At 41.1% G+C, this 57671-nt stretch carries 58 protein-coding genes, 5 tRNA genes, 2 rRNA genes and 2 pseudogenes (2 of these 67 only partly in view); 52 read left to right on the top strand and 15 right to left on the bottom strand.

What is annotated here, in order from left to right; genetic code table 11:
• The 7 genes from R8389_RS01410 to R8389_RS01440 all read left to right on the top strand — a co-directional run.
• Positions 1–913 (top strand): 23S ribosomal RNA (locus tag R8389_RS01410); it begins 1998 nt to the left of the window's first position.
• An 84-nt stretch (positions 914–997) separates the two neighbouring features.
• Positions 998–1114, top strand: a 5S ribosomal RNA gene (gene rrf, locus R8389_RS01415).
• A gap of 11 nt (positions 1115–1125) precedes the next feature.
• A tRNA-Asn gene (locus R8389_RS01420) sits at positions 1126–1198 on the top strand.
• 180 nt (positions 1199–1378) lie between these two features.
• Complete coding sequence (locus tag R8389_RS01425) at positions 1379–2380, top strand: mannose/fructose/sorbose PTS transporter subunit IIA (protein WP_317637736.1); 1002 nt, start codon at positions 1379–1381, stop codon at positions 2378–2380.
• Between the two features lie 18 nt (positions 2381–2398).
• On the top strand, positions 2399–3205 hold the full coding sequence (locus R8389_RS01430) for a PTS mannose/fructose/sorbose transporter subunit IIC (RefSeq protein WP_317637737.1): 807 nt from the start codon (positions 2399–2401) through the stop codon (positions 3203–3205).
• A 27-nt stretch (positions 3206–3232) separates the two neighbouring features.
• Positions 3233–4147, top strand: a complete 915-nt coding sequence (locus tag R8389_RS01435; protein ID WP_317637738.1) for a PTS system mannose/fructose/sorbose family transporter subunit IID — start codon at positions 3233–3235, stop codon at positions 4145–4147.
• A gap of 3 nt (positions 4148–4150) precedes the next feature.
• On the top strand, positions 4151–4513 hold the full coding sequence (locus R8389_RS01440; protein ID WP_317637739.1) for a DUF956 family protein: 363 nt from the start codon (positions 4151–4153) through the stop codon (positions 4511–4513).
• Between the two features lie 41 nt (positions 4514–4554).
• Here R8389_RS01440 and R8389_RS01445 read toward each other — a convergent pair whose 3' ends face one another.
• Together R8389_RS01445 and R8389_RS01450 are read right to left on the bottom strand one after the other, a co-directional pair.
• Positions 4555–5244 carry a B3/B4 domain-containing protein gene (locus tag R8389_RS01445; RefSeq protein ID WP_317637740.1) on the bottom strand — a complete coding sequence of 230 codons (690 nt, stop codon included), beginning with the start codon at positions 5242–5244 and terminating at the stop codon, positions 4555–4557.
• A gap of 142 nt (positions 5245–5386) precedes the next feature.
• The gene (locus R8389_RS01450) at positions 5387–6757 is read right to left on the bottom strand and encodes an amino acid permease (RefSeq protein WP_317637741.1); all 1371 of its coding nucleotides are present in this window, start codon (positions 6755–6757) and stop codon (positions 5387–5389) included.
• A 167-nt stretch (positions 6758–6924) separates the two neighbouring features.
• On the opposite strand from R8389_RS01450, the gene R8389_RS01455 reads away from it, so the two are divergent.
• The gene (locus R8389_RS01455) at positions 6925–7467 is read left to right on the top strand and encodes a GNAT family N-acetyltransferase (RefSeq protein WP_317637742.1); all 543 of its coding nucleotides are present in this window, start codon (positions 6925–6927) and stop codon (positions 7465–7467) included.
• Between the two features lie 140 nt (positions 7468–7607).
• On the opposite strand, the gene galE is transcribed toward R8389_RS01455, so the two are convergent.
• On the bottom strand, positions 7608–8597 hold the full coding sequence (gene galE / locus R8389_RS01460) for a UDP-glucose 4-epimerase GalE (RefSeq protein WP_317637743.1): 990 nt from the start codon (positions 8595–8597) through the stop codon (positions 7608–7610).
• Between the two features lie 126 nt (positions 8598–8723).
• Between galE and R8389_RS01465 the strand changes: the two genes are divergently transcribed.
• Positions 8724–9482, top strand: a complete 759-nt coding sequence (locus R8389_RS01465) for an NADPH-dependent oxidoreductase (protein ID WP_317637744.1) — start codon at positions 8724–8726, stop codon at positions 9480–9482.
• 84 nt (positions 9483–9566) lie between these two features.
• Here R8389_RS01465 and R8389_RS01470 read toward each other — a convergent pair whose 3' ends face one another.
• The 3 genes from R8389_RS01470 to R8389_RS01480 form a co-directional block, all read right to left on the bottom strand.
• Positions 9567–10568 (bottom strand): SLAP domain-containing protein, encoded by a 1002-nt coding sequence (locus R8389_RS01470; protein ID WP_317637745.1) that lies wholly within the window; start codon positions 10566–10568, stop codon positions 9567–9569.
• 27 nt (positions 10569–10595) lie between these two features.
• A complete protein-coding gene (locus R8389_RS01475; RefSeq protein WP_317637746.1) occupies positions 10596–11135 on the bottom strand; it encodes a hypothetical protein in 540 nt (179 codons plus the stop codon).
• Between the two features lie 76 nt (positions 11136–11211).
• Entirely contained in the window at positions 11212–11934 is a 723-nt protein-coding gene (locus R8389_RS01480) for a BspA family leucine-rich repeat surface protein (RefSeq protein WP_317637747.1), read from the bottom strand.
• Positions 11935–12082: 148 nt separating this feature from the next.
• On the opposite strand from R8389_RS01480, the gene R8389_RS01485 reads away from it, so the two are divergent.
• Positions 12083–12265, top strand: a complete 183-nt coding sequence (locus R8389_RS01485) for a YlcI/YnfO family protein (protein WP_317637748.1) — start codon at positions 12083–12085, stop codon at positions 12263–12265.
• Positions 12266–12491: 226 nt separating this feature from the next.
• Positions 12492–12564: transfer RNA gene (locus R8389_RS01490), tRNA-Thr, on the top strand.
• 114 nt (positions 12565–12678) lie between these two features.
• On the opposite strand, the gene R8389_RS01495 is transcribed toward R8389_RS01490, so the two are convergent.
• Positions 12679–13047 (bottom strand): EXLDI protein, encoded by a 369-nt coding sequence (locus R8389_RS01495; protein ID WP_317637749.1) that lies wholly within the window; start codon positions 13045–13047, stop codon positions 12679–12681.
• Positions 13048–13257: 210 nt separating this feature from the next.
• Between R8389_RS01495 and R8389_RS01500 the strand changes: the two genes are divergently transcribed.
• The gene (locus tag R8389_RS01500; RefSeq protein ID WP_317637750.1) at positions 13258–13710 is read left to right on the top strand and encodes a MarR family winged helix-turn-helix transcriptional regulator; all 453 of its coding nucleotides are present in this window, start codon (positions 13258–13260) and stop codon (positions 13708–13710) included.
• A gap of 52 nt (positions 13711–13762) precedes the next feature.
• Positions 13763–14164: an MFS transporter gene (locus R8389_RS01505; RefSeq protein WP_317637751.1), complete on the top strand. Its 402-nt coding sequence runs from the start codon at positions 13763–13765 to the stop codon at positions 14162–14164.
• Positions 14165–14296: 132 nt separating this feature from the next.
• Here the strand turns inward: R8389_RS01505 and R8389_RS01510 are convergent, their stop codons facing one another.
• Complete coding sequence (locus R8389_RS01510) at positions 14297–15259, bottom strand: D-2-hydroxyacid dehydrogenase (RefSeq protein WP_317637752.1); 963 nt, start codon at positions 15257–15259, stop codon at positions 14297–14299.
• A 261-nt stretch (positions 15260–15520) separates the two neighbouring features.
• Between R8389_RS01510 and R8389_RS01515 the strand changes: the two genes are divergently transcribed.
• The 19 genes from R8389_RS01515 (at position 15521) to R8389_RS01605 (ending at position 30250) form a co-directional block, all read left to right on the top strand.
• The gene (locus tag R8389_RS01515; RefSeq protein ID WP_317637753.1) at positions 15521–16366 is read left to right on the top strand and encodes a zinc ribbon domain-containing protein; all 846 of its coding nucleotides are present in this window, start codon (positions 15521–15523) and stop codon (positions 16364–16366) included.
• A gap of 11 nt (positions 16367–16377) precedes the next feature.
• Positions 16378–17778, top strand: coding sequence for a zinc ribbon domain-containing protein (locus tag R8389_RS01520; RefSeq protein ID WP_317637754.1), 1401 nt, complete (start codon positions 16378–16380; stop codon positions 17776–17778).
• Between the two features lie 206 nt (positions 17779–17984).
• A complete protein-coding gene (locus tag R8389_RS01525) occupies positions 17985–18857 on the top strand; it encodes a helix-turn-helix domain-containing protein (protein WP_317638224.1) in 873 nt (290 codons plus the stop codon).
• 117 nt (positions 18858–18974) lie between these two features.
• On the top strand, positions 18975–19403 hold the full coding sequence (locus R8389_RS01530; RefSeq protein ID WP_317637755.1) for a choline-binding protein: 429 nt from the start codon (positions 18975–18977) through the stop codon (positions 19401–19403).
• A gap of 45 nt (positions 19404–19448) precedes the next feature.
• Positions 19449–20264, top strand: a complete 816-nt coding sequence (locus R8389_RS01535; protein WP_317637756.1) for a hypothetical protein — start codon at positions 19449–19451, stop codon at positions 20262–20264.
• A 3-nt stretch (positions 20265–20267) separates the two neighbouring features.
• Positions 20268–20852: a hypothetical protein gene (locus R8389_RS01540; RefSeq protein WP_317637757.1), complete on the top strand. Its 585-nt coding sequence runs from the start codon at positions 20268–20270 to the stop codon at positions 20850–20852.
• 11 nt (positions 20853–20863) lie between these two features.
• The gene (locus tag R8389_RS01545; protein WP_317637758.1) at positions 20864–21463 is read left to right on the top strand and encodes an ATP-binding cassette domain-containing protein; all 600 of its coding nucleotides are present in this window, start codon (positions 20864–20866) and stop codon (positions 21461–21463) included.
• A gap of 162 nt (positions 21464–21625) precedes the next feature.
• A complete protein-coding gene (locus tag R8389_RS01550; RefSeq protein ID WP_317637759.1) occupies positions 21626–21979 on the top strand; it encodes a hypothetical protein in 354 nt (117 codons plus the stop codon).
• 135 nt (positions 21980–22114) lie between these two features.
• A complete protein-coding gene (locus tag R8389_RS01555; RefSeq protein WP_317637760.1) occupies positions 22115–22255 on the top strand; it encodes a hypothetical protein in 141 nt (46 codons plus the stop codon).
• 45 nt (positions 22256–22300) lie between these two features.
• Positions 22301–23227, top strand: coding sequence for a phosphate/phosphite/phosphonate ABC transporter substrate-binding protein (locus tag R8389_RS01560; protein WP_317637761.1), 927 nt, complete (start codon positions 22301–22303; stop codon positions 23225–23227).
• 281 nt (positions 23228–23508) lie between these two features.
• Positions 23509–24264, top strand: a complete 756-nt coding sequence (locus R8389_RS01565) for a DeoR/GlpR family DNA-binding transcription regulator (protein WP_317637762.1) — start codon at positions 23509–23511, stop codon at positions 24262–24264.
• A gap of 23 nt (positions 24265–24287) precedes the next feature.
• Positions 24288–24716, top strand: coding sequence for a galactose-6-phosphate isomerase subunit LacA (gene lacA, locus R8389_RS01570; protein WP_317637763.1), 429 nt, complete (start codon positions 24288–24290; stop codon positions 24714–24716).
• A 69-nt stretch (positions 24717–24785) separates the two neighbouring features.
• Complete coding sequence (lacB, locus tag R8389_RS01575; protein ID WP_317638226.1) at positions 24786–25304, top strand: galactose-6-phosphate isomerase subunit LacB; 519 nt, start codon at positions 24786–24788, stop codon at positions 25302–25304.
• Between the two features lie 234 nt (positions 25305–25538).
• The gene (locus R8389_RS01580; protein WP_317637764.1) at positions 25539–26255 is read left to right on the top strand and encodes a GntR family transcriptional regulator; all 717 of its coding nucleotides are present in this window, start codon (positions 25539–25541) and stop codon (positions 26253–26255) included.
• Positions 26256–26275: 20 nt separating this feature from the next.
• A complete protein-coding gene (locus tag R8389_RS01585) occupies positions 26276–27439 on the top strand; it encodes an SIS domain-containing protein (RefSeq protein ID WP_317637765.1) in 1164 nt (387 codons plus the stop codon).
• A 169-nt stretch (positions 27440–27608) separates the two neighbouring features.
• Positions 27609–28097: a PTS sugar transporter subunit IIB gene (locus tag R8389_RS01590; RefSeq protein ID WP_317637766.1), complete on the top strand. Its 489-nt coding sequence runs from the start codon at positions 27609–27611 to the stop codon at positions 28095–28097.
• Positions 28098–28107: 10 nt separating this feature from the next.
• A complete protein-coding gene (locus R8389_RS01595) occupies positions 28108–29019 on the top strand; it encodes a PTS mannose/fructose/sorbose/N-acetylgalactosamine transporter subunit IIC (RefSeq protein ID WP_317637767.1) in 912 nt (303 codons plus the stop codon).
• Positions 29006–29824, top strand: a complete 819-nt coding sequence (locus R8389_RS01600) for a PTS system mannose/fructose/sorbose family transporter subunit IID (RefSeq protein WP_317637768.1) — start codon at positions 29006–29008, stop codon at positions 29822–29824. Before R8389_RS01595 ends, R8389_RS01600 begins: the two co-directional genes overlap by 14 nt.
• A 30-nt stretch (positions 29825–29854) precedes the next feature.
• Entirely contained in the window at positions 29855–30250 is a 396-nt protein-coding gene (locus R8389_RS01605) for a PTS sugar transporter subunit IIA (RefSeq protein WP_317637769.1), read from the top strand.
• Between the two features lie 67 nt (positions 30251–30317).
• Here the strand turns inward: R8389_RS01605 and R8389_RS01610 are convergent, their stop codons facing one another.
• A complete protein-coding gene (locus tag R8389_RS01610; RefSeq protein ID WP_317637770.1) occupies positions 30318–32336 on the bottom strand; it encodes a hypothetical protein in 2019 nt (672 codons plus the stop codon).
• Positions 32337–32627: 291 nt separating this feature from the next.
• Here R8389_RS01610 and R8389_RS01615 point away from each other — a divergent pair, with 291 nt between their 5' ends.
• Positions 32628–37388 carry an SLAP domain-containing protein gene (locus tag R8389_RS01615; protein ID WP_317637771.1) on the top strand — a complete coding sequence of 1587 codons (4761 nt, stop codon included), beginning with the start codon at positions 32628–32630 and terminating at the stop codon, positions 37386–37388.
• 190 nt (positions 37389–37578) lie between these two features.
• Positions 37579–38571, top strand: coding sequence for a tagatose 1,6-diphosphate aldolase (locus R8389_RS01620; RefSeq protein WP_317637772.1), 993 nt, complete (start codon positions 37579–37581; stop codon positions 38569–38571).
• A 42-nt stretch (positions 38572–38613) separates the two neighbouring features.
• Here the strand turns inward: R8389_RS01620 and R8389_RS01625 are convergent, their stop codons facing one another.
• Complete coding sequence (locus tag R8389_RS01625) at positions 38614–39375, bottom strand: MurR/RpiR family transcriptional regulator (RefSeq protein ID WP_317637773.1); 762 nt, start codon at positions 39373–39375, stop codon at positions 38614–38616.
• A 120-nt stretch (positions 39376–39495) separates the two neighbouring features.
• Between R8389_RS01625 and pfkB the strand changes: the two genes are divergently transcribed.
• Together pfkB and R8389_RS01635 are read left to right on the top strand one after the other, a co-directional pair.
• Entirely contained in the window at positions 39496–40425 is a 930-nt protein-coding gene (gene pfkB, locus R8389_RS01630; protein ID WP_317637774.1) for a 1-phosphofructokinase, read from the top strand.
• A 1-nt stretch (position 40426) separates the two neighbouring features.
• The gene (locus R8389_RS01635; RefSeq protein ID WP_317637775.1) at positions 40427–42337 is read left to right on the top strand and encodes a fructose-specific PTS transporter subunit EIIC; all 1911 of its coding nucleotides are present in this window, start codon (positions 40427–40429) and stop codon (positions 42335–42337) included.
• Between the two features lie 87 nt (positions 42338–42424).
• On the opposite strand, the pseudogene R8389_RS01640 reads toward R8389_RS01635, so the two are convergent.
• From R8389_RS01640 to R8389_RS01655, 4 genes and pseudogenes are all read right to left on the bottom strand, one after another.
• Positions 42425–43045: pseudogene (locus tag R8389_RS01640) on the bottom strand (SAP domain-containing protein).
• A 54-nt stretch (positions 43046–43099) separates the two neighbouring features.
• Complete coding sequence (locus R8389_RS01645) at positions 43100–43684, bottom strand: NAD(P)H-dependent oxidoreductase (protein ID WP_317637776.1); 585 nt, start codon at positions 43682–43684, stop codon at positions 43100–43102.
• A complete protein-coding gene (locus R8389_RS01650; protein ID WP_317637777.1) occupies positions 43681–43935 on the bottom strand; it encodes a hypothetical protein in 255 nt (84 codons plus the stop codon). The genes R8389_RS01645 and R8389_RS01650 overlap by 4 nt, the downstream gene beginning before the upstream one ends.
• Positions 43936–44121: 186 nt before the next feature.
• Positions 44122–44247: pseudogene (locus tag R8389_RS01655) on the bottom strand (hypothetical protein); the annotation flags it as partial.
• 553 nt (positions 44248–44800) lie between these two features.
• Here R8389_RS01655 and apf point away from each other — a divergent pair.
• Positions 44801–45523, top strand: coding sequence for an aggregation-promoting factor (apf, locus tag R8389_RS01660; protein WP_317637778.1), 723 nt, complete (start codon positions 44801–44803; stop codon positions 45521–45523).
• A 95-nt stretch (positions 45524–45618) separates the two neighbouring features.
• On the opposite strand, the gene R8389_RS01665 is transcribed toward apf, so the two are convergent.
• Positions 45619–46341, bottom strand: coding sequence for a GntR family transcriptional regulator (locus tag R8389_RS01665; RefSeq protein ID WP_317637779.1), 723 nt, complete (start codon positions 46339–46341; stop codon positions 45619–45621).
• Between the two features lie 171 nt (positions 46342–46512).
• Here R8389_RS01665 and R8389_RS01670 point away from each other — a divergent pair, with 171 nt between their 5' ends.
• From R8389_RS01670 to R8389_RS01740, 15 genes are all read left to right on the top strand, one after another.
• Positions 46513–47508: a sugar isomerase gene (locus tag R8389_RS01670; protein WP_317637780.1), complete on the top strand. Its 996-nt coding sequence runs from the start codon at positions 46513–46515 to the stop codon at positions 47506–47508.
• A 142-nt stretch (positions 47509–47650) separates the two neighbouring features.
• The gene (locus tag R8389_RS01675; RefSeq protein ID WP_317637781.1) at positions 47651–48070 is read left to right on the top strand and encodes a PTS sugar transporter subunit IIA; all 420 of its coding nucleotides are present in this window, start codon (positions 47651–47653) and stop codon (positions 48068–48070) included.
• Positions 48067–48537, top strand: coding sequence for a PTS sugar transporter subunit IIB (locus tag R8389_RS01680; RefSeq protein WP_317637782.1), 471 nt, complete (start codon positions 48067–48069; stop codon positions 48535–48537). Before R8389_RS01675 ends, R8389_RS01680 begins: the two co-directional genes overlap by 4 nt.
• Positions 48538–48554: 17 nt before the next feature.
• Positions 48555–49343 carry a PTS mannose/fructose/sorbose/N-acetylgalactosamine transporter subunit IIC gene (locus R8389_RS01685; protein WP_317637783.1) on the top strand — a complete coding sequence of 263 codons (789 nt, stop codon included), beginning with the start codon at positions 48555–48557 and terminating at the stop codon, positions 49341–49343.
• Between the two features lie 10 nt (positions 49344–49353).
• Positions 49354–50190 carry a PTS system mannose/fructose/sorbose family transporter subunit IID gene (locus R8389_RS01690; RefSeq protein WP_317637784.1) on the top strand — a complete coding sequence of 279 codons (837 nt, stop codon included), beginning with the start codon at positions 49354–49356 and terminating at the stop codon, positions 50188–50190.
• 22 nt (positions 50191–50212) lie between these two features.
• On the top strand, positions 50213–51190 hold the full coding sequence (locus R8389_RS01695) for an SIS domain-containing protein (RefSeq protein WP_317637785.1): 978 nt from the start codon (positions 50213–50215) through the stop codon (positions 51188–51190).
• A gap of 274 nt (positions 51191–51464) precedes the next feature.
• Positions 51465–52169, top strand: a complete 705-nt coding sequence (locus tag R8389_RS01700) for a GntR family transcriptional regulator (RefSeq protein WP_317637786.1) — start codon at positions 51465–51467, stop codon at positions 52167–52169.
• A 169-nt stretch (positions 52170–52338) separates the two neighbouring features.
• Positions 52339–53394 (top strand): SEC10/PgrA surface exclusion domain-containing protein, encoded by a 1056-nt coding sequence (locus R8389_RS01705; protein WP_317637787.1) that lies wholly within the window; start codon positions 52339–52341, stop codon positions 53392–53394.
• 71 nt (positions 53395–53465) lie between these two features.
• A complete protein-coding gene (locus tag R8389_RS01710) occupies positions 53466–53933 on the top strand; it encodes a GNAT family N-acetyltransferase (RefSeq protein WP_317637788.1) in 468 nt (155 codons plus the stop codon).
• Positions 53934–54021: 88 nt separating this feature from the next.
• Positions 54022–54093, top strand: a tRNA-Gln gene (locus tag R8389_RS01715).
• A 203-nt stretch (positions 54094–54296) separates the two neighbouring features.
• Positions 54297–55013: a glycerophosphodiester phosphodiesterase gene (locus R8389_RS01720; RefSeq protein WP_317637789.1), complete on the top strand. Its 717-nt coding sequence runs from the start codon at positions 54297–54299 to the stop codon at positions 55011–55013.
• Positions 55014–55106: 93 nt separating this feature from the next.
• Positions 55107–56288 (top strand): aminotransferase class I/II-fold pyridoxal phosphate-dependent enzyme, encoded by a 1182-nt coding sequence (locus tag R8389_RS01725; protein ID WP_317637790.1) that lies wholly within the window; start codon positions 55107–55109, stop codon positions 56286–56288.
• Between the two features lie 60 nt (positions 56289–56348).
• Positions 56349–56430 (top strand) — tRNA-Tyr (locus R8389_RS01730).
• A 7-nt stretch (positions 56431–56437) separates the two neighbouring features.
• Positions 56438–56509: transfer RNA gene (locus R8389_RS01735), tRNA-Gln, on the top strand.
• A gap of 159 nt (positions 56510–56668) precedes the next feature.
• Positions 56669–57671, top strand: partial view of a hypothetical protein gene (locus R8389_RS01740; RefSeq protein WP_317637791.1) — the 5' portion only. 113 nt of this gene lie beyond the right edge of the window; only the first 1003 of its 1116 coding nucleotides appear in the window; the start codon lies at positions 56669–56671; its stop codon lies beyond the right edge, outside the window.

Here is a 57671-nt window from a genome sequence, read left to right on the forward strand (position 1 = left end):
GGGCACTGTCTCAACGAGAGACTCGGTGAAATTATAATACCCGTGAAGATGCGGGTTACCCGCGACAGGACGGAAAGACCCCATGGAGCTTCACTGCAATTTGATATTGAGTAGCTGTTAAACATGTACAGGATAGGTAGGAGCCAGAGAAGATAGTACGCCAGTATTATCAGAGGCAATGTTGGGATACTACCCTTGTTTGATGGCTGCTCTAACCAGGGCCTCTAAGCGAGGCATGGGACAGTGTCAGATGGGCAGTTTGACTGGGGCGGTCGCCTCCTAAAGAGTAACGGAGGCGCCCAAAGGTTCCCTCAGAATGGTTGGAAATCATTCACAGAGTGTAAAGGTATAAGGGAGCTTGACTGCGAGAGCGACAACTCGAGCAGGGACGAAAGTCGGGCTTAGTGATCTGGTGGTACCGCATGGAAGGGCCATCACTCAACGGATAAAAGCTACCCTGGGGATAACAGGCTTATCTCCCCCAAGAGTTCACATCGACGGGGAGGTTTGGCACCTCGATGTCGGCTCGTCGCATCCTGGGGCTGAAGTAGGTCCCAAGGGTTGGGCTGTTCGCCCATTAAAGCGGCACGCGAGCTGGGTTCAGAACGTCGTGAGACAGTTCGGTCCCTATCCGTCGTGGGCGTTGGAAATTTGAGAGGAGCTGTCCTTAGTACGAGAGGACCGGGATGGACATACCGCTGGTGTACCAGTTGTTCTGCCAAGGGCATAGCTGGGTAGCTACGTATGGAAGGGATAAGCGCTGAAAGCATCTAAGTGCGAAACCCCCCTCAAGATGAGATTTCCCATACGAAAGTAGTAAGACACCTCAAAGACGATGAGGTAGATAGGCTAGGAGTGGAAGAGCCGTGAGGTTTGGAGCGGACTAGTACTAATCAGTCGAGGACTTGACCAAAGCGAGTGCAAGCTAAAGATTGCGGAAGGTAAATTTCGAAGGATTATATTTAGTTTTGAGTGTAAAAACTCAAAAAGAGAAAAGTACGGTGGCAAGAGCAAGAAGGAAACACCTGTAACCATGCCGAACACAGCAGTTAAGCTTCTTAACGCCGAGCGTAGTTGGTGGGAGACTGCCTGCGAGGGTAGGACGCTGCCGTGCTTTTTTAATATTCCGGCTTAGCTCAGTTGGTAGAGCGCTTGACTGTTAATCAAGATGTCGTCAGTTCGAGTCTGACAGCCGGAGCAAGTGAGAGAAGAGGACCTGGGGGTCCTCTTTTTTGCGCGGAATTAATCCTTTCTTGTTATGCAAAAACCCGCTACTGTTATCTTAAAGATTGCTGAAAATCGCCAATTACCGCGTGACTTAAGGTTTTTCAAAAGGTATAATAGTCGAGGATATATTTTATCTAAAGGAGGAAATCTCATGGTAGGAATTGTATTAGCCAGCCATGGCGGTTTCGCCGATGGAATTGCGCAGTCTGCGCAAATGCTGTTCGGCGAACAAGACAATTTTGCCCATGTTATTTTGACGCCTGATGAGGGGCCAGATGACATTAAAGGTAAAATGGAAGACGCGATTGCTTCATTTGACAGTCAAGATGAAGTATTACTAATCGTTGATCTATGGGGAGGTACACCATTCAACCAGGCGAATAGTTTACTTGAAGAAAAACCTGCTTGGGCTGTTGTATCAGGTATGAATTTACCAATGGTGGTAGAAGCGTTAACGCAACGGATGACGAATCCTGAGGCCACTGCGCACGAAGTTGCGACTGCAATTATTACCCCAGCTCAGGAAGGAATTAAGACTAAGCCAGCTGACTTAATGCCAACAGCAGCTAATCAAGCTGCTCCTATGACTAAAGCTGCTGACCAAAAGGAAATTCCCGAAGGAACTGTTGTGGGCGATGGTCACATTAAATTTGTGTTAGCCAGAATTGATTCACGGTTGCTGCATGGTCAGGTCGCTACTGGCTGGATTCCAGCAATGCATCCAGACCGAGTTATTGTCGTTTCTGACAGTGTGGCTAAGGATGAAATGCGTAAGAGCATGATTCGTGAAGCAGCGCCAGCGGGCGTTAAAGCTCATACGGTGCCAATCGAAAAAATGATTGAAATTGCCCAAGATCCACGTTTTGGAAACACTCATGCCCTGTTACTCTTTGAAAATCCCGAAGATGTTTTAAAGGTAGTCAAAGCGGGGGTTAATATCGAGACGGTTAATGTGGGCTCAATGTCTTACCGGGTTGGCGATGTTAATGCTAACAATGTATTGTCGATGAACCAAGAAGACGTCGACACTTTCCATGAACTTGAAAAGATGGGCGTTAAGTATGATGTTCGTAAGGTTCCGACCGATAAGTCAGGCAACATGGATGCAATTTTGGCTAAGGCTCAAAGTTTACTAGACGAACAAAAGAAATAATAGGATAGGAGCAAAAAAATGAATGCTATTCAAATGATTTTAGTTGTTCTTGTTGCCTTTTTAGCTGGTATGGAAGGCATCTTGGATCAATGGGAATTTCACCAACCTCTGGTTGCCTGTACGCTAATTGGATTGGTTACGGGACACTTAGACTTGGGAATTATGTTAGGTGGTTATTTACAAATGATCGCCCTCGGTTGGGCTAATATTGGTGCAGCTGTGGCTCCCGATGCTGCTTTGGCTTCCGTTGCCTCAGCTATCATCTTAGTTCAAAGTGGCCAAGGTACCAAGGGAATCGGTATGGCTACGGGGATTGCGATGCCATTAGCCGTTGCCGGTTTGTTCTTGACCATGATTGTGCGGACTATTTCTACTGGTATTGTGCACATTATGGATGCTGATGCTAAAAAGGGCAATTGGCGCAAAATCAATATGTGGCAATGGCTTGATGTCTGCTTGCAAGGGTTACGAATTGCTATCCCTGCTGCTTTGTTGCTTGCTATTCCCGCCTCAACTGTTCAGTACTGGTTGGGCTTAATGCCTGCTTGGCTAAGTGAAGGCATGCAAATCGGTGGTGCTATGGTGGTAGCAGTTGGTTATGCAATGGTAATTAACATGATGGCCAGTCGTGAAGTTTGGCCATTCTTTGCCATCGGTTTTGCCCTGGCAGCAATTCAAAATTTAACCCTAATTGCTTTGGGTGCAATCGGATTAGCAATGGCTGTGATGTACTTGGCACTTGAGTCAAAGGGTGGCAGCAGCAATTCAAATTCAGATAATGACGGTACCGGCGACCCACTCGGCGATATCATTGATGATTATTAAAGTGATATTTAAGAGGAGGATTTTATTATGGCTGATCAAAAAATCAAATTAACTAAAACCGACCGCTTCAAAGTAATGTGGCACTCACAATTCTTGCAGGCTTCTTGGAATTATGAAAGAATGCAGAACGGTGGGTTCGCATATTCGATGATCCCAGCTTTGCGTAAGTTATATTCTGACAAGGATGATATGGCAGCAGCTCTTGAGCGACACTTGGTGTTCTTCAATGTGCACCCCTACCTAGTTTCACCAATTTTGGGTGTTACGCTGGCTTTAGAAGAGGATAAGGCTAATGGTGCTCCGGTTGAAGACGAGGCTATTCAGGGTGTTAAGGTTGGAATGATGGGACCGCTGGCCGGTGTCGGCGACCCAGTCTTCTGGTACACGGTAAGACCAATTGTTGGAGCCTTGGGTGCTTCAATGGCGATTCAGGGTAACCTGCTGGGACCAATTCTGTTCTTTGTTATCTGGAACGCAATTAGATTGGCATTTATGTGGTACACCCAGGAATTCGGTTATCGTGCGGGTTCTGCAATTACTAACGATGTGTCCGGTGGACTTTTGCAAAAGGTTACCCGAGGCGCTTCGATGATGGGAATGTTCGTTTTAGGTTCACTAATTGAGCGCTGGGTTAACATCAAGTTCACCCCAATCGTCTCGAAAACACCAATTCAAAAGGGTGGCTACATTGATTGGAACTCACTTCCAGCTGGTGCCAAAGGGATTCAACAAGCTTTGATTGATCAAAGTAATGGCTTGTCTTTAACCAAGTTCAAGGTAACAACGCTGCAGAACAATTTGGATATGTTAATCCCAGGTCTTGCTGGTCTCTTATTAACCTTCTTCTGTATGTGGTTATTAAAGAAGAAAGTTTCACCAATTGTGATCATCATCGGTATTTTTATTGTCGGTGTGGTATTGCACGTTTTGCATGTACTGTAAAAAATGGTTGAATCAAGTAATACCAACTTCGATTTAACATCCAGTGCAACTTGGTTTCGCGGTGTGGCGACCTACGGTAAAATCATGGTCGGCAATAAGGCATTTGAGTTTTACAATGACCGTAACCCCGCTGACTATGTCCAGATACCCTGGGCAGAAGTAACCTATGTTGTGGCTGATGTGCATTTTGGTGGCCGGTACATTCCGCGTTTTGAAGTTAGAACGCGTAAAAATGGGGAGTTTATCTTCTCGGCGCGCAATAACAAGGAAGCTTTGCGGGCTATCCGGAAGTATGTACCGGCTGATCGGATGCGGCGGGCCTTAGGTCTGTGGCAGAAGATTAAGAGTAGATTTATTCATAAATAGCAAAATTCCGCGGTAAGTAACCTTACCGCGGAATTTTTTGTCTAGTTTCTGCTAAAACGTTTAATTGTTCCTTTAACTTTTAACCTGTCAAAGATCTCACTTTGCAGCGCGTTAATAGCATTTTGCGCTCTGGCTTTTTGTTGATCAGTGATACCTTCAATAATTAAAATTGCATTCTTTGTTCTTTCTGTAAGCATGGTGCGCTCACCATCACGCCAGTTGAGAGAACGGCAGACGGCACCACTGGTGTCATAATAAATTACTTCTTGGGGACGGGGTGGGTCGTTTTTATCGGAGCCAATTGGATAGAAAGCCTCATTACCCTGTGCTAACCCTAAGTGCATGGTGCCAGTTAGCGTGTCGAGATCCTCACCCCCGCAGGGAACGCCATAGGTTAATGAAATGCTGTTGTAAATATCCACTAGAGGATTAATTGGGGTAAAGGTGTGGCCTTGGTCGACTCTTTTTAGTAAAGCCTCAATTGAAGCACGAGCCCCCTTTTTCTTTTTAAACTTGGTCATGACCGTGCGCCATTCGGCAATAACAGAATTATTCTTAAAGTCTGGCGCGGTTAAAAATGATTTAGCCTGTTCTTCAGCCTGACTAAGTAGCAATTGATACTCTGTTTGGTCGGTAGGGATATGGTTGTCAATGTTTCGTAATTCAATAGCAAAAATTTGTGCATCTGGAAACAATGACCAAAATTCTTGGTCAACAATTAGTGCAGTCATGGTAATTCTCCTAATAATAAAAAACACTTAGTAAACTCTACTAAGACCTAAAGAGTTCACTAAGTGCGGTCACCCGGTGGCGACTATAATGTGTATTTAACTGTGATTTTAATATAAAATTTGAACAAAAACAAGTACCAAGCTAAGCTGCTTTTTCTTTAGTCCAAAGTTTAGCTGTGCTAGCTAGCAAAACGAAGATCAAAATTGCTACAATCATTGCTGTTCGGTTGGCTGGTAAAATTAATAGTAAAACAATCATCAAGACAAAAAAGATTAGGGCAAGATAATCCAACCAAGGAAAACCCGGCATTTGAAAAGCGGTCAATTCTTGCTGGTTAGTCTTGAGACGGTATACGATATGGGTAAGGAGCATTAAACACCAGATAATTAGGAACATACTGGTTGAGGTGGACGAGATAAAGTCAAAAGCACTGTTACCAATCATGATGATAACCAGTGGAGCAAGTGCCATGAGTCCAGCAGATAAGATGAGAGCATTCTGTGGTAGTTGCCGCCGCAGCTGACCGAAGGTTTTATTCCATTTGCCTTCACCGTTGAAAGTGGCTGAGAACAGTAAACGGCCAGCACTATACAGGAAGCTGTTGGTGGAGGAGACGGCTGCAGAAATCACCACAAAGTTGATGATTGAGCCGGCATTTTTTATTCCAGTTGCGGCCAAGGTTTGCACAAAGGGACTGGATGAAGTGGAAATTTGGGGCCAAGGGATGACTATGAGAATAGCGATAATTGCTAATACATAGAAAAGAATAATCCGCACGGGTACTTGGTTGATAGCCTTTTTGATAACAACCTGGGGATTCTGTGCTTCAGCAGCCGTTACCCCGACCAGTTCCACACCAACAAAGCTAAAGATAACCATTTGAAAGCCTGAGAAAAAGCCACTACTACCTTTAGCAAAAAATCCGCCATTAGTGGTTAGATTAGCAAGGGTCACGGGCCCAAAGCTAGTTTTACCACCGGTAGCTAATAAATAACCAACTAGAATAACAAAGGCAATTACGGTCACAATCTTGATAATGGCAAAGCTGAACTCCAGATTGCCAAAAAGCCGGGCCGACAGTAGGTTGATAAAGAGCAAAATAGCAATTGTGACCAGTCCCGGCACCCAGGTAGGCAAATGCGGAAACCAATACTGAAAGTAAATGCCCAAGGCCGTCATTTCGGCCATCCCCAGGGTTATCCAGCTAATCCAGTATAGGTAGCCGGTAATAAAACCTATATCTTTGCCAAGGTATTTTTTAATAAAGTCAATGTAGGTGTGCTTGGATAAGTCGGAAACTATCAACTCTCCCAGTGCCCGCATCAATAGAAACAAAAAAATTCCGACAATCACGTAGATCAGAATAACGCTAGGACCGGTTCGCCGGATACTGTTGCCCACACCTAAAAATAAACCGGTACCAATTGTTCCGCCTAAGGCAATTAGCTGAATATGGGCGTTGGTCAGCGTCCGTTCATAAGTGGGTTCGCTTTTTTGGTCTTTTTTACTCATCAGATCACTCCATTTTTTAAACTAGGATATTATTTAATTATAACATTAACCCAATAGCTTGATTTAAAGGACCAGTAAAAATACTAGGTTGTCCTAATTTTAAAAAAATAGTCCAGCGGGCTTTTCTTGTAGTATGATAAATTTACTAAAAATGGGAGGGTATTTAAATGTTTGTTAGCCGTAACTTCACGCTTAATAATCTGACTATTCAGTTGGCTTTACCGGAACTCAGCCATGCGCCGGCCTTGTTTGAGTTGGTTAAACAAGATCGCTCAGAGTTGTCCCGCTTTTTGCCATGGGCTGATAAAGTGGTAACTGTGCAAGATGAAGTTGACTTTATTAAGATGATGCGGGTAGATACGGCCAATTATCGGAAATTAGTGCTAGTCGTTTTAGTTGATCATCAACCAGCAGGCATGGTTGATGTGCACAAGATTAACTTGAAAAACGAAAGCGGTGAAATTGGATACTGGCTTGGGCAAGCCTTCCAAGGTCAAGGTATTATGACCAAGGCAGTAGAGCAGGTAATTGACCTTGCCTGGGTAGAACTCGGTTTGCATCGGTTGAATTTAGTGGCCGAGCATGATAACCATGCTAGTCGGGCAATTGCCACCCGGCTGCATTTTACCCATGTTGCTTTACTCAAGGATGAGTTGAAATATCATGGCAAATTTCATGACCTAGATCTGTATACAATAATTGGTAAATAAATAGTTAAGTAGAATTTTGGTCGCTGATAATAAAGCTCAATTTTCTGTCTTTTAGCTAATTTAGTTATAAAAATGAGTCCCAAAAGTTGTCTAACTTTCGGGACTCATTTCATGCTCTAAGGTGTTGCCAGCTTTTTTATTTAGTCATCGTAGCCATTGGGGCAAGTCTGATGCCACTTCCAGGCACTAGCGATAACTTCTTGGACATTTTCGTGTTGAGGCTGCCACTTTAAGATAGTTCTTGCTTTAGTTGAATCAGCTACCAGACTGTCAGGGTCCCCGCCTCGTCTTGGGCCCATTGTATAGGGAATGTCAATACCGGTAACTTCACATGCCGCCTGCAAAATTTCTAAATTAGAATAACCATGAGCTGTGCCCAGGTTAAAGATATCTGACTTGTTGGTTGTCATCAAATGCTTAAGTGCTAGGATATGGGCATCAACTAAGTCAGAAATTTCCACGTAGTCGCGCACGTTAGTGCCGTCTTTAGTGTCATAGTCATTTCCGAAGATGGTCAACTTGCCATCACCGCTAACTGCGCTCTTGAGAATGTTGGGGATTAGGTGAGTTTCAGGTGCGTGGTCTTCTCCGGTTTTACCGTCACTAGAAGCTCCCGCAACGTTAAAGTAACGTAGGGCAATCGACTTAATTCCATCGGCCTGGTCAGCCCAGTGCATAATCTTTTCCATCATGAGCTTAGTTTCACCGTAGGGATTGATTGGCTCCGTCGGTGAATCTTCAGTGATTGGTAGTTGCTTGGGTATACCATAAGTTGCTGCACTTGATGAAAAGACTAGGTAGTTGACGCCAGCATCCTTCATTGCTTCAAGTAAGGCAATCATGCCAGAGACATTGTTGTCGTAATACTTTAAAGGCTTTTTTACGGATTCTGGCACGAGGGAGTATGCAGCAAAGTGCATTACGGCGTCAATGTGCTCATTGCGCAAAATCTGGCTAACTAAAAACTTATTTTCAATGTCGCCTTGATAAAACTTGGCTTGGGGGTCAACCGCTTTACGGTGACCGGTGTAGAGGGCGTCGAGTACGACCACCTCATTACCCTGGTTAATGAGTCCTCTAACTGCGTTAGAGCCAATATAGCCCGCTCCACCAACAACTAATATACGCATAATTACCTCCATTGAATATAAATAGCTAAGTAAATTTTAGCACAGCGTAGCAAAAGTGGGGGACATTTTTTATGCTATAATGAAGTTACTTACTTATTATTAGTAATATAGAAAGAAGCGCTAACCATGATGCACAATTCAACAATTGATCAGCAGCTTGATCACCGATCGATTCGAAAATTTAAGGATAAGCAGCTCACTAAGGACCAGCTGACCACCCTTTATACGGTCTTCCAGCATACGGCCACTAGCATGTTCATGCAGAATGCAACGCTGCTGCACATCACTGCTGAAAGCAAAAGAGCAAAGATCAGGGAATTATGCGGGCAGCAATATGTTGGAGCAGAAGGTGACTTGTTAATTTTTGTGGTTGACTTGTACCGCAATCAGCAAATTCGCCAGCAACTAGGGCAGGACGATGGCCGGGTGCATACGACAGATATTTTCTTCCAGGGGATGGATGACACCTTGCTGGCCTGGCAAAATGTGGCCAATGCAGTGGAGAGTATGGGGCTAGGTTATGTGCCGCTGGGCACGATTAACGATCATCCCTTGGCAATGTTAGATGTGCTAGACCTGCCCGAATTGACTTTTCCGGCGCTAGGGATGCAAGTTGGGGTCCCAGACCAGCAGCCGCAACTTAAGCCGCGATTGCCACTTGAGTTTACCACCTTTGAAAATGACTATTCGCGCAACTTTAAAGTTGATGATCTCAAGGATTACGACCAGGAGGTAACCACGTATTATGACCTGCGTGATGCCAACCGGCGCATTGACTCTTTTACCAAACAGATTACTGGTAATAAGTTAAACATTAAGACCATTGATCGCGATCAGTTGCCAGAATTATTGCATAAACAGAAACTGTGTCTAGATTGGAAATAAGGTAAGATTTGGCAGATAATGAAAAGCCCCGTAAATTGTTCAACTTACGGGGCTCATTTCTTGGTCATGCACAATTAATTATTTTTAACCTAGTTTCACGTTAGCAGCACGAATATAACGATTCTTTGCAATCCGATAATAAGTCTTACCTTTAATCCGATAAACCTTGCCATTACTCTTTACAACAGAGCCTCGCTTCAAGAGCTTTCTTGAAACACGCTTGCCCTTCTTAGTATAACGATATGACGCTTTACGCAGTCTCAAGTTACGCTGAGTAGATGATGGTGCTACGCTTGGCGTATTTGGCGTTGTGTTACCAGATGATGGCGTTGTCGTATTACCATTTGATGGTGTGATAGGCTTAGCAGGTGCATTATCATTTACATCAAGACTACCGGTTTTGATGTAATGGTCTAACGCAGCTGTATAATCAGCAGTTAACTGATCAACTGTAGATTGATCCACTCCCATACCCAGAGCTTTTGAATATCTGTCGCTTAGCGCGGAAGCTATTTTACTATTTTCACGCCAATTTACATCCTTAGTAGTAATATATACGATACCAGCATATTTGTTTACAATTGCGCGTAACGCTGATATATCAGCATGACTCACGTCAGCATTATTACTGTCTACTGGATGAAAGTCGCTAGATGCTAAGTCGGTTGCATCAGATGTGCTTTGGACAATATCCATGCCGTTATCATGATCTGGATCACCAATTGCTTGCCATTCACCAACATTAACGTAGGTTTCAGCAATTTTACCACCACCAAACTGAATATTACCATCACCAGGCGCGCCCATCAATGATAGTGTCAGTAAAAATGGTGACGCTGGTAGCGATTTATCTGGTGTTGTTAAATTACCTGCATATCTAGCCACCTTAGTACCAGCCGGATAAATCTTACCAGAAGGTCCCTTCAACGCATACTTCAAAGTACCGTATTGAATCCAGTTATTATAACCAGCGTGACTGGCACTAGCACTGGCTATCTGAGTGTGAGTCGTAATAAACGTAGTTGACCCCAAACCGGTTAAAGCACTAGCACACAATACGATGGCGATTTTTTGATTAAGTTTCATTTTGTCCTCCAAGCTATTTGATAATATTTACCAAATATTGTCATAAGCAAAGCCTTTATAATGGCGATTTTTAAACTTTTTTGCTAGTTTAGGGGAGCGGTACCAATGGCTTGAATACCAGAAACCTGCTCCACCAGCATCGGTCAGAACCCAGTGTCCTTTAAGCTTAGAGACGTTATAGTGTGCTCCAGCTCCGGCAGTTTGATCCCAACCATATTGAGTAACCCATTTTCGACCGCGAACTCGCATCACAGGCTCAAGATAAGTCCAATTTTTGGTCTTTTTGGTGGTTTTAACTACTGCAGGTATATACTTTGGCTTAGCATGCAAATAAAGATAAGATTTTTTGCCTTTGTTATAAAAAATCTCCTTATTTTTTGTGATAGTCCATTTTTTAATACGGTTGGCATCTTTATCAAATTGATACCAGGTGCCGCGCATTTTCTTGGGGAAGACGGCTCTGGCGGATTTTGCCTGCACGGGATTGACAGAAGTAACCGATAAACTGCCGATCGTGCTTAAGCTGATTAACGCAACCAGTGCAAGCAGATTTCTTTTGACTTTCATATGGCTTTTTTCTCCTAATCTGCTGTTGTCAGCTATAACAACATTGACCAAGTATAATTAATTTTTTTAAAGCAACTTAGTCCGCATTTTTTTCGATGCCGATGATTTTAACTTTGGTGGTGTCAAGACCATCAAAAATCGAATCTGAAGTGGAGTTAATGCCCCAGCCAGTCAGATTGATTTCAGTTAACGATTTGTCACCGGAAAACATTTCATAAGAAAATTGTAATGTACTTGTGTCCCAGCTACTTAAGTCCAAAGACTTCAATTTTTTATCTTTAGCAAACAGACTGCTTAAATTATAACTAATGCCCGTATCTACTTTATCAAGTCCGCTAATATCTTCGAGATTGTACAGCTTTGAAAACAGGTCTTTAGAATCATCTGATAAGGCTATTTCATTATCGATACTAATATGCTTGATGTCACTTGGTTTGAATGTGCGTCTTTTAGAGATATGTTTTTTCGCCTTATGAACTGCCTCATAGATTGGAGTCGTTCCTAAGATGTTATTGTTTGCGCCTTCCTTGATGTGCAGGGTCTTAGTCGTAACATCAAACTTTAAAATACAATTGTTATTTTCAGAATATTTGCTGATTTTGATGGTTTTCTTACTTTTCGCTTGAATAGTTTGAAGTGCGCCCGGTTGTTTTGGCAGAACTGTCGTTGAGACCCCAACCAGCGTGCCGGCGAGAGCTGCACTAATTATTAATTTACCTATTTTGTGATTGTTTTTCATTTTTACTCCTTTACCTAATGATTCTTTCTTGTTGTTATCCTTCTGAATAGTTGTTAGCAATAATCGTCCTCCTTTATTTTGAGCTAGAAATTTTGACAGTATTATTATACGCTTTGCATTTCTTTTTATGCCGTAATTTAAAATGCATTATGCAATGCATATTTATCACTGCTTGCCCCATATAATTAACTTGCAGGAGGTGATTAATTTGGCATTCAGAATCAAACCAAATCACAGGGAAACTGAAAATAAAACAGTTAGGTTTCCCCTTAAGCTCATTCAAAGAATTGAGCAGGCAATTAAGGGTAAGAATGTAACCTTTTCAGGCTTTGTGATCCAAGCATGTGAGTATGCACTAGACAATATGGAAGAAACACCAAAAGAAAAATAATAATATCATTTACTCTACAGCTATATTTTACAATTTGTCTTGCAAAAAGCAATACAAATTATCAATATAGTATAAATGATTCTATTTATATCTTTAAAAATAGCGTTTCTGAAATGTAAGAAACACTGGTTTGTTCATTAAAAGTATTAATATCAGGCAAGAAAAGTCATGCATTCAATTGCATGACTTTTTAAGTTCTGCTATAATTTAAACGTTGTCAAAAAGCGCTGATTTAGCTCAGTTGGTAGAGCGTTTCCCTCGTAAAGAAAAGGTCGCCAGTTCGATTCTGGCAATCAGCATCAGTTAAGAACATGTAGCATAATTAGCCCGAATTTATCTGACCTAGGTGAGATAAACTCGGGCTAATTTTTGTTTATTACGGAGATTTGGCCCAAAATTAGACAAGCTAATAGTTAAATATCCAGTTTTTCTATAAGTGTTCCTTGGTCAACTTTTTGTTGTAGCTTTTGAATTAATGCAGTACTTAAATAGGTTTGCAACTGTGCCAATTGAGGTACGACTTTAAAAATAATCTGATTATCGATATCTTCTGGAGCAAAAGCAGAGTCATACTTGTGAGGATCGCTCCAATAATTCCAATTAACATCAGTGCGCTGATAGTAGACATAATTATGTTTAGGAGTTTGATAAATTCTTTGAGATATTTTGGTTTGATTGTTAGCTGACTTTTGACAATGACTGTAAATTTTTATCCCTTGAAATATTTTTGTTTCATGTATTCCTTGGTTGTTAATTGTTAAAGTGATTTCTTGGTAAGCCATTGATATCATCTCCGCATTAGATATTATATTTATAGATTTTATCATATTTTCACAACAAGTAATGCTTCAAAATAGTTGTAATGCGGCTAATTCCTAACGCGATTACTTTAAGTAGGAGTGGTGGGAAATAATTAGTTACAAGTAAACTTATTCATCAAATGCTTGTTTTTTTAATAAAGTGTAGTAAACTACATATTCAAGGAGGAAAACATGAATAATTCATCCTTAAATGAACTTGGTCCGCTAATTAAGATTGCTAATACGCTGATTGAGAAGGAACTCAATAATCGGATAGCCCGGGCAATTACCGATTATAACCTGACCGGTCCGCAAATTACGATGATGGTTTACTTGTATGAAGCGCATGGTAAGACAATTACACAAAAAGAATTGGCCGATAAATTTGTTTTGAGTCATCCAACTATTCGCAGTGTTGTTCGGCGCTTAGAAAAGGCAAGTTTACTGAGTGCGGAACGAATGCCGGCAGATCGCCGGCAGATTAAGTTGTCTTTGACTACTGCAGGCAACAGTTTTATTGCTACTCATCTTGCTGTTATCTATGGGATTATGAATGAGGTCAACCGGCAAATCGTGCAGGGGCTCAGCCCGGCTGATCTTGAGCGAATTACCAAAATTTTGCAGCAGATTATTAAGAACTTCTAATGTTCTTTTTTATCGACATAAGTGTAGCTTACTACATAAAAGGAGAGAGAAAATGATTAGTGCCAGCATCCCTAAAATGACAAACCGGCAACGCAACTTGATGATGGTCGTTCTGCTATTTGGAGCCTTTGTTGCTCTTTTGGCAGAGACTTTTTTGAATAATGCGCTACCCACAATAATGCATGCTTTTAGCGTCAGTCAAGCGACTGCCCAATGGCTGACGACGGCCTACTTATTGGTCGTTGGTTTAATGATTCCAATGTCCGCGTGGATTTTTAATTCATTTAGCCTGAAGGTCAATTATTTGACGATGATGGCCATCTTTTTTAGCGGATCTGTAGTCTGCGCGCTTGCCGTCGGTTACCACTGGGGCTTTATCCTAATGATCAGCTTTGTGCTAGTGGGACTAGTCTTGTCGTTTTTCTTGCCAACAGCTAAGGAAGAGCACAAGTAATACTATTAAGTAGTTATGCTTTACACCCAAATCATTTTGCTTGAGCAAAAAGCAGTATTAGGCAATTTTTTAACCTAAAATAAAAGCCCAGCCATACCTAAGTTGGTATAGCGGGCTTTTTTGTGTGTTAACTTAGTTAACCACGTTCATTTCTTGGCCATTGAGGAAGGCTCGCAAATTATCAAGCACAATCCCGAGCAGCCGGTTACGAGTTTCACGGGGGGCCCAGGCAATGTGCGGCGTAATATAGCAGTTCTGTGCGGCTAATAATGGACTAGTTGCTGGAATCGGTTCGCGCCCAGCCACATCAACACCGGCGGCGCCAACTTTACCACTAGCAAGGGCAGCAGCTAAGTCGGCCTCCTTAATCAGGCCACCGCGGGCAGTATTAATGATGATAACGCCGTCTTTCATCTGACTAAGAGACTCTTGATTAATCATTTCGGTAGTTTCGGGTGCCTGCGGAACGTGCAGACTGATGATGTCTGCGCGTTTATACAACTCATCAAGGTCAACCTGCCTAACGTATTCCGGAAGGTCAGCTTTAGGCCGGTGATTATAGAAAATCACGTTCATTGAAAAAGCGTGGCCAATTTCGGCCACCTTTTGGGCAATACTACCAAAACCAATGAGGCCAAGTGTCTTGCCTGATAGTTCCATTAATGGCGTAGCCCAAAAAGTAAAGTCAGGATTGCTCGACCACTTTCCTTGGTGGACTAACTCGTTGTGCAAACCGACTTGACTGGTGATTTCAAGCAGCAGGGCAAAAGTAAACTGAGCAACGGCCTCGGTGCCGTAGGTCGGGATATTAGTCACGGGGATGCCAGCAGCTCGGGCGGCCACCGTATCGATCACGTTATAGCCCGTTGCAGTCACCCCGATGTACTTAAGCTTGGGTGCGGAAGTGATGACTGTTTGGTCCAGCGGGGTCTTGTTGGTTAAGACTATTTCTGCGTCACCAATCCGGTTGAGAATTTCGGTGTCGTTGTCCACAGGTGTCCGATCGTAAAAAGTACATTCGCCTAATTCTTTAAGCGGTGCCCAGTCTAGATCTCCAGGATTTAAGGCGTAACTATCCAAATTTACAATTTTCATTTTTCTTACCTCATTAGAAAATTAGTTCCTCTTCTGTCTTCTAGTTTACTATAATTTTCCAGGTTAACTATAATAAAAAATCACTTTATGAATAAACTGAATCTTGCGGATATTTGACAGTATTTTTGAATAATTCTACAATTATTGGATATACTGCTTTTTCACAATAAGTTGATAAAGTAGAGAAATAAAAGTGGTTTATTTGTTGTTTTATAATTATCTGTATTGTCAATATAAGATAAGTTAGAGAAGGAGTTATGAATGAAAAAATGTCCTAAATGCGGTGCCACAATGGAAGCCGATGTCAATTTTTGCACAGCCTGTGGAACTGATTTACGCGGAGTAAAAGCAATCCCAAAGACGCAGCAGGCACCACTTAAGCAGCAGGAAGAGCCCTCGGTTCAGCCGCAACAAGTGGAGGCTAGTCAGTCAGCAAACAATCAGGCTAGTGGCCAAACCACCGGTAAGGCAAGAAGCTGGGGCGACTATTGGCAATGGTGCCTTGATTCTTGGAAAAATCCAGCGAACAACACGGTGCAAGCTGAAAGCTGGTACGGCTGGGTGACTATTCTACTGGTCGACTTACTAATTGTTTTGGGCCTATACTTCTGTGCCAACACGCTACTTCATGCTGCGATTAGTTTTTCAAATCACTTTAATGAAGCGGCACAAGGCCTCAGCATGGTCGATTTTTCCTTTGGGATCGTTTTAAAAGTGCTTCTGTTTATTCTGTTATATGAAGTAATTATGATTGGCAGTACTTATTTGGCTCACAAGTTTATTTATGATCGAAAAGTGGCACTACTAGACTTTGTCAATCGCAGCGCCCATGCGAGCAACTTGAACCTGATTTTTGCCGCCATCTTCTTTTTATTAATGTTGATGGGGCCTGGCAGTATTGTGCCCGCTGTAATTTTATTAGTGGTAATTTTAATGCTGTTCTCAGTGGGTCAACAAGTAGTCTTGCTTAGTGATGAAGGTGCAAAGCGGGACAAAGTCTATGGCTGTCTGATTGCTCTGGGAATCAATTTTGTCGGGATGTTAATCTTGAATGCGCTACTTTTTCAGACTATTATCGGACAAATGATGTCTTTTGGTAGAATGTAGGGGTGAAGAGAATGAATGAAAGTCAATTTTGCCCTAATTGTGGTCAAAAGGTCGACGCTAAGGCGGAGTTCTGTCCCAATTGTGGGAAGCAACTCAAGGTGAAGGCAGCAAATCAAGCGCATCGTACCAAGAACGTGCGAGCAACCAATTCGCAACCAGTTGTAACCCAGCAACAAGCAACGGTTGCGAAGAAGCGGCCGCCAATGAAGCAGAAAAGCAAAATTATTTTGAGTAGTCTAGCTGCTCTGGTAGTCGTTTTTGTTATCTTTTATGCCTGGGGATCCAACCATTATCAGCGCAATAACCAGCTTGCACAGATAAACGCAGCGTTGAAGAATCCACGTCAGTCTTTGAGCCAGTACGTTACTTCTGATAACCCGAATGTGCATGTGACGGATGCGGCATTGAAGCCGACGCAGAAGTATTATGCAGAAAATTATGAAAAAGCAAATAAAATGGCGGATGACCTTAAATACAGTGATCAGTCTGACGACGTTAGTCTGGTCAGGAGTGGTCATTACTTCTTATTTTTCCCCAAATACAAGCTGCAATTCAAGACTTACACCCCGCAGATTAAGACTAATCACGCCAATTCCAGTATTTATGTTAACGGTCAAAAATTTGGTGGTATTGATGGCAGCGGCGGGGAATATTATAAGAAGATTACGCCGCTTTTTCCAGGCAAGTATCATATCGTAGTCAAGTCTATTGCCTCTGGCCATGAATTATCTGCTGACAAGAGCATGCTGATTGATTCCAACCAAGCCATTAATATGGACATTAAGACGGTCAACTTTATGGTTAAAAGCATGCCGGGCGCCGCTGTTTATATAAATGACAAGAAAGTCGGGATACTAAACAGAAGAGGTGCTAAAAATTTCAAAGAATATCCTGCAACCGCTGATATGAAGATTTACGTTGAAGCTACAATCGCAGGAAAAACCATTAAGTCGAAAATGGTTAATTATGATGATTTAGGCTTCGATGATGACGATGATAGTAGCAGTAATGTCATTAAGCCAGAATGGCCCGGACTAATCAGCCAGGATGATGCAGAGAGTATCTTACAGGACAACTTTAATTCTCCAGACGAAGATGCCTTTATCGGCGGTGCGGAGAACAAAGGCTACCAGGATCTGCACACACAAGAGGCCAAGTTTAGAAATAGTGATGAAATTATTGATTTTTCAATGGAGTGTAGCATCGTCTCAATTGCACCAGCTCCTAATAACTGTAGTAGCGTTACGTATAAGATAACTTATACCTTTGAACATGATGATTATGAGCATAAGCAGGTCTTGCTCTACTCGGGCGGTCTGTTCCACCAAGTCGGTGATGAGGATGATGGTAAGCAAAAGATTAAGTCAATTGGTAATGGTAAGGTGATTAGCGACAAGAAGTACGATAATTAGGAGTAAATATTTTTAGCAAAAAGCAAGTTGCTTACTTAATAAAATCAAAGCCTGTCATTTCAAGTTTGAGTTGACAGGCTTTTTCTTGTGGGCAGTTATTGGTAACTTTAGATGAGCTAGGCAGCCAAGTTAAAACTACTTTAGTGGTTGATTATTTTAAGTAAAAATATTAATATTTTAGCCAAATGAAAAAATGGGGTTTTTTGATGCACCAAGAAAGCTACGGACCAAAATTTCGTCAAATCAGAAGGCAAAAGGGCTTAAGCATAGTTGAAGCAGCTGCAGGGATAGTCTCTAAATCAGGACTTGCACGTTGGGAAACTGGTAAAGGAAGTTTATCCTTTGAGCAGGTCTTAAGTTTGCTGGTGGAAAATAATATTCAACCGATCGAATTTATCCAGAAAAATATTTTTCCAGATTTAGATACAATCGTTCAAACCGTTAACCAAGCTCACGATAGCAATGAAGTAGCCATCCTAAAGGAACATGCTGTTAAAGCAGTCGCAAATTATCAGCTGGATCCCCAAGATAAGGCTAATTTATTTAAAGCTGCAATAGCCTGCAATTATTATCAAGACTTGACTGCAGAAAATTTGTTTCCCAAGATAGCGCAACTTAAGTTAAAATTGTATTTTTCAAAAATAGTTGCAGAGAATAACTATTGGGGTTTTGAAAGTATTTTTTTCTTCGTAAATACGGCCTTATTGTTTGAACCTGCTGATGTAAGTTCTTACGCTGAAGACTTGATCTTGTTTATTAAAGACGAAAATCTCTCTGCTAACGACTGGTATCCCTATATTATAAATGGTTTGCTCAATCTGGTATTTGCTTTAATAAAGAAGGATCCGAAACCAGCGCATAAATTGCTGTCAACAATAAGTAAGTTGAAGAATATAGACTATTATTCGCTGGCAAAGATTAGGATTAAGTTCATGCACTGCTTGCTGAATTATATTGACGATAAAAACGAGACACAAGTCCAAAAAATATTCGCTGATTTGGATTTTTTTGGTATGCAGCCATTGAACAAGCAGTTCCAACGGGCTTTTTCACAGATAAAAAGTATTTATGAAGATTAATTGCTATATTAATCAAAAATAGCTTCCCAAAACTGGGAAAAACCAAAATTGGCTTTATTTTTTGTGCTATATTTATAAAGTTGTTTATTTAAGATATTTATTTTTGGAGGAATTAAATTGTCATTTTTTAAAAAACATGTTTGGGGTAAAAGTATGATTGCTGCAACAACTGTATTGGCATTGGGCAGTGCGTCAGTTGTGGGTGCAGCTAAGAAAAGCAAGGGTACGTGGACGGTTACACCTGAGTCTGTCGCTGCTCATGGGACATGGAGTTCATATGGCTCCGGCAACGTTAAAAAAACCAATTCTAATGACGCATCATTTAATGGTGATGTCGTTCCAAATTGGACAGGTTACAATGTAAGACTAATTAATAGTAAGGCTTCACCTCGATCTTCTTTTACCAAATTAAAAAAGAATAAAACCACCTATGCTGGAGAAAACACAGGTAAAAAGCGCTACATTTATTATGCGGATGTCCGTTCCAAACGTATAGAACCTAATAAAAGTAGAGTGAAATTGCATTTTAGTTCAGACCACAAGTAGTTTTTAATTTATCATCTGTGTTAAGAGAGCCGAGGTTAAAAATTAATGCCAAAAAGAACTAAAAAAATCACGATCATTGCACTGGTATTGTACGCATTATTAATAACGTGGCACGTGTTTGCGGCTATAAAAAATGATGTAAAGCCACAAGGCACCGGTTTGGAATCAGCTTTGTATCTTTTTTTGAGTGTGCAACCTGGTGGCTTCCATGAAAGTGTTATTGTGGATCTTACTGAGATGGCGTTAATGTCGTCCGCAGGTGCGGGTTTTTATCTTTATCTAAAAAATAATAATACGTTTAGTAATGTCCAGCAAAGAATAAATTACTTTGGTTTTTTTAAGCAGGGAATCAAGCACACTTTTTTAGGAGCTGTGAGTCTATCCCTATTAACTAATCTGTACGAACTGATTTTGATTAATTGGTTTTACTACCCCTTTGTATATAAGGTAAAGAGTGCTTTCTTGAGCAATTCTGGTAACACATATTTTTCATCTAATAGCTTAGTATATATAATTTCTTATATTGCTCTAGCTGCGATCGGCTGGGGAATCTTTGCCCTTCTGGTTTTTGGGATAGGTCTCTTTGTAAAAAAGAACGCGCTGATTTTAACAATTGGTCCGATTACTGGTCTACTTTTGATTATTCTGCCAATACTTGGTAGTAAAGGTAGCAAAGCCTTGCAAGTTCTTTCAATTTCCAGCTTTTTCTATACATTGATTTCACCAGGACAAGAGAACTCTTCGGTCCAATATCAACCTATAAATAGTATTTTAGCTTATATGCTTGCTGTTGTTATCTACTTATTGATTGCACTAGTACTGATTAAGCTGTGGCAAAAACAACAGGTGAATAAGGGGTAAGTAATGCGAGTTAAACGAACAAGCTTCCGTCTGATATTAATCGGACTTTTAATCATTGCACTCGGTTTATGGGGTGGTTTTTATACTATAACGAATAATGATGTTAAAGATATGGAAGTAGTTAATGCCTATATTAACCGCAGTCTTGTTCCATTGTACCTTCAGCCTATAGTTTTAGTATTGTTGTACAGCCAAATACTACCTTTTCGGCGTATTCGATTGTTTGTCGGGGTTCGCCGGCAAACGGAACAAATGGTCATGAAGCTAATGGGATTGGCAATAGTATATTGTTGCATATTTGTAGTTGGCTTGTGTGTACCGTATTTATTAACTGGTTGGCCCTTGTTCAGAAATGGTAGCCCAATAGTTGGATCAGGCATAATTCTACTACACATCGGAGTATTTTTATTTTTGGCTTGGCTATTAGTAGGAGCTTATAATATTCCACATCCATATCTTTTGTTATTTGCGGTGATTATTTTGAGCTTACTGTATAATTTCTATGTCGAAGAAAAGTTGTTAATATTTTATAGTCCATTATATGATCCTTTATATCGGGCAATACATAAAATTTATGGCGGATACTAAGGAGGTATGTTATGTTAAAAATCACAGACTTAAAAAAATCATTTGGGCGTAAAGAGGTATTACAAGGGGTTTCTTTGACCGCAGAACCCGGTGAATTAATTCACATTTCTGGTATTAATGGCTCGGGAAAATCGACTATTTTTAAAATTATTACAGGTCTATTGAAGGCAGATAGCGGTGAAGTGATTAGCGGTAACGAAGATATCGTTGGCGCTTTAATTGAAAATCCCGGTTTTTTGGAATATGAATCGGCGATGACTAATTTGCGTTTCTTGGGTGATCTCAAACACCGTTTTGATGAGGAGAAGACTAAAGATTTGCTCCAGCATTTTGACCTTGATCCTGATGATACTCAGGCAATCGCAAAGTATTCTGTGGGAATGCGGCAAAAAGTTGGTATTATTCAAGCCGTAATGGAAGATCAAAATATTATTTTGTTGGATGAACCAACACGGGGAATCGATCAAGAGAGTATCAAACAGTTTGCTGTTTTGTTAAATAACTTGAAGCGAGAAAATAAAACGGTAATAGTAGCTAGTCATGATCAAATCGACGAGATCAATTATGATCAACGTTTGCAATTGATAAACGGCACTCTTAGTGATGAATAGACTGTAAAAGCCGGAGTGTAATTCATTTTTTGTTGGCGCAAATTACCGGTAAAGCGGGTATTATTGAAATATTTTTTTGATAAAGTATTTTAAAAATATTAGAAAATACTTGCATTAAGCTGACGATGATATTATAGTTGCCCTAATTAGGGAGGTCTTAATATGAATTCGTCTAACCAGCAAATAACCAAGGGCTTATTTGAAAAATACCAAGAAAAACAGAATAAAGTTTTTGGACAAAAGATTTTTCCGTTGAGTGCAACCTACATCTTTTCGCTAAAAAATGGGCTGACGCTTAATGTAACAGAATACCCGGAATTAAAGCAACTAGGTTACTGGATACAGCCAGCTGATCAAATCAATCTACGAGTTTGGTCACATCTGAGCCAACCAGCTTTGGCTCAAAAATTTAGTGAAATCACGGGGATTAAAAGTGAGCAATATTATCTTGGTGCAGTTTCAGGGGTGCAGGATTTGTGGTCAGCTAACAGTGCCGCTGGTAATGATTTAAGCTAAGAAATTAAAATAACAAATACTTCAGTACGACTGAAAAAGAAGTCTATTAGTATAAAGCAAAAAGTAGCTTCCATAATTAGCAACTATGTGTTATTATTTATTAGATTATTTGGGCGAAGAAAGGAAGGCGCTACAATGAGCAATGAAATTATTGGTTCAAGTGCTATGTTGAGCATGGTAGCGGCTGCTTTTTATCACTTCAAAAAATCGCTTAATGTTTTAATGATTGCAGTTAATAGAAGACTTAATGTTTATCACTTTTGTGATAAATGTTAAGTCTTTTTTATTGCTCACATAATTTGTCGGGCTAGGAGGATTAAGATGCCGAAGTTCAAGAAAATTTTAGTTGGAACCATTGCGGTGCTGGGCACAGTGTTACTTGCCGGCTGCTCAAATTCCGGTAAAAAACAGGGTGAAAGCGATACCCCTACGTCGCTGAATGTGCAATTTGTCCCTAGTGTAGCTGCCGATAAAATGGAAGCGCGCGCTAAACCGCTAGAGAAAATGCTATCAAAACGTCTGGGAATTCCCGTTCACGTTACAGTTTCGACTGATAACAATGCAGTAATCGAAGCGATGAAATCAAAAAAGGTTGACGTTGGCTTCTTGCCAGCAGATGCTTATGTCCAAGCCCACAAGCAAAATGCCGCTGACGTTTTGCTCCAATCTGAGCGTTACGGCTTGAAAGCACCAAGTGGCACCTGGACCAAGGAACTCGTTCATACTTTGCGGTCGGAAATTTTAGTCAGCAAGGGATCACCAATTAAGAGTTGGAAGGACTTGAAAGGAAAGTCAATTTCCATTCAAAGTCCGACGTCAACTAGTGGTTATATTTTTCCAATTGCTGAGTTAAAACAAAAGGGACTGGATGTTAAACGTAGCTGCAAACTTGTTACCGTTACTGGACATGATCAAGGTGTACTCAATGTTTTGAATAAGGACACTGATGCAGCCTTCGTTTTTGAAGATGCGCGTAACAATGTCTTGCGTGACAACCCCAAGATTAAGTCCCAAGTTGTGCCAATTTATTATACACGTCCTATTCCTAATGACACTATTTCGGTTCTACCTAGTATGTCCAAAGCCTTCAAAGAAAAACTTGCCCGGGCTTTCATTGCCATCGGCAAGTCAAAAGAGGGTAAGAAAGTAATCGAGAGCGTTTATGACCAGGAAGGCTATATTAGAGCTAAAGATAGCGACTATGATATTGTTCGCAAATATCAAAAGATCGCCGAAACGGTTAAATAATATTGGTTAAGATAAATTGTTAATGGGAAGCACACTATTTGTAGAAGCAAAATAATGTGCTTTTTGTTGTTTACATTACACGAAAAAGACTAAATGTGTTTCTCTGTATTTGGTAAAAGCATAAAAAATGGTTTAATAAGCTTAAGCATATAGGTAGAAAGTGTAGCAAGTAAACTAAACCTTTTGGCATTATTGAACATATTCAAACATTGACAAACACAAAAGAACATTTATACTAAATAATGAAGTTAGTTGCTAATCTAGTTTAAAAGTAGGTAACCATGCTAAAAAGTGAAAGACTTAAGACGATTTTACAGATTGTAAATACGCAAAAATTTGTAACTGTAGATGAACTGGCGCAAACGCTAAAGGTTTCTGATATGACCATAAGACGGGACCTTAATGAACTGCATCGGGCAAGCAAAATTTTGCGCGTTCATGGTGGGGCCCAACTCTTATCCGATCAAACTCGCATCGAAAAGAGCTACAAGCAAAAGCGTGAAATCCATAGTAAAGAAAAATTGGAAGTGGCTAAGCGCGCCTGCAACCTGATTCATGAAAATGATTCAATCTACGTGGGGCCTGGAACGACTTTAGAGTTAATGGTTGCCAACCTTAAAGTTAAGCATCTGCGAATTGTGACCAACTCGCTACCGGTTTTTGAAGTTGCCAAAAATAGTGCTCAAGACTATGACCTAATTATGATTGGTGGCTCTTACAGGAGAATCAGCGGTGCCTTTTTGGGGGCGCTGGCAAATAGTGAATTGGCAACAATGTCATTTTCAGCCGGCTTTGTGGGGGTCAATGGTATTAAAGATGCTTCTATGACGACAGCTAACTTGGAGGAGGGCCAGACCGAAGGAATTGGATTAGATCATTCACAAATTAAGTTTGTGGTTGCGGATTATTCCAAGCTGGATCACAGCGACTTTCATCATTTTTATGATTTGCATAAGGTTGATGGACTAGTTACTAACCGCGGAATTGAGCCTGAACTAGAAAAACATTACAGTCAGTATACGACTGTCTATAAATAGTTTTACGGAGAGGAGTTTCAACTATGAAGGTTGTCATTGGCAGCGATAAGGCGGGTTTTGCCTTGAAAGAAAAAGTTAAAAAATACTTGAAAGATCATCAATATGAGGTTCTAGATGTGACCGAGGAAGCAGCGGCAGACTTTGTCGACTCAAGCTTAAAGGTAACTCGTGAAGTATTAGACAACGGTATTAAAAAGGCCGTGATGTTCGATGAATATGGCGTGGGTTCTGCGATGGCTTCAAACAAGGTCAAAGGAATGGTTACGGCTAATGTTAATGAAGAACGAACCGCTCACATGACCGCGATGCACAATGGTGCTAAGGCGATTGCACTTGGTAGTGGAATTGTTGGCGAAAAGTTAGCGTATTCAATTGTTCAGCATTATTTAGATACAAATTATGCTGGTGGTCGCCACCAAATTCGCCTAAACATGTTAGAAGAAATGATTTAAGGAGGTTTGAAAATGTTAGATCATGATAGACCACAGCCAGAATTTGTTGATGCCAAGATTGACCAGCACATGATTATTGCCTTGGGTAATGATCACATTGTAACTGCAGTAAAAATGGCTCTTTCTGACCATTTAAAAGATGAAGGTTACCGTGTGATTGATGAAGGTACGCATGATAACTCAAGAACACATTATCCAATTTATGGTAAACGTGTGGCTGAAGACGTTGCTGATGGTCGGGCGGATTTAGGTATCGTTCTTTGCGGCACTGGGATTGGCATTTCAACGGCGGCTGATAAAAACGAAGGTATTCGTGCTGCCATGGTAGGAGATGCTACTCAAGCAGCATATGCGCGGCGAGAATTAAATGCCAATGTTTTGGGTTTTGGCGGTATTGTTTTAGGACGTGACTTCATTTTTGATATTGTGGATTCATTTTTGAATGCAGAGTATCACCCGACTAGCCGTAATCGGTCCTTAATTACTAAGATTGATGGTATTGCTAAGCCCAACCCAAATCAAAAAGATAACGCTCACTTCTTTGATGAGGAAAATAAGAAGTGGGCCGCAGGCGTATATCACGACTAAAAAATAAAGCAAAAATAAAATTTAATCGCACAAGGAGCCATGAAGTTGATCACGGCTCTTTTATTTATATTAATCGAATGAATATCGTCTATCAGACCAAACGACTAAGGGAGATAATTATGTGCCATAAATAGTGAAAGAAGTACAAAAAAAGTTTGAATCAAATTGCAATTAACCGCTTTCTTTGCTACACTCATAAGTGGTATCAACCAGTTATAAAAAGGAGGTGGGTCAATGCCGAAACCGCTTTATCAGCAGGTTATTTTTGACCTAGAAAAACAGATCAGAAAAATGAAACCAAATGCGCGCTTACCTAGTGAACGGCAATTACTGGTTAAATATGGCGTTAGCCGCAATACAATCAGGTTGGCCTTGCAGGAGCTAGAAGAGCGTGGATTAATTTATCGGCTTCATGGTAAGGGGACTTTTGTTTCAAGTGTTTTTCTAAACCAACCCAATATTGGTGGTATGTATTCTTTTTCAGAGGAAGTTACGCGCGCTGGTCAGAAGGCGACTACGCAGAATCGGAGTTTGGAATTAGTTGTTCCCAGTCAGCATATCATGGAACAGTTAAACATGGCAGCTAATGAGCGTGCCTACAAGCTTGTGCGTTTGCGGTTAGCTAATAATGAGCCGCGGATTTACAGCACGACCTACCTGCCAGAAAAACTTTTTCCGGACTTAAAGATGGCTGATTTGCAGGAAGAAACACTTTATGGCGTGTTAAAGCGTAAATACAATCAAATTAGTGTGATGGCCTTTGAGGATGTGCAAGCGGTTAGTCTAAATAAAGAGGAGAGCTCCTATCTAGATGAGAAGATGGGTTCATCAAGTTTGAAGATTTTCCGTAAAACCATTAATGATAAAAATGTTCCGGTTGAATTTACGATTTCATTGGCACGGGGCGATAAGTTTATTTACCGCTCAAGACAATATAATAAGTTACTTTAGTTTATTAACAGGAGAAAAAAATGTTTTCTAAAACAGATGCGGAATTAACCAAGATGGGTGCTAAAATCACTACCCGTGAAATTGCCCAACAACCGCAACTATGGCGTGAAACTTGGTCAATTTATCAAGAAAAAAAGACGAAAATTGATGAATTTTTGACAGGAATTAATCAAAAGTGGGGCAAGGTGCGAGTGATTTTTACCGGTGCAGGAACCAGTGCCTACGTGGGCAATATGGTTATGCCATACTTGCAAAAGCATGGTGATCGCAGCAAGTATAACTTTGAAGCGATTGACACTACCAAAATCGTCTCTACACCTGAAGACTACCTAGAACCAGATACACCAACTATCCTGGTTTCCTTTGCACGTAGTGGTAATTCGCCTGAATCGGTAGCTAGCGTGGAATTAGCCAAAAAACTGGTCAAAAACTTGTATCAGATTGCCATTACCTGTGCTCCTGCAGGACAGTTAGCACAGGACCTCAAAGACGATTCGACCGGTCTAGTCCTGTTAATGCCTGAAAAATCGTTGGATCAAGGCTTTGCGATGACTGGCTCTTTTTCATGTATGAGTCTAGCTACTTTACTTGTCTTCGACCGACTGGCAGATGACCAAAAGCAGGGCATTATTGAGCAGATTGCCAAGATGGGCGAGAGCGTCATTGCGCGTGAGGATGAAATTCAAGCCATTGTTGATACAGACTTTGACCGCATTAGTTACATTGGTAGTGGCTGTTTTGGCGGTTTAGCTGAAGAAACGCGGTTAAAAATTTTGGAATTAACTGCCGGCGAAGTTGCTGCTTTGTTCGACACTTCAATGGGCTTGCGTCATGGCCCGAAATCATTCTTAAATCAAAAGACCATTGTCTTTGACTTCGTTTCCAATAATTCCTACACCAGACAGTATGATTTGGACATTTTAAATGAAATTAAGGATGACCAGATTGTACCGTTAGTAATGGCAGTAGGCCAAGAAAAAAGCGGCCAAAACTTTACTGGTAAGTCATTTATGTTTGCTGATCAAAAGCTCCTGCCAGATGCCTATTTGGCTCTACCGGACGTGATGTTTGGGCAGACCATTGCACTTTTGACGTCAATAAAAGTCGGCAATAAGCCAGACACGCCGTCCCCAACGGGTACTGTTAACCGCGTCGTTAAGGGCGTAACTATACACGAGTTTTAGAATAATAAGATAAATAAGCGCTAATAAAGAAGAGCCAACCAAACTATTGTTTTCCCGATTAATTGGGCCTGATTACAGGTTGACAAAGATTGGTTGGTACCTTATTATGAAGTTGTGAAAGCGTTTTATATAATATCTAGATTTCCTTAGAAGATATGGAGGAAGATATATGAATATTGTGGGTGCAAGAGTTGATGAGCGCTTGGTTCATGGCCAGGTAGCCAATCTTTGGACACCGAAGTTGCAGGTAGAACGAATTATCGTTCTTGATGAAGCTGCAGCTCAGGATGATATCCAAAAGAGTGGTCTGAGAATGGCTACACCAATGACAACTAGATTAAGTGTCTTACCAACAGAAGTTGCTGCTGATCATTTGAAGAATAATCGCTATGGTAAGCAGCGGGTGTTCATTGTTAGCAAGCGGCCAGAAAAATTTCTGGATTTGGTCAATGATGGTGTTGAGCTTGATACGATCAATGTTGGTAATATGTCAAAGGGAGACGACACTACCGAGTTGACCAAACAAGTTAATATCACGGCGGCTGACGCGAAAGTTTTTAAGCAGATTGCTGACCAAGGCGTGAAGCTAATTGCTCAGGTTAATCCGAGCGTTGATGCACACGACTTGATGAAGCTGATTGATGAAAAGATGAAGTAGGAGGAAGAAAATGGCTTGGTGGCAAATATTACTGCTTACTTTGTATGCGGGTTTAGAAATTCTCGATGAGTTACAAATATACTCATCATTAAACACTCCAGTGGGAGCCGGGCTAATCGCTGGCCTGATTATGGGTGATATGGGTACCGGTTTAGTGATTGGTGCCTCAATGCAGTTGATGGTTTTAGGTGTTGGTACCTTCGGTGGGGCTTCAAAAATTGATGCAACGACCGGGACGGTCTTGGCAACAGCCTTTTCAGTCAGTGTTAAGGGCATGAGTCCACAAACGGCAATCTCGTCAATTGCGGTCCCAGTTGCCGCAATTATGGTTGAATTAGATGTTTTGGCCAGGTTTGCCAATACTTACTTTTCACACCGGATTGATCACTTAATTGATCAAGACCACATTAATTACAAGGCGGTTGAACGCAATGTTCTCTATGGTGCCCTTCCTTGGTCACTATCACGTGCTATTCCAGTCTTTATCGCTTTAGCTTTTGGCCAAAAGTTAGTCCAAACGATTGCCAATGCGTTAAACGGTGACTTAATGTGGCTTGGCACTGGTCTAACAGTGGCTGGGGCAACCTTACCAGCTGTTGGTTTTGCAATTTTGCTGCGTTACTTACCTATCAAGAAACATGCAGCATACTTAATTCTTGGTTTTACGGTAACGACTCTGTTCTCAGTTCTATTTTCTGGCCTGCAAGCTTTGGGCGCTGGCGTCTCAGCTGTTAACAAGGGCTTTACAACTGCCTTTGTTGGTTTGCCAATGCTAGCAATCGCAATGATTGGACTTGCTTTAGCAATTCTACACTATAAGAGTATTATCGGTGGCAATGGTGGTACTGGCCAAAAGGTAGTAAGTCAAAATGTAAGTTCAGATGTTAATAATGAGGGAGAGATTACTGATGACGAACTCTAAACCAAAATATCAGTTGACAGATGATGACTTTAAACAAATTAACCGGAGGTCTCTGTTTGGTTACCAGTTAGGCTGGAACTATGAAAGAATGCAGAACAGTGGCTACCTGTACACAATTTTGCCACAATTGCGGAAAATCTATGGTGATGATACCCCTGAATTAAGAGAAATGATGAAGACGCATATGCAGTTCTTCAACACTTCCAACTTCTTCAACACGATTATCACGGGTATTGACCTTGCGGTTGAAGAGAATGAAGGAATTAAGGGTAAGGACACTGTTACCAGTGTTAAAGTTGGTTTGATGGGCTCCTTTGCCGCTATTGGCGACTCGATCTTTGCTTCCTTGATTCCAACTATCTTTGGTGCCTTAGCTGCTTCAATGGCCGCTCAAGGCAATCCGATTGGCGTTGTCATTTGGGTAGTTGCCTGCCTCTTGATCTGTGTGTTCCGGTGGCAACAATTGCACTTTGCCTATAAGCAAGGTGTGTCACTGGTTACGGATATGCGGGACCAATTAAATGCTTTAACAGACTCAGCTACAGTTATGGGTGTATTCATGGTCGGTGCTTTAGTAGCGACGATGGTTAATATTAAATTTGCCTGGGTACCACAAATCGGCAAGGTTTCGATGAATATCCAAAACAACTTAGATATGATTATTCCAAAACTGCTGCCAGCTTTAGTCGTGGCATTTGTTTATTGGCTACTAGGTAAGAAGGGAATGACCTCAACCAAGGCGATCTTAATTGTGTTAGTCCTCTGTGTCATTCTTGGCGGAACTGGCGTGATTGCCAAAATGTAGGCAGACAGTTTAATTATAGAAAGTATTCACATGGCAGAAAAAGAATTAATTTTAATTAGTCACGGAACAATGGCAGAAGGCTTAAAAGCCAGTGCTGAACTGATTATGGGTGAACAGGAGCATATTCGCACGGTTTGCTTATTACCTTCTGAAGGACCAGAAGATTTCAAAAAGAAATTTGAAGAGCAGACTGCAGGGATGAATCCTGAAGATCTAACGGTTTTTGCCGACCTGATGGGCGGAACGCCTGCCAATGTTGTAAGTCGAATGATTATGGACGGTCAAAAGATTCACCTGATTTCGGGCATGAATTTACCGCTGGTAATTGAATGGCTCAACAGTCAAATGAATGGCATGGAATCGGATTACCTTACCGCCGGTAAGGCCGGTATGGTTGATGTGACTGAAATGTTGGCTAAAATGTAAAAATATTTTTAACCAAAAAACCTAATTCTAGAAAATCCTAGAATTAGGTTTTTATTTTGACTTTTTCTTAGCAAAGCAGCTGGATTGTTTCAAGTGGTGCAAGGGGTTGATCTATTATGGCAATTCCATCTTTGACAATGATCGGAGCCTCTTCTCTGGTCACTTGACCACCCTTTTTCCTGATAATGGTTACCTTACTGCTAGGCAAAGCTTCCGCTAAGTGCCACCGAACTTGCTCATAATTATCTAAGCTAAAGTTGGCCAACCAGGCAACCTTACCATTGTCTTGAACGCGCAGCTTGACATTGGGCATTTCAACTAAGTAGTCAACGGGCTGAATAGTATCTAGCATTTGCTGCAAGAGTCCTTGCTTATAAGTAGTGAATTGCGATTCCCAGCCATGTTTGGGATCCTGATCCATTGGTAGGACAATGATATGCTGGTCGATGATGGCCATGACGTTACCCAAGTTTTCGTCAAGTGAACTATAGGCCCTGGACCAAACGGACACATCGCTATTTTCTTGGTAGTCCAACTGCAGATAGTTACCTGTGTGCTGGAGCATCGTAATTCGCGGATTTTCGACGTTGTCGACAGTGTGGCCATCCGCTTGTTCGAAGGCTTGGTAGGCAGTACGGTACTTGTGCCACTTTGCCTGTTTAATATGTAGCAAATCACCAAGCTTCCGATCTAAAAGAACATTGATGCTTTCACCGTCAAGTAAGACCATGTTGTTTTGAATTAGGTCACTTATTTGGTCATTGGTAAAATTACGCAGCAATTGTCCAGAAATAGCAATTACTTGATCGTGCAGTCTGGTTTTGGGCGTAACAGGCAGCACTTCTATGGCAAAACTGAAGGCCCCAAGCAGACTCGCCCAATTTTTTTCATGGGGAAGGAGTTCTTCGACGTCTTTACCCTGCTTAATGTGAATTTGGTAACTTGAATCCTGATCAACTAGAACTTTGATGCCGCGCAGGTGTTCAATTGACAACCGGCTTTGTAATAACTGATTGACAAATGGTTTGATCTCGGCGAGCATCTCGGCATAATGCCAGGAGTTGTTGATGCCGTTACCCATCATATCGAAAAGATTGAGTAAAATACCTTGTCCACCGACTAGAGCAGTTGTGATTACTTGAAACTTCGTAAAGGTCAGTGATTTGGCCAGGGGTGAGTACATATAGCTCTCTAATTCGGGATACAGTTCAGCTTGTTCACCCAAAAAGCTGGCGGTAATGTTGGTGTATTCCTCAAAATCACGGCCGTATTTTAGTGGAGCGACTTCATTGTATGCGGGTAAGTGGGGCCGGGCAACCTTGGGATGACCGGGTCCGGCCTGGGCTTTAAATAAGTTATTCCAATCGCGTCCTTCTAGTGCATGCCAATCAGGATAAGAAGTCATCTGGGCTAGGTCCGTTTCAGGACTGATTTGATGGACAGCTTGTTCAATCAAGTGTTCAGTTTCAATCATTTCCCTGCGTGCTTGATCGAGATAGACTTGGCGCTCAAGTGTCGGCTCGCCGGCTTGCAAGAGTTTTTGTACGAACTCAGTGCGCGTCTCTTTTTTAGCCAGTTTTTGGTTATAAAGGCTCATATGATAATCACAAAAGCACATTAATTTTAATGGTGTATGGTTGTAGTGGCGAAAGTCATCTTCAAGCCACAAGCGGCGAGGATGAAGGCTAGCATATTGAGCATACCTAGCAGTAATATACTTGCGCCACTGCGGATCTGCAGGACAAGCCATGTCCTGGGATTCACGGCCTTCAAGATCGACAAAGGTCTTAAAACCGATTGCTGGGTTGACGTGATAGCCCCGGTCGGAGTGCATGATCGTGGTCCAGGGATTAAGACTGGTACTTACTCCGATTTGCTTTAATCTGTGCTTGAGCGGCTTGATGGCATCGAGCCATACTTGTGTTTCTGCCGCAGTCAAATGGCTGTGATTTAATTCTTCACCATTAATAAAGAAGGCTACATCGTCGATCTGGCCCTTTTTGACAAAGTTCAGTAATTTTTGATCTTTTGCTGGTGTGTTAGTTCTTGGATCCAGCATGTACCTGAGTGTATAAGTAAATGTCATAAATTTGTCCTGCTATCTAGCTTTGATCTTTTTCAGTTCAATTTTAGCACAAAAATAGTTTATTTAACTTATAATTTATAGGTGCTAAATAAATAAAAATATAAAAAAGATAACATGATTAAAATCATTAAATAAACTTTGTCTTACTGAAAAAATCATCCAACTGGGTGGACAACATATTTGCATAAATTATTTACCCCGTGGTCAAAGTATAATATAATTTACTTGTAAAGCGCTTCCACAAATTTACAAAAAATCAGTAATTGGTATTTAGTTGAGGGGGACGTACCGATGGCTTACAATAATAATCAAAGTATTAAGAATAAAGGTGATGATAATAATCATCATACCTTTAATTATTTAAGTGCAGGGGTTGCTTCTGTTGCCATTGCTACTGGATTTGTGGGCATTTTGTCATGCCCGCCGCGGGTAGTCAGTGCAGCAGTGGTCTCAAGCCGCACTAGTATGCAAAAGAACAAAGCAGCTAAAGCTAAGGTTAATGTGGCAAAGCTGAAAGCAAAGAAAAAGATAAGTAGTTACGCGATGAAAAACAACCAAGAAGAACCCGTTAAGGTAGAGGATCAAGCTGATACCAAGCAGCCAATCGGCCTAAAGGATAGTGATGAAGCAGTACAGCAGTCCATTACTGATATTACTAAACAAGAGAAATACTTTGAAGTGAATTATGCTAACGGACAGGTGGCCCGTTTGTATGTCTTAAGTCCAAAAATGTTCCGTTATTATATTGATCCGGACAAAAAATATGAAGAGCATGAGCAATCAGAAGCAGGACTTAATGCTAAAATTCTGCAAGAAGATGGCTATGGCACCGCTGGTATGGCTAATACGACACTTGCTCAGACTGAAAAGGGCTGGAAACTGGCTACCGGTGTAATTGACATTAACTTTGATCAAACAGCCGGTACGATGAGTGTCAATAAAGGTGATCGGGTTATTTTACAAGAAACTGAACCGGTTAAGATTACTGCTAAGGCAACTACCCAGACCTTGAAGGACGATCAAGGTAGTAATTACTTTGGTGGTGGTACCCAGAACGGTAAATTTAGATTGACCGGAGAAGCGGTCAAAATTGTTAACACTAATAACTGGGTTGACCAGGGGGTTGCTTCGCCTAATCCGTTTTATTGGTCCTCTAAAGGGTATGGTGTATTGCGTTACACTTTCAAGGCAGGTAACTACGACTTTGATACTAGCGCAACTGGTACTATTGCTACTACGCATAATGAAAGTCGCTTTGATGCTATTTACTTCTTTGATGATTCTTCTTATGATTTGATTCATGATTACCAAGAGTTAACGGGTTTACCAGCGTTGACGCCGATATATGGTTTTTATGAAGCCCACTTAAATGCCTATAACCGTGATTATTGGGTTGAAGTTCCAGCTAATACAGCTGGTGCGATCAAATATCCTGATGGCAAGTATTATAAGGAATATCAGCCAGCTTCTTTGCCTGCGGATCTGAAGGATCGGGCAATTAGAGAGACCCTGAACGGTGAAAAAGGCGGTGTAGATTATCAATTCAGTGCCCGGGCAATGATTGACCAGTACCTAGACCATGACATGCCAATTGGCTGGTTCTTACCAAACGATGGCTATGGTGCGGGCTATGGTCAGACGGATTCTTTAGCAGGCAATTTGCAGAACCTAGCTGATTTTATCGACTATGCCAACTCAAAAGGAGTACAAGTTGGGCTGTGGACTCAGCAAAATCTTAAGCCAGTTGATCCGGCTAACCCAAAGCCAAGTGATCGTGACTTTGAAAAGGAAATTCAAGCCGGTGTTACTGCGCTAAAAACAGACGTTGCATGGGTAGGTAATGGCTATTCCTTTGGATTGAATGGTACCCAAACTGCAGCTAACATGATTAATAAAATCAAGGGTGATCTCTTGCGACCATTCATTATTACGTTAGATGGTTGGTCAGGAACGCAAAATACCGGTGCGGTTTGGACCGGAGATGAAACTGGTGGTCAATGGGAATATATTCGTTTCCAAATTCCTACCTATATTGGTTCGGGTCTGTCAGGACAGCCGAATTCGGCTTCTGATATGGACGGTATTTTTGGTGGCAAGAACCCGGTTATTAATGCGCGGGATTACCAATGGAAAGCCTTTACCCCGATCCAATTAAACATGGATGGCTGGGGCTATAACCCGAAGAACCCGTTTGCTTTTGATGAGCATACGACGAATATTAACCGGGCCTACTTAAAGCAAAAATCAATGCTGCTACCGTATATTTACAGTATGGCCGCTGATGCGACTTTTGCTGGTAAGCCGATGGTGCGAGCAATGTTCTTGGACTATCCAGATTATCCTGAAGCATATACAGACTTAGTTAAGTACCAATACATGTGGGGTGATAACTTCTTGATTGCTCCAATTTATCAAAATACTGCAAGTGATAGTGCCGGAAATGATATTCGGAATGGAATTTATTTACCAGATAAAAACCAAATTTGGGTTGATTACTACACTGGTAAAGAATATCAGGGTGGTCAAGTACTTGATAATTTTGCGGCGCCATTATGGAAACTACCTGTCTTTGTTAAAGCAGGAGCGATTATTCCAGTAGCAGATGCAACTAATACGCCTAAAGAATATCTGGCACTGCAAAATCAGCGCCGCTTTGAACTATATCCTAATGGTACCAGTAGCTTTAAAGTCTACGAAGATGATGGTATTTCAGCTCAGTACAAGGCCGGAAAATATGCTCAAACGCTAGTTAAGAGTGAACTTCAGGGTTCAAACTTGACGATCAGTGTTGCTCCGACCCAGGGGACATATACGGGCATTGATACTAATAGAACGACTGAATTTGATGTTAGGACTAAGGCAGCCCCATCCTCAATTAAGGTTAAAGTTGGCTCACAGGACGTTGAATTACGGCAAGCAACCGATCTGACGGATTTCCAGAATTCTACTAATGTGTATTTGCTAGATCAAAATTACCTGACCAACTCCTACTTAAAAGACCTGGGTAGTGGTCTTGAGCAGACTTTTTTGCGGATCAAGCTGGACAATACCGATGTTAGTCAAAATGGTATTACCGTCACTATTACAGGCGTTGACGAAACGGCTAATCCAGTGAATCAGATTCCGCCTGAAAGCACGGCAGTTGCTGTACCAACTGACTTGATCCAGGATACTGCTAAGACTACGTCATCTGCGATTGCGGTATCGTGGCAGCCAGTTGATGGTAGTCAAAGTTACAATCTTAAGGTAGATGGCGTTCTGCATGCCAATATTAAAGATCCGCAATTTGTTTTGACTGATCTTAAACCGGCAACTACGCATACGTTCCAAGTTCAGGCGGTAACAGCAACTGCTACATCTCCATGGAGTGAAGAAAAAACCTTTAAATCAAATGATGATGTGTTTAAGAATGCGGTTAAAATTAACTACGATGACACCGTTTCTAATATTACCGGCACTAGTATCTGGCAAGCTGCGCAACCGGTTAAATATCTTTTTGATCACGACCTAAGTACGGTTGCCCACTCGAACTGGTTTTCTTCGGAGCCTAAGCAGTCTGCCACACCAATGACAATTACTACACACTTAGATGGAATTACAGATTTAGATCGTTTTGTCTATGTTCCTCGTTCCGATGGTGGAAATGGCACAATTACAGCCATGAATATTCAGACGAGTGTGGATGGTATTCACTGGCTGGATGCAGGTAGTGCAGCTAATTGGCCTAGAAACGGCGAAAGTAAGGAAATCAAGTTTGCACCAGGGACCAAGGCATACTGGGTGAGATTTACAATTCCGGAAAACGGATCGTTCAACCAGTTTGTTTCGGGACAAGAGTTTTTGCTTTATCAAAAAGATGGAACTAAGCCGGTTCTTCCCGGTGATATCAATGACGATGGTGTCATTGATGAAAATGATGTAACGTCGTTACGTAACTACGCGGGTGAGACTCGTGGCAAGGACAATGATTTTACTGGTTATGTGGAAAAAGGTGATATTAACCAGAACGGTATGATTGATGCCTTTGATATTAACTATGTGATGACTCGCCTGGGCAATCCACCAGCAAGTTTTGGCGAAAGTGGTCAAGTTATTCCTTCAGGTAAATTAACAATTGCTACCGATAAGACGTCCTACAATGAGGGCGATATAATCACGGTAACAGTTAGTGGTAGTAACCTGAAAAATGTTAATGCATTGTCAGCCAGAATACCGTATAACGCTGAAGAACTCTCATTTGAAGGTGTTCAAAATGGTAGCTTAACAGGCAATATGGTTAGCTTTGCAAAGGATAAGACCCATTCGGATGGCAGCCACGATGTCTTTGTTATTTATAGCAATGAGGGTGAGGCCCCACGTCTAACTGGGTATGGCACTGTTGCTGTAATCAAGTTCAAGGCCTTGAAGCCACTCAATGGGAAGACAGTTGCCCTATCGTTGGTGGACCAAATGCTAGTCAACCAACAAGCAAAGGAACTTGAACCAGAAGATACGAATCCAATCACGGTTAAAGTGAAGGTTAATAATTCTACTGATAGTGGTTCTAACACGCCGGGCGGAGGAACTAATACGCCGGGCGGAGGCTCTAATCCGGGTAGCAATACTACTCCAGGGAACACTACCAATAATACATCAGGTGATACTGGCCAGGTTAACCCTGGTGACAAGAATCAGCAGCAACCAAAACAAAAGTCTACCCAAGTTTTGAAGCACAATGCATACTTGTATGACAAAGATGGTAAAAAAACGGACGAAACAATGCTGAAAGCTGGGTCAACAATTGTCACTTTTGGGACTAAGATTATTAATAGCAGGAAGTATTATGATTTGGGCAATGAACTTTATCTGGCTGCTGGTAATGTTGATGGTACAGAACGGCAACTGCGTCGCAATTCATTTATCTATAACAAACGGGGGCAGCGCGTTGGCAGAAAGGTTTTACGCCGCAAAAAGAAGTTGGTGACATACGGTAGTGCGATTTCGATCAAAAATAAGCAGTACTACATGATTGGTAAAAATAAATTAGTCAAAAAAGTAAACTTTTACAAATAGACAATAAGTTCAGAGAATTAAGAGCGGTGGAAGAAATTCCGCCGCTTTTGGTCGAACAATTACAAACATTTTTGAAAATCGCGCTAACTATGAAAATGTTTACTAAAAGCCCTTATGACCTTTGAAATGCGGTTTCATGAGTATATAATGGGGTTGTGCGATTAATGTAAAGATCAAAGGAGATTTTATAATGAGAACAATTTCTGCCAAAGTTGCAAAACACATGGAAAATTTGTCGACTAAAGACGGAATCATCAGTGCCCTAGCGATTGATCAGCGTGGATCACTGAAGACTATGCTTGCAGATGCAGCTAATAAACCAGCAGATGAAACTACTATTGTTGATTTCAAGAAGGCCGTTTCAAGCGAATTAACCCCCTACGCCTCATCGATACTGACTGATCCAGAATATGGTCTGCCAGCCACTAAGGTTAGAGACAAGAACTGTGGTTTGTTACTTTCTTATGAAAAGACGGGCTATGATGTAACTGAACCTGGTCGGATGCCTGACCTTATTGCCGACCAGTCAGGTCTGCGGATTAAAAATGAGGATGGCGATGCGATTAAGTTTTTGGTCTACTATGACCCAGATGAAGATCAGGCGATTAATGACAAAAAGCAAGCATTCGTTGAAAGAGTTGGTGCTGAAGCCAAAGCAAATGACCTGCCATTGTTTTTGGAAGTTTTGACTTATGATGCACAAATTGCTGATGCCAAGAGCGAAGAATTTGCTAAAGTTAAGGCCAACAAGGTTTTACAAACGATGAAGGAATTTTCTCAACCGCAATATGGAGTTACCGTCTTAAAGGTGGAAGTGCCCTTTAACCTGAGCTATGTGGAAGGTTTCAATGGTACCAATAACGTTGTTTATACTCAAGCTGAAGCTAAAGAGCTTTTAAAAAAGCAATCAGCAGCAACTGATTTGCCTTATATCTTTTTATCAGCAGGGGTAACGAGCGCAGAATTTATCGCTGAGATCAAGCTGGCTGAGGAAGTTGGAGCTGACTTCAATGGGGTCCTTTGTGGTCGTGCTACTTGGAAGCCAGCAATTAAACCGTTTGCTGCTGAGAGTGAAGCAGCTGGTCGCAAGTGGCTAGCAACCCAGGGTAAGGAAAACATTGAGAATCTCAATGCAGCACTTAAAGGCGCAAAATCATGGCGTGAAAAGTTGAAGGTTCAATAAATTTTTTTAAAAAGGCTTTCTATCAGCTGATAGAAAGCCTTTTTACTTGTGTTTGTAAAAGTCAGACCGCACAGAATAGGCGTCACAAAAGATGCGGGTCATAATCTGCAAGGGTAAACGTGATCGAACTTCATACTCAGGAAAATAATTGGTCTTGGATTGGTAGCCAATAAAGGTAAGGGTGGAAAAGGGGATAATGCCGGCAGAAGAATTAGTGGTAAAGGTTAAAATCGGAATATCGTTTTTTTCCAGTATTTTAGCTGCAGCAACTAATTCCTCAGTTTCACCGTTGAGTGTAATGAAAATTGCCAAGGCGTCTGGCTTAATCTTTCTGGCAATAGTTTTGATGATGTTAGGGTCAGAGTGAAACTCACAATACTTGCCGGTTAACTGTAATTTGACCATTATTTCACTGGCAATTGATTCTGACAGACCGCGCGCAAAGACGTAAACAATTTTGGCTTGTTTCGTTAGCGAAATGCTATCTTCAATAGTGCTGTAGCTCAAATTGTGTAATGTGTTATTCATCTCAATTTCGTTTTTGGTAATAACACTGCGAATTTTGTCATCGGCATCATTTAAAACGCTAAAGGTTGAATTAGCTTTACTCTTAAGCTTCAGGGCTTCGCGGTACGAAGTATAGCCGCTGTAGCCCATTTTTTGCATTGTGCGGACAATTGTGGCGGTCGAAACACTGGCAAATTGGCTTAGTTTGACAATTGACATATTGGCAATCTTGTTAGGATTGTTCTCAACGATATTCCACAGATGCAATTCGGTTGAGCTAAGTTCTTTAGTTGGCATTCAAATACTTCCTTTTAGAAAAAGTTTTCCATTATTAACGTAAACGCTCTCATTTAAGAAAATCGTTACACCTTATTATCTTTATAATAGGTTAAAAGGCAAGAAAAGGAGAAAAAAGCTTTGATTTATACAGTAACCTTAAATCCTGCAATTGATTTAGTAATTGTAACAAAAAAGCTGGAACCAAGGGTTGTTAATCGAACGGAAAGTTCAGAATTACAACCCAACGGTAAAGGCGTCAATGTTTCATTTATCTTAAAGAAACTGGGGATTGAAAGTGTCGCCACCGGAATAGGCGGGGGTTTTACCCTAGACTACATTACGGCTGGTCTTGAACAAAAGAAAATTCAAACAAACTTTTTTAAAGTTGATGAACCAAGTAGGGTAAATGTCTTTACCAATGTGCTTGACCAAGATACGGAGTACAAGGAAGTCAATCCGGGTCCAAAGATTGGCCAAAAACCGCAGGAGCAATTTTTGGCCTACTTGACGGCAACCTTGAAAGAAGACGATGTTGTGGTGGTTTCAGGTAGCTTTTCAAGTGGAATTAAGCCCGCTATTTTGACTAAAATAGCGCAAATCAGCCATGACCAAAGGGCTAAGTTGGTGATTGATAGTAGTTATCTGGAAGTAATGGATACATTACCTTATCACCCGTTTTTAATTAAGCCAAATGATGCTGAATTGGCTTCTTTCTTTAAGTTCAAAGGAAAGCTGACAAAAGCCAAGACGGTTGAACTAGCTGAGCGGTTAGTTGAAGCTGGTTGTAGTAATGTTTTAGTTTCTTTAGGAGCGCAGGGGGCCGCCTTAGTCAATCGCAACCAAGTCCTCTTTGCCAATGCACCAAAGATTAAGGTGGTCAATTCGGCGTGCGCGGGTGACACAATGTTGGGTACTTTTATTGCCTTTTTAGAAAAGAAAAAACCAGTTGAAGAAGCGCTCAAGGTTGCAGTTGCCGCAGGAAGCGACACCGCTAGCCGAGTGGGTTTGACTGATTTTGAATTAGACGTCTTACTAACACAAGTGATGATTAAAGAAGGGAAAAGATAAAATGGCAAAATTTGATTTGGTGGGTGCAACTGGTTGTGCAACCGGTGTGGCCCACACCTTTATGGCCGAAGAGGCCTTAGAGAAAGCAGCAGAAAAACTGGGCTATACGATTAAGATTGAGACGCATGGTCAAACCGGGGTTGAGCATAACTTGTCGGATGAAGAGATTAGAGCTGCCAAGGCAGTAATCGTTGCTTCAGATATTGATGTTGATGCAGACCGCTTTGCGGGTAAACGTCTGGTGGTTGTTCCGGTTGCCCGCGGCTTAAAGGAGCCGGAAAAGTTGATTAAGCAGGCATTGGAAGCACCTGTTTATAAGGAGGGCCAGACGGCTGCGCATTCAGCGTCAGGAGCTGTAGGTGATGCCAGCATTGCTAACAAGATCTACACGTCGTTGATGAATGGGATCTCTCATATGTTACCGTTTGTGGTTGCTGGTGGTGTGCTTGTTGCCATTTCCTTCTTCTGGGGAATTAACTCTGCCAAGCCTACGAGTCCAGAGTATAATGAATTTGCGGCGATGTTAAACCAGATTGGTAGTGGAACCATGAATCTAATGGCCCCAGTCTTGGGTGCTTATATTGCAGAAGCTCTAGCCCAAAGGACGGGCTTTGTCGTTGGATTGGCTGCCGGGTTTATTACCTTCAATGGCGGTGGTGGCTTCTTAGGTGCGATTATTGCTGGTTACTTGGCTGTGATTGTGGTCTGGGGTTTGCAAAGACTGTTTAAGGGACTCCCTGATGACAAGTTTAGAGGGTTAAAGTCGATCTTCCTGTTTCCTGTCTTAGGTGTCTTCATTGCCGGTACCATCATGTTCCTGTTGAACACACCGATCAAGGCCATTAATGTTGGCCTAATGTCTTGGTTGAAGAGCTTTGAGACTACCAACCCAATTTTGCTGGGCATTATTGTTGGTGTAATGTGTGCTTCAGACTTTGGTGGTCCAATTAACAAGGCTGCCTATGCCACCGGTACGTTCTTGCTAGCACAGGGCAATTTCTACTTCATGGCTGGTGTTTCGGCTGCCTGTATTGCCCCACCTCTAGCTACGGGATTTGCCGTCTTGTTTAATCCTAAGGCATACTCTAAGAGTGAAAAGGCAGCAGGTTACGTTAACTTTTTGCTCGGTTCTACTCACATTACTGAAGGTGCAATTCCATTTGCAGCCAAGCACCCGTTATGGAACATCCCAGCCTTCATGATTGGTTCAGCAGTTGCCTCGGTCTTAACTTATCTCAGCCGAATTACAGTTCCAGCTCCTCACGGCGGGTTTATCGTTTTACCACTAGTTAATAAGCCGGTCTTATGGTTCTTGTGGATTGTTGTAGGTGCACTTGTTTCTGGTGTTTTACTTGCCCTAATTGCTGGTCGCTTTGCTAAAAAAGATCAAGTGGCAGCAGCTGCAACAGTCAGTGTTAATCCCGCTAATGGGCCAGTGTCAGTTAACGAAGAAGGTAGTTCTTATCGGCCTGGCAGTATCCTTGCCTTGAACAATATTAAACTGGACGTTGACGTTGCTAATCGTGACGAAGCTCTCAAGTATTTAGCGGATCTGGCAGTTAAAAATAACTTAGCTGGCGCTAGTGATCTGGTTTTGTCGGCTTACCTAAAGCGCGAAAAAGAAAATTCAACTGGAATGACTGATGGCTTTGCCATTCCGCACGCTCAATCGTCAACGATTACTAACTCGGCCATGCTGGTTTTGAAACTTAAACAGCCGATTGACTGGCAGTCTCTTGACGGACAAAAGATTGACACCGTAATCTCGTTCCTCATTCCGCAAGTTGACAGTAGCGAGCACTTGAAGTACCTTTCTAATACTGCCAAGTTGTTAACCCATGCGGACTTCATTGCCAAGTTGAAGGCTGCTGATACGCCGCAGAAAATTATGACGCTTTTTACTGAACAATAATATCTGCAAAAAAATATTCTCCAACATGATCAAAAGGCCTCAAAGCAAGTATGCTTTGAGGCCTTTGGTTGTATTTAGGGTGAAATTTCATTTATGGTATGGTAGTAAGAGTTGCTCATTTTCAATTATCAAGCTTGACCGGTATTTTTTAGCTTGGTCAGAATCGCGGACTTGCTGCCAAAGAAGGGATGCTACTTTAAGGGGAGCTGTATACTGTTTGCTGATTGGATCTTGGCGAAAATCGCGGACAAAGTTGTTCCATTGGTAAGTGGTTTCTTCTCTATTTGGCGGTGAATCCTGGCCGTAAGCTGCAATAATATCACGGACTGTTGCTTTAGTGTCGTGCTCTTCTTCAATTTCACGTAATTTACTAGCCATGGTCTTGCGAAACGAAAATTTAGTTACACCATAGTAGTCGGCAAAGAACTGGCGCGCTTCTTGGTTAAAGCAAAAGTCGGATGCTAAAACTGGAGTATCTGGTGTAATATCAGCAGTCTTTAAGCCGCTTTTTCGCCGGTTTGTGCGTTTGCCCTTGATTTGACCAGCAGGTGTGCCGGCTAAGAAGAGGCTAATATATCCTAACTCATACTTGGTTCCGTAGGTTGGCAGCTGCTATTTGCGACAAATTGCCACTAATTCGGTCTTGTACCAGTAATATTGTTGAAACTCATGCACGCTTAATTGACGTGAGAATTGTGGTCTGGCCATTTAATTAATGATTCTCCTATTAAGTATTAAGAGCTGAGTAACTTGATTATTACATTATGAGCACTTAAAGTGATAACTTGTAAGATGGTGCAAATATTTTTCGCGTCGGGGCGGTTTTGACATGGTGATGCCTCCAAAGTGGAGCCAATGACGATCTTTCATTCCTAACTGTTTTAGTGTTTGATTGATAAAGATACGCTTGATTGCACTACCATTAAAAAGTCTAAGATAAAATTTGGGAGCGGTGGAGGTGGTTAGCACATAAGTGTGTTTGATGTTGGTCAGTTCACCATGAAGACCAAACGCAGAAGTAGTGTAGCCTTCGCCTGGCTTCATTACCTTGTCAATAAAGCCCTTCAGCATGCCTGGAATGCTGTTCCACCACAAGGGAGTAATAAAAATCACGGTAGTAGCACTTTGCAAAAGCTGGAGGTACTTTTTGACCAGTGGATCATGGGTGCCGCCGCTGTGAAACAGGCGCAATTCTTCCTTGTCATAGACTGGATTGAAGTGGTCTGCGTATAAGTCGATCACCTGATATTGCTGGTTTTGTTTTTGTAAATTTGTTTTGACCGCAGTCAAAACAGCGTGATTAAAACTTTTTTCGTAAGGATGGCAGTAGATTATTAAAGTGTTCATTTTATTTCCTTCATTATTTGAGTTAGGGTCATTTGCACCAATTGGTGATCATAGGTGGTTACCTGGTTTTTAATTAAGAAGCAGTAGCCCTGGATAAATGACCAGATTTGAATTAAGAAGCTATGGTTACTGATGCCTGACTTGTAATCTACCTGCTTGATCAATTGGTTGACTTTGGCTAAAAAAGGGTAAGTAGGATTAGGCTTCTTCAGTGAAGCGACTGCCTCATCATTAAAAAATAGGAATTCCATAATATTAGGATGTTCTTGCACTTGTTCAACAAAATAATCGGCAATAACTAAAAGTTGTTCTTCGGCCGAATTATTGCTAGAAGGTAAGTGACCAATAAACTCCTGTGATAATTTTGCGGTCGCCTTTTGAAAAAACTCCTCTTTACTGGCAAAGTGCTGGTAAAATGCCCCCGTAGTTAGACCAATGTCTTTGGTTAATTTACGCAGGGATAGGTTGTGATAGCCCTGTTGATCAATTACGGTAATTGCCTTTTGAATAAGTTGTTGTTCAGTTGTATCCGTGATAGTTCCTCCTTCAGATAACGGTGTTATCTGAAAACTATGATAACACTGTTATCTGAAAAGTCAAAATTTACGTAAATAAAAAGCTCCCTCATGGAGGAAGCGGAAGGCAACTAGTTAATCGGCGATTTTTTGGGCCTGGTCCATGGCTGCCAGGATAGAAGGATTTTTAGAATGGCAATCCTTAATCATTTGCCAATCCTGTTCGTTCAATTCAACTTGATATTTAGTCATTTTGCTCATCCTTTCTAAAAAACTTAGTTTTACTATAGCACTTTTTGCTCCCGATTTGCGAAAAAAGCCGAGTCATACTTTATTGTTGCTAGATTATCATGCACCAACAAACTATGAACTAATACTAATATTACAAAAAGACTTGCCAAAAAGCCAATAAGCAATTAAAATGAATGAAAACGATATATTACAATTATGTCAATTATTTTAGATTAAGTAATTTATTCTTAAAGCTTGAGTGATCTTACTGTAATTTTAAGAATGTAGTATATAGATAATCAAGTTAAAGGATAGTTTTTCTATCTTTAGTTTGATCAAATTCAGGTTTTTTATTTAAGGAGATAATCTTTTGAAGGTAAAATCCATTTTAGGGAAAGCGGCAATAGCAGCAGTCTCTGCATCAGGGATTGCGGTTGTTAACAACGCCCAAACGAGCAAAGTTCAAGCGGCCACAGTTAAAAGCGACCATAAGGCAAGCAAGAAGCATGCCAAAATAGTTAAAAATGATACAGCTGTGGTAACTGTTAACTACGTTGACGGTAACGGTATTCGGGTTTGGGATAGTTACAAGCAAACTAAAGCTACCGGGCAAGTTTTACCAAGTAATTCTTCTTGGAAAGTTATCAAAACCGCTTACGATAAAAAAGGTCAAAAGTGGTATGATTTAGGTAAAAATCAATGGGTAAGAGCTGAGTATGTTAACAAAGGTTATTACCCAGCTAATGAAGCCCCTGCTCCAGCAGTGACAACTAGTGAATATGCCACAGAAGATAATGGTGCTAATGGTAACTATACTATTAGTAACCAAACTTATAGTTCAACCTCTGTTTCTGTTCCGGCTACTTCAGGTTCAGAGTCAAGTGCAAAGGATTGGATTGCTAATCGTGAATCGGGTGGCTCATACAGTGCGCAAAATGGCCAGTACATCGGAAAATATCAGCTTACAGCCTCTTACCTAAACGGCGATTATTCTGCTGCGAACCAAGAACGGGTAGCTGATAGCTATGTAAAGGGTCGTTACGGTTCGTGGACAGCCGCTAAACAATTTTGGGAAGCAAATGGTTGGTACTAATTACGAGTTGCTAACTAAAGAGTAAATTACATTTTAAGCTTAATAAATAAAGAAGACATTAGAACTTAGCTAATGTCTTCTTTTTGTTTTTTTAACTAGTGGTCGATTGCGTAGGTGAATTTATCACTGCGCAAAATTTGTTGAGCAAGATATAAAGGAGAATTGTTTTCATCATAAACAAAATCCTTAATCTGCATTAGCGGATCCTCCTCATCTACGTTTAGTAAAACAGATTCCTCTCTAGTGGCAAAAGCTATTTTGAAAGTTTTTTTACCAGAGCCGGGAATGATGCCGTAGTTAGTTTTTAGTAGCTTATGAAAAGAAAGATTCAGGTCTGCAGTTTTAAGACCGGAGAACTTAAGCGGCAGCCACAGCCATTCAACACAGAAGGGGACATCATCTAAATAGCGGAGCCGGCTTATTTCCAACAGTTGTTGCCCGTCTTTGAGCTGGAAAAATTTGTTTTGCTCAGCATTACCCAAAATTTCTTGTGTGTCGATTAGTCTGGTGGATATTTTTTTACCAGTTCGGTTAATGCTTTCGGTCAAACTGAAAAATTTACGGCTAGGGGTCTTCAATTCATTTCGCTGGTCTGAGACGTAAGTCCCTTTTCCAGGTAATTTAATTAAAATATTTTGCTCAGTTAACACTTTCAAGGCTTTACGGACAGTCGTTCGACTGACCGCAAATTCTTTTTGTAGTTCCAATTCGGATGGAATACTTTGGCCTTCAAGGTATTTGTGATTATTAATGCGTTCTTTAATAATATCAGACAAACGAACATAAAGCGGTGTATGATTTTCTGACTTTTTCAGCATGGCTTCCCCTGTAAGATGACTAATTTATCATAATTATAGCAAAAATTTAAACCAAGAGCACAGCAGTTATTTTATAAAATAATACATGTATTCAAAAATAAAGCTTTACTTTCTGTGGTAAACGCTTTATCATTGCCATAAAAAGATACCTGTATTATTTTTGGAGGGTGTATGGAGATACAAGAAGAAGTCAAAAAAGTTGTCAAAAAGGCTATCACTAAGATGAAACGTCAAGGAGGAATTAGACAAGTTATTTGGGTAGGTGCAGGTGGCTCTTTTGGCGGTTTTTATGGTGCTAATTATTTCCTTGAGCAAGAATCTACTAAGTTATTCACTAGTATGTGTACTAGCGGTGAGTTTGTTTATGCGGCGCCGCGAAATTTAGATGAAAACACGCTCGTTGTTCTATGTTCAATGAGAGGTACCCGAGAAACGGTTATTTCTGCAAAAATAGCTAAAGAACGGGGAGCAAGCACAATTGCCTTATATGTTGATGAATCAGCTTTAATTAAAATTAGCGATTACCACATTAAATATGAAAGTTTGGCTCTTGATGAAAGTCGGATAGAAAGAGTAAATGGGAGTATTGGCTTATGCATTGCGATGAATTTGCTTAATGAAGTTGAAGGCTATGCAAATTATGATTTGGCGATGAAAACTTTTGCTCTGCTTGATGCCACTTATCGCAGGGCGGTTAAGTATACCACTCCACTGGCAAAAGAATGGGCTGAACTTAATCAAACTGAAAAGACCATTTACGTGCTTGCTAGTGGTCCAGCTTGGGGTGCGGCGTATGTTTTTTCAATTTGCAACTTAGAGGAGATGTTGCAACTTAATTCACCAACAATTCACAGTTATGAATATTTTAATGGACCATTTGAAGTAACTGATAAAGGTAAATCCATTTTTCAATTACTAGCAACAGGAAAAACTCGGCCCGAAGATGAGCGCGCACTCAGGTTTGAGCAGAGATTCGGAGGAAAAAAACTGTATGCCTTGGATGGCAAAGAAATTGGGCTAGACGACCTCAGACCGGAAGTTTCGCCATATTTTAATCACTCGCTTTTTTCTTCGATTCTAAATAATGTCTACATGAGACAACTGTCATCTGCAACAAGTCAAAGCTACGAAACTAGGAGATACATGTGGAAAGAGGAGTACTTATAAAGTGAATATGCACGATTATTCGCTTGTAAAGAAAACCTTTACATTTTCTGCTTAAAACTTTATGATAAATATAGACGTCTTAATACATTTTAATTATTCCATTGCAGTGGATTAGCGTTACTTCCGATTAGGGGTGGTATTAGTGAAAATAATTCTGGTTAGTCACGGCAAACTTGCTAAGGGTATGAAAGATACTGTTGAAATGATTGCTGGTAAACAAGACAATCTGGAAGCATATGAGGCATATGAGCATGGTACAAGTGATGAACGTTTTATTGCCCAAGTTAAAAAGTCTATTTATGCGAATAGAGGCAACGATGTCATTATTGTGACCGACTTGCTGGGTGGGTCGGTTAACAACGAAATGGTGCGACTATTGGAAGGTCGCGAAAACCTTTTTCTCATGACCGGAATGAATTTGCCGCTTATTATGACCTTAATCACTACAGTGAATGAAACCTTTAACGAGGAAACAATTTTATCTGCTATTGGAGAAGGAAAGCAGGGTGTTTTATTTGTCAACAAGTTAATGAATGAGAAAGATGAAGGAGATTTATTATGATAAAAGTAATTAGGGTGGATCATCGATTATTGCATGGACAAGTGATCTTTTCCTGGACTAAGTTTGCAAGCATTGAGCGCGTAATTGTGATTGATACAGCCACTGCTAAAGATGATTTCAAAAAAATGTCTTTGAAACTGGCTAAGCCCGAGGACGTGCGGCTGAATGTCTTTAGTGTTGATGCGGCAATTGAAAAAATTGAGCAAATTAAAGCGCTGAAAGATAATATTATGTTGATTTTTGAAAATATCAATGAACTATTTAAATTTATCGAGGCTTATGGTCCGGTTGAAGAAATTAATTATGGCTTAGTTCCAGCTAAGCCTGATGCCAAACGCTTTAGCAATGCAATCTACCTAACAGCCGAGGAAGTTGCACTGACTAAAAAAATGTGCGCTGAAGGTATTAAAATTTCCATGCAGCAAGTTCCGTCAGCTAATAAAGAACTTCTAAACAATGTGATTTAGAAAGAGAGGAATTTGAAATGTTTTGGAAAGCTTTAATTGTTGGGTTGATTGGTGTTTTTGCCATGTTCGACTCGAGGCTGTTAGGACGTGAAAATTTTGAACAGCCGTTAATTGTTAGTACCCTAGTGGGCTTAGCTTTAGGTGATCTTTCGAAGGGCTTGCTGGTTGGAGCTACGCTTGAACTGGTGTCGTTGGGAATAGTTCAGGTTGGAGCGGCGGTTCCACCAGATATGGTTTTAGGCTCAGTCGTAGCTTCAGCCTTTGCTATTTTGTCACATACGACTGCGCAGGCGGCTTTAACAGTTGCATTACCGGTAGCTGTCTTGGGACAGTTAGTGGCAATCGTTGTGCGGATGCTATTTTCATCATTTAACCAGTTGGCAGATCGAGCGATCGATGCGGGAAAATTCAGGAAGGCACGCAGTTACCACATAGTTTATGGGCCGGTGCTTTACGGCTTACTCTACTTTGTACCGGTATTTTTGGCAATCTATTTGGGGACAGATATTGTCAGCGGTTTTGTGCGAATGATTCCAGCATGGCTAACGAATGGTTTGACACTTGCCAGTAAAATCTTGCCAGCTTATGGTTTTGCACTTTTGATGTCGACAATGATTGACAAGAAAAATGCAGTATATCTCTTCTTGGGATTCTTCATTGCAGCTTACGGCAAGATGTCAGTTATCAGTGTTGCAATTTTTGCGGTAATCTTAGCAATTATTTTGAATAAGTTTATGGGCAACGAAAATAGTGCGGCTGCACCTGCGTCAAATAGTAATGATCTAGATGATTTAGAAGAATTATAGGAGAGGAATTATGGCTGAGCAAAAACATACTAGTAAAAAATTACGTCATAAATTTTGGCAATTCTTCTGGAGGTCATGGGCGATTCAAAGTTCATGGAATTATGAACGCCAGATGGACATGGGCTTTATGTATGGGATGGCGCCAACTATTGATGAAATTTATGGTGAAAAACCTGATACAGCAGAAAAATTACAGCAGAAAAAAGAAGCTTACCATCGGCATATGGCCTTCTTTAACTGTACGCCCCAATTAACGTCCTTTGTTCTAGGCCTGTCTTCGGCAATGGAAGAAGAGTATGCGGATAATCCCAGCACCTTTGATCCAGACTCGATTAATGGTGTGAAAACGTCTTTAATGGGACCACTCTCAGGAATTGGTGATTCCTTTTTCCAAGGAACGATTAAAATTATTGCCTTTGGCTTGGGAATTAATATGGCTCAACAAGGTAACATTTTTGGTCCGATTTTGGCAATGATTATTTCAATCATTCCATCAGTAATTGTTACCTACTGGGGTGGTAAATGGGGTTACCTGCAAGGTAAGAAGAATATTCAAAGACTAATCAGTAATGGCACCATTAATCGAATTATGTCCTTGATGAATGTGATTGGTTTGATGGTAATTGGTTCCATGATAGCGACTATGATCGGAATTACCACACCGATTAAGTTTGGTAAAACTTTTGTGCTACAAACCACCTTGGATACAATTGTTCCTCAGATGTTATCTTTAGGCTTTACCCTAGGCATGTTTTATCTGATTAAAAAGAAAGTAAATACGGCCTGGATCATGGCAATTTGCATTTTTGGCGGTATTTTACTCAGTGTTTTAGGTATTTTTAATTAAATTATAGGAGAGATTAATTATTATGGATTTCGAAAAAGTAAAAACGATTGTCAGCGATATTAAGCAAAAACAACCCAAAATTGACCGGGTAATGTTTGTGGGGTGTGGGGCTTCAATGGCTGATTTATACCCAGGGTATTATTTTATTTCCCACGAAAGTACCAAACTCTTGTCATCCATTCAAACTGCTAATGAGTTTAACTATAATACGCCAAAGGGTGTTGGCGATCGGACAATTGTTATTACAGCTTCATTGGGAGGGTCTACTCCGGAATCGGTTGAAGCAACCAAGAAGGCTAAGAAACTTGGAGCACATGTAATTACCCTATCAATGACCGCAGCATCGCCGATTATTAAGGCGACAGAATATAAGTTGGTTCATGGTTTCCAAGAAAACTATGCTGCTAAGACAGAAAAGATGTCTTATTGTTTAGCACTTGCGATGCAAATCATGGCAGACTTTGAGGGCTACAAATTCTACGATGAAGCAATGACTGCATTTGCAGGTATGCCGGCTTTAATTGAAAAAGCAGTTAAAGCAGTGGGACCGTCTGCTCAAGAATTTGGCGAAAAATATAAAGATGAACAGAAAATTTTTGTATTAAGCAGTGGAGCCTCGCTCGGCGTCGCATATTCAACTGCATCCTTCTTATTGATGGAAATGCAGTGGGTTACTGCTCCAACAGTTCACTCCGGTGAGTATTTCCACGGTCCATTTGAACTAACAGTTGAAGATGCACCATATTTACTATTTATGAATGATGGCAGTACGCGGCAGTTAGACGCGAGAGCCTTAACTTTCATGCAGAGATTTGATGCTAAGATCACCAATATTGATGCCAAAGATTATGGCTTAGGTGAAGTTGCAAGTGCTAATGTGATTGATTACTTCAACCCAATGATCCATACGGGGGTAATGCGGGTTTATGCTGAAGAATTAGCGAAGGCTAGGAAACACCCGTTGACTAAGCGGCGTTATATGTGGAAGTTATCATACTAAGCTTAACCAAGGATAAGGTCCAAAAAGATGCTCATTGTTTGAGCATCTTTTTGATTGCGTTGATTAGTCTTTTGAATTAGCTTACAATTATATTGTTAAAAAATAGATGTCTGGGAATGCTTAAGATGATTAGGTAAAGACACCGGATTAAGTATGGCAATGCTGCTCATAGAAGCTTTTCTAATTAGGAGTTTGTTTTACTCAAAACCGGTGCAGATGCTTAGAGTCTGTTTTGGACATCGGACTAGACTTTTATATATAGTAGAGGTATCTCTTGGCAAGAACAGGTTCTTTGTATTTTCAAGTAATGGAACAAATTAGACAAAATATTATTACCGGTAAATATCCAGTTAATAGTAAATTACCGAATGAATTTGAATTGAGTGAACAGTTTAACGTTAGCCGAGTGACATTGAGAAAAGCTATCAAAGGACTGACCGATGACGGCTTGGTTGAAAAAATCCAGGGAGTAGGAACTTTTGTCCGCAAGCCGCGGAAGGTAAAAAGAATCATTAGCTCATCTCATGCTGAAAGCTTTTCTCAAACTGCACTCAACGAAGGCTTTAAAGCAAGTGCAAAAGTAATCGAAAGTAAAGAAATCAAAACACCCAACAAGTTAAAGGAGTTGTTTAAAACTAGTAAAACCTTATTTATTGAAAGGGTCCATTTAGTTGATGAAGAACCGATTATGCTTGAGCGTAATTACTTTCCCTTGCCCCGTTTTGCCGAGCTAGAAAAAGCCGACCTGAGTAAATCACTTTATGAAGCTTTGAAGAAAAGATACCAAATAAAGAAATTAACTGCTGATGACATGATTATCAGCGTTTCTTTAGCGAACCAGGATGAAGCTAAGCAATTGAAAAAATCAATTGGCTTCCCCCTACTCTTAGTACAAGTAAGCGTGAAAGATGAGAATGAGCAGATTGTTCATGCGGGTAAACAATATATCGTTTCAGACAGATATGAATTTCACCTTTAAGTGGCTTGTCCTTAATTTTTAAATTGGCGTCGCAGTTGTCACCAGATAATAACTTAATTGTTAAAATACTTTTATTTTTTAGAGAGATAAGATAGCATTAACTAGTAATTAGTTTTAAAATTATAACCAAAAAGAGCCAGTTGGAAAGCATTACTCTTGAGGAAGTTCAATGAAAAAAAGTAAATTTATGGTTGTCTTAGTTAATATTATTTTGTTGGTAACTATTCCCGCGCTTACTGTCGGGGAAGCTGAACCAGTATCCGCTGCCAGCATTAAAGGCTACGTTAAAGTAAAAACAAAGGGTAAAGCACAACTGTACCAAGGGTCGGGCAAACGGTCTCGATTTTACGCGGTGGCAAAACGTCAATATTCATACAGTCGTAAGAAAAAGATTGGGCAGAAAAAGCGCACTGCCTACAAGATTGGTAACAATTCTCAGTGGATTTTGGCCAAAGATGTTAAGGTGGTAAAAAAGCAGCCAGTGAAATATGCTCAGGCCACAATGAAATTACCGCGGGGATACAACAAAACCGACTTGTTGCAGGCATACCAGGGTAAACCGAGCAAGGCCTTTGTGAATGCTTCAATGCAGGGGATGAAGGTCAACAACTTTAGTCGCGGCAAGCTAGCAGAAAGTAAGCAAGATAACCAAACCGTGGTTAATTTGGCCAACCTTACGACAGAACAGTTGAGTGCCTTGACTACTTTCGCTTTGCGTTTAATTAATGAAGCTCGGAGTGATTTGGGCTTACGGGCTTGGGTTGAAAGTTCGGGCACACAGAAACTGGCGGCTGATATTGCCACTGAATATGCTCAGAATAAGATGACGATTAAGGATGGTCATTATGTTGCGGGGATCGTTCGTGCTTGCCAAGCTAATGGCTTGAAACTTGATGACAACTATGTCGAGGACATGGCAGGTTTTTATAATCAACAGCAAACAATGACCATGACCGAGTTGAAAAAGTCAGTATATTTCGGCTTGAAGCAGATGATTTTTGGTTACTCAGGTAGTAGTGAGTCAGAGCAAAGCGACCGCAGTTATTACCAGGAGTGGGGCCATGCTGGTGACTTGTTCAATACCCAGGGAACGTTGCACGATGGCGATTATAACTACTTTGGTTTTAATATTTCGACTACCAATAATATCTGTTCGTTGCACTTTATTAGTGTACCTACGTACATCGGTAAAAATAAGCAGAATAACGTTGATTTTAAGCCATAATAATAACTTTTGAAGGTGAAAGAGATGGCAATTTATATTCTTTAACTCAAGGCCGTGATTTGACTAGGATAATGGCGATTATTGATGAAGCCAAGGAGTTGTTAAAAAAAGACGGCAGTCCGCAATGGCAAAATGGCAACCCTAATCACGCAATATTGGCAGCTGATATTGTCCAGGAGCAAGCGTATTGCTTGATGGTTGATCAAGCTGTAGCGGGGGTTGCAGCCTTAGTTGCGGGACCTGAGCCAAATTACGACCGGATTGATGGCGCCTGGCAGAATACAACAGACCAGTATGCGACAATCCATCGCATAGCAATTTCTGGTAAATATCGTGGGCAACACCTTAGTCAGTTTTTCCTGTCGAATTTACTTTCACGTGGTCTGCTACTGGGAATTCATAATTTCAGAATTGATACTCATGCAGATAACCAACGCATGCAAGCCCTAATTAGCAAGGTGGGTTTCCAATATCGCGGGACGGTTTGGGTTGACCAGACTGCAGATGGTGCTAGATACGCCTATGAACTCAACTTATGACCAGAAAATTTGGTTTTTGCTTGACTTAAAGTAGGAAATTTTTTATACTATTTGAAGTTGAGAAAGCAAGTAAAAGCTCAGCTGGAATTGGGTTATAGCCAAGCGGTAAGGCACTAGTTTTTGGTACTAGTATGCGCTGGTTCGAATCCAGCTAACCCAATTGTTCTTACGAACACCCAACCCGAAAAAAGCAGTTCTGTTTCAAGAACTGCTTTTTTTATTTTTTAAAAGTGGTGTGATACAAGCAGAAAGTTGTCTTTAGGAGTTTGGGGGTATTTTCAAATTGTCTAAATAGGGTTAAGATAGCCTCTATAATTTACTATTAGACAAGTAGAATTTGATAGAGGTTTCACAATTAAAACAATGAATGGCGTTCAAGCAAAGACCGTCGTGTTCGGCCATCGCGGGTACCCAGCTAAGTTCGCTGAAAATTCCTTTGAAGGCTTCCGTTATGCCATTGAAAACGGCGCAGAGGGCGTTGAATTTGATGTTCATCTGACCAAGGATGGAGTACCAGTGGTAATGCATGATGAACGGGTTGACCGCACGACCGACGGCACAGGCTATATTAAAGACTTCACCCTAAAGGCGTTACAGCGCTTGCACCTGACTAATGGTGAGCCTATTCCTGAACTTGAAGAAGTATTTAAGCTTCTTAATGAACGGGATATTATGATTAATTTGGAATTTAAAACCAGTATTGTGCACTATCAGGGCATCGAAAAAATTGTCCTGAAACTGGCGGAGCGGTACAACTTTGTCTACCCCATTATTTATTCTTCCTTTGACTATGTCACTTTAAAAAATTGTCAGGAAGTTGATGCCAGCCAAATTTATTGTTATCTGACTGATGCGGACATTACCAATTCAGCCAAATTAATTAAGGACAATGACTTTGCCGGTATTCATCCGGGGAAATTACTGAATGCCCAAGAAGAGATTATTCAACGCGTGTGGACAGTGGATGATCCGCAAACCGCCAAAAAGTATTTTCAGCAGCGGATTGCTGGTATTTTTACTAATGATTTTCCGCTTATGACCCAGTTACGCAATGAAGTACAAGAGCAGGGCAAGTTTTAAAAATAAATAAATAAAAAATAAATAAGTATGTTAAAATCGGTCTAATGATAATATAATTTACCTAAGTAGATATACAGAAAGTTTGGTGAAAAGATGGTTAATCTTAAAAAATATATGCGTAAGGGCTTAGCCGAGGTCGAACCGAATCCGATTCTAAAATTTGCGGATTATGCTGGTAAAATCCCCGATGTGGTTAAATTCACTTTGGGGGAACCCGATTTTAATACGCCCGACCACATTAAGGAAGCTGCTAAGCAGTCAATCGCAGACAACCGTTCCCACTATGCTCCGTCTAATGGAACAATGGGCTTAAGGACTGCAGTTAGCAACTTTTTACGCCATAAATATGGTCAAGAGTATGATCCGGCTACTGAGGTTTTAGTCACTACCGGGGTTACGGAGTCAATCTTTGACACGGTCATGGCTACGCTGAATCCTGGCGATGTGATGGTTGTTCCAACCCCAATGTTTTCGCTCTATATGTCAGATGAAAGTGTCATTAATGAAGGTGTGGAAGTTGTTGAAGTGGATACTTCGAACACCCAGTTCAAGCTGACACCTGAACAGTTGCAGGAAGTGCTTGATCAATATGGTGACCGGGTGCGGATGCTAGTGATGAACTATCCCACTAATCCAACTGGAGTAATGTACAGTCAAAAGGAACTTGATGACTTAGCCGCTGTTATCAGAAACAAGCCAATTTTTGCCTTGTGTGATGAAATATACAGTGAGCTCAACTATGACCAGCCCCATGCTTCGATGGAGAAGTCACTGCATGACCAGGTAATCCTGATGAATGGCGTGTCTAAGGCTTGGGCAATGACTGGTTATCGGATAGGAATTGTTTGTGCGCCCAAAGATATTTTGCTCGAGATTGCGAAAGTGCACCAGGCGGTCGTGACGACCGAACCAACCCCAATGCAAGATGCGGCTGAAGAAGCGTTTGCTAATGGGATGGATGATGCTGTACCAATGAAGGCTGAATTTAAGAAACGGCGCGATGTATTGTATGAAGGTTTAATGAAGCTGGGCTTTAAATGCGTCAAGCCGCAAGGGGCATTCTACTTATTTGCTAAAATTCCAGCTCACTTGGAACAGGATGATACTAAATTTATTTATGACTTAGTCGACCAAGCGCGCGTGGCAGTTACAGCCGGGTCTTGCTTTGACAAGGGGGGAGCTGGTTATGTCCGTTTCTCCTATGCGGTTTCAATGCCACAGATCAAAGAGGGCTTGCGGCGACTTGAGCAATATATGCGGGAAATTAAGCAATAATCAGCAAATTAAGGCTTGCAATCATGCACGTTTTTCGGTAAGATAATTATCGTGCATGACGGAGGAGTAGCGAAGTGGCTAAACGCGGCGGTCTGTAAAACCGCTCTCTCTGAGTTCGGCGGTTCGAATCCACCCTCCTCCATTATCACTGGGTTATAGCCAAGCGGTAAGGCACTAGTTTTTGGTACTAGTATGCGCTGGTTCGAATCCAGCTAACCCAATTAAATTATAAAATCAAGGCAGCTAGAGTAGTTGCCTTTTTACTTGCTTGTCTTGGGGCGGGACTTGAACTTAAATAATCTAAAATCCGTAATTTCCGCTAAAGCCAAAAAGATAGTACAATAGTAGCTAGTTTACTCCTCGAGTAAGAAAGGAATTTTATGGCGAGACTAATTAAAGTTGGTGCTGGTGGCGGAGAAATAAACTGGCATGATGCTCTCAAGGACATGCAGGCTGACGATGTCTTGTTCTTAGAACCCGGTTTTTATGAACTACCGCAGGGACGCTACTTAGCTGACATTACGATTAAGGGTACTGGAAATTTACCTGAAGATACGACGATTTTGGGCAGTGTTAACGTTGACGCTGGTAGTCAATTTGTCAATCTAGAAAACCTCTGCATTAATACTAATGAAGATGCTAATAGTCTCTTTGTGCCGACTGAGGCTAATACTTATCTTACTTTGCGTAATTGTGTGGTTAAGGGCTTTGGCGGTGATACTGCAGCGATTGCTGCTAATGGCAAAATCACGCTGGAGCTTTTTTCAACCATGATTTTAAATGGTTCGGTTTCGCTGTTTGCCAATGCCAATTTTCGTTTGGAAATGAATGATTCAGCCATTGATAATATTTCTGAGCAGTTCGGAGCTTTGGCAATAGAAGGGCATGGTACTGCGATTATCAATAACTCGCGTATTAACGGTAGTATTGATACCTTTAAAAAGTGCAATGCTGAGGTCAATCTTAATAATGCGGTAGTAAATTCCCTCTTAGTTCAAGGGCAGGTTTGGTTAAACATGCTTAACAGCAAGGTTTTACTAGCTGATGACGCTAGTACATACATTACGGATGAGGCTTGGGTCAATATTGTTGGCTCTGACTTTAAGGGCGGGGTTTATTTAGATAAGCAACCTCATGTGATTATCCAGAATAGTCAAATTAACCGGCTGATTGCCGTTGAGCGCACTAAACTGACCATGGCTAATGCGGTTATCGAAAATCATGCCGACTTTCAAAACGAGGCAGAATGCGACGCTCGTCGAGTTACCTTTAATGGTGGAAACGAATATCAATACTTTTTGGCGTTAAGTGACCGGGCTCATCTGCTTGGACATGATTTAATCCTCAATTCTAATGGGGCTGATCTAGCCATGAAAAACGCTG

This window comes from Lactobacillus xylocopicola, assembly GCF_033096005.1.
Taxonomy (GTDB): Bacteria; Bacillota; Bacilli; order Lactobacillales; family Lactobacillaceae; genus Lactobacillus; species Lactobacillus xylocopicola.

What these genes read in the sequence shown, in the direction of transcription:
- R8389_RS01425 (WP_317637736.1), top strand. Translation starts at nt 1,379, where the DNA reads ATGGTAGGAATTGTATTAGCCAGCCATGGCGGTTTCGCCGATGGAATT.
- R8389_RS01430 (WP_317637737.1), top strand. Translation starts at nt 2,399, where the DNA reads ATGAATGCTATTCAAATGATTTTAGTTGTTCTTGTTGCCTTTTTAGCT.
- R8389_RS01435 (WP_317637738.1), top strand. Translation starts at nt 3,233, where the DNA reads ATGGCTGATCAAAAAATCAAATTAACTAAAACCGACCGCTTCAAAGTA.
- R8389_RS01440 (WP_317637739.1), top strand. Translation starts at nt 4,151, where the DNA reads ATGGTTGAATCAAGTAATACCAACTTCGATTTAACATCCAGTGCAACT.
- R8389_RS01445 (WP_317637740.1), bottom strand. Translation starts at nt 5,244, where the DNA reads ATGACTGCACTAATTGTTGACCAAGAATTTTGGTCATTGTTTCCAGAT.
- R8389_RS01450 (WP_317637741.1), bottom strand. Translation starts at nt 6,757, where the DNA reads ATGAGTAAAAAAGACCAAAAAAGCGAACCCACTTATGAACGGACGCTG.
- R8389_RS01455 (WP_317637742.1), top strand. Translation starts at nt 6,925, where the DNA reads ATGTTTGTTAGCCGTAACTTCACGCTTAATAATCTGACTATTCAGTTG.
- galE (WP_317637743.1), bottom strand. Translation starts at nt 8,597, where the DNA reads ATGCGTATATTAGTTGTTGGTGGAGCGGGCTATATTGGCTCTAACGCA.
- R8389_RS01465 (WP_317637744.1), top strand. Translation starts at nt 8,724, where the DNA reads ATGATGCACAATTCAACAATTGATCAGCAGCTTGATCACCGATCGATT.
- R8389_RS01470 (WP_317637745.1), bottom strand. Translation starts at nt 10,568, where the DNA reads ATGAAACTTAATCAAAAAATCGCCATCGTATTGTGTGCTAGTGCTTTA.
- R8389_RS01475 (WP_317637746.1), bottom strand. Translation starts at nt 11,135, where the DNA reads ATGAAAGTCAAAAGAAATCTGCTTGCACTGGTTGCGTTAATCAGCTTA.
- R8389_RS01495 (WP_317637749.1), bottom strand. Translation starts at nt 13,047, where the DNA reads ATGGCTTACCAAGAAATCACTTTAACAATTAACAACCAAGGAATACAT.
- R8389_RS01500 (WP_317637750.1), top strand. Translation starts at nt 13,258, where the DNA reads ATGAATAATTCATCCTTAAATGAACTTGGTCCGCTAATTAAGATTGCT.
- R8389_RS01505 (WP_317637751.1), top strand. Translation starts at nt 13,763, where the DNA reads ATGATTAGTGCCAGCATCCCTAAAATGACAAACCGGCAACGCAACTTG.
- R8389_RS01510 (WP_317637752.1), bottom strand. Translation starts at nt 15,259, where the DNA reads ATGAAAATTGTAAATTTGGATAGTTACGCCTTAAATCCTGGAGATCTA.
- R8389_RS01515 (WP_317637753.1), top strand. Translation starts at nt 15,521, where the DNA reads ATGAAAAAATGTCCTAAATGCGGTGCCACAATGGAAGCCGATGTCAAT.
- R8389_RS01520 (WP_317637754.1), top strand. Translation starts at nt 16,378, where the DNA reads ATGAATGAAAGTCAATTTTGCCCTAATTGTGGTCAAAAGGTCGACGCT.
- R8389_RS01525 (WP_317638224.1), top strand. Translation starts at nt 17,985, where the DNA reads ATGCACCAAGAAAGCTACGGACCAAAATTTCGTCAAATCAGAAGGCAA.
- R8389_RS01535 (WP_317637756.1), top strand. Translation starts at nt 19,449, where the DNA reads ATGCCAAAAAGAACTAAAAAAATCACGATCATTGCACTGGTATTGTAC.
- R8389_RS01540 (WP_317637757.1), top strand. Translation starts at nt 20,268, where the DNA reads ATGCGAGTTAAACGAACAAGCTTCCGTCTGATATTAATCGGACTTTTA.
- R8389_RS01545 (WP_317637758.1), top strand. Translation starts at nt 20,864, where the DNA reads ATGTTAAAAATCACAGACTTAAAAAAATCATTTGGGCGTAAAGAGGTA.
- R8389_RS01550 (WP_317637759.1), top strand. Translation starts at nt 21,626, where the DNA reads ATGAATTCGTCTAACCAGCAAATAACCAAGGGCTTATTTGAAAAATAC.
- R8389_RS01555 (WP_317637760.1), top strand. Translation starts at nt 22,115, where the DNA reads ATGAGCAATGAAATTATTGGTTCAAGTGCTATGTTGAGCATGGTAGCG.
- R8389_RS01560 (WP_317637761.1), top strand. Translation starts at nt 22,301, where the DNA reads ATGCCGAAGTTCAAGAAAATTTTAGTTGGAACCATTGCGGTGCTGGGC.
- R8389_RS01565 (WP_317637762.1), top strand. Translation starts at nt 23,509, where the DNA reads ATGCTAAAAAGTGAAAGACTTAAGACGATTTTACAGATTGTAAATACG.
- lacA (WP_317637763.1), top strand. Translation starts at nt 24,288, where the DNA reads ATGAAGGTTGTCATTGGCAGCGATAAGGCGGGTTTTGCCTTGAAAGAA.
- lacB (WP_317638226.1), top strand. Translation starts at nt 24,786, where the DNA reads ATGATTATTGCCTTGGGTAATGATCACATTGTAACTGCAGTAAAAATG.
- R8389_RS01580 (WP_317637764.1), top strand. Translation starts at nt 25,539, where the DNA reads ATGCCGAAACCGCTTTATCAGCAGGTTATTTTTGACCTAGAAAAACAG.
- R8389_RS01585 (WP_317637765.1), top strand. Translation starts at nt 26,276, where the DNA reads ATGTTTTCTAAAACAGATGCGGAATTAACCAAGATGGGTGCTAAAATC.
- R8389_RS01590 (WP_317637766.1), top strand. Translation starts at nt 27,609, where the DNA reads ATGAATATTGTGGGTGCAAGAGTTGATGAGCGCTTGGTTCATGGCCAG.
- R8389_RS01595 (WP_317637767.1), top strand. Translation starts at nt 28,108, where the DNA reads ATGGCTTGGTGGCAAATATTACTGCTTACTTTGTATGCGGGTTTAGAA.
- R8389_RS01600 (WP_317637768.1), top strand. Translation starts at nt 29,006, where the DNA reads ATGACGAACTCTAAACCAAAATATCAGTTGACAGATGATGACTTTAAA.
- R8389_RS01605 (WP_317637769.1), top strand. Translation starts at nt 29,855, where the DNA reads ATGGCAGAAAAAGAATTAATTTTAATTAGTCACGGAACAATGGCAGAA.
- R8389_RS01610 (WP_317637770.1), bottom strand. Translation starts at nt 32,336, where the DNA reads ATGACATTTACTTATACACTCAGGTACATGCTGGATCCAAGAACTAAC.
- R8389_RS01615 (WP_317637771.1), top strand. Translation starts at nt 32,628, where the DNA reads ATGGCTTACAATAATAATCAAAGTATTAAGAATAAAGGTGATGATAAT.
- R8389_RS01620 (WP_317637772.1), top strand. Translation starts at nt 37,579, where the DNA reads ATGAGAACAATTTCTGCCAAAGTTGCAAAACACATGGAAAATTTGTCG.
- R8389_RS01625 (WP_317637773.1), bottom strand. Translation starts at nt 39,375, where the DNA reads ATGCCAACTAAAGAACTTAGCTCAACCGAATTGCATCTGTGGAATATC.
- R8389_RS01635 (WP_317637775.1), top strand. Translation starts at nt 40,427, where the DNA reads ATGGCAAAATTTGATTTGGTGGGTGCAACTGGTTGTGCAACCGGTGTG.
- R8389_RS01645 (WP_317637776.1), bottom strand. Translation starts at nt 43,684, where the DNA reads ATGAACACTTTAATAATCTACTGCCATCCTTACGAAAAAAGTTTTAAT.
- R8389_RS01650 (WP_317637777.1), bottom strand. Translation starts at nt 43,935, where the DNA reads ATGGAATTCCTATTTTTTAATGATGAGGCAGTCGCTTCACTGAAGAAG.
- R8389_RS01665 (WP_317637779.1), bottom strand. Translation starts at nt 46,341, where the DNA reads ATGCTGAAAAAGTCAGAAAATCATACACCGCTTTATGTTCGTTTGTCT.
- R8389_RS01670 (WP_317637780.1), top strand. Translation starts at nt 46,513, where the DNA reads ATGGAGATACAAGAAGAAGTCAAAAAAGTTGTCAAAAAGGCTATCACT.
- R8389_RS01680 (WP_317637782.1), top strand. Translation starts at nt 48,067, where the DNA reads ATGATAAAAGTAATTAGGGTGGATCATCGATTATTGCATGGACAAGTG.
- R8389_RS01685 (WP_317637783.1), top strand. Translation starts at nt 48,555, where the DNA reads ATGTTTTGGAAAGCTTTAATTGTTGGGTTGATTGGTGTTTTTGCCATG.
- R8389_RS01690 (WP_317637784.1), top strand. Translation starts at nt 49,354, where the DNA reads ATGGCTGAGCAAAAACATACTAGTAAAAAATTACGTCATAAATTTTGG.
- R8389_RS01695 (WP_317637785.1), top strand. Translation starts at nt 50,213, where the DNA reads ATGGATTTCGAAAAAGTAAAAACGATTGTCAGCGATATTAAGCAAAAA.
- R8389_RS01705 (WP_317637787.1), top strand. Translation starts at nt 52,339, where the DNA reads ATGAAAAAAAGTAAATTTATGGTTGTCTTAGTTAATATTATTTTGTTG.
- R8389_RS01710 (WP_317637788.1), top strand. Translation starts at nt 53,466, where the DNA reads ATGGCGATTATTGATGAAGCCAAGGAGTTGTTAAAAAAAGACGGCAGT.
- R8389_RS01720 (WP_317637789.1), top strand. Translation starts at nt 54,297, where the DNA reads ATGAATGGCGTTCAAGCAAAGACCGTCGTGTTCGGCCATCGCGGGTAC.
- R8389_RS01725 (WP_317637790.1), top strand. Translation starts at nt 55,107, where the DNA reads ATGGTTAATCTTAAAAAATATATGCGTAAGGGCTTAGCCGAGGTCGAA.